The organism is Enterobacter sp. JUb54, assembly GCF_014298075.1.
In the GTDB taxonomy this organism is placed as follows: domain Bacteria; phylum Pseudomonadota; class Gammaproteobacteria; order Enterobacterales; family Enterobacteriaceae; genus Klebsiella; species Klebsiella lignicola.
In genome coordinates this window covers 5,112,547-5,169,860 of sequence record NZ_CP060418.1, presented here as the reverse complement: position 1 = coordinate 5,169,860, position 57,314 = coordinate 5,112,547, and the positions used below count along the sequence as shown (strand labels likewise).

At 59.5% G+C, this 57,314-nt stretch carries 56 protein-coding genes (2 of these 56 only partly in view); 35 read left to right on the top strand and 21 right to left on the bottom strand.

Annotated elements, in window-relative coordinates; all coding sequences use genetic code 11:
- On the top strand, positions 1-370 hold the final stretch of the coding sequence (gene srlD / locus HF679_RS24040; protein ID WP_123756795.1) for a sorbitol-6-phosphate dehydrogenase. It extends 410 nt beyond the left edge of the window; only the last 370 of its 780 coding nucleotides appear in the window; its start codon lies beyond the left edge, outside the window; it ends in the stop codon at positions 368-370.
- A gap of 136 nt (positions 371-506) precedes the next feature.
- On the opposite strand, the gene HF679_RS24035 is transcribed toward srlD, so the two are convergent.
- Positions 507-671, bottom strand: a complete 165-nt coding sequence (locus HF679_RS24035; protein ID WP_187042445.1) for a hypothetical protein — start codon at positions 669-671, stop codon at positions 507-509.
- Positions 672-685: 14 nt separating this feature from the next.
- On the opposite strand from HF679_RS24035, the gene gutM reads away from it, so the two are divergent.
- The 3 genes from gutM (at position 686) to gutQ (ending at position 2,848) form a co-directional block, all read left to right on the top strand.
- Positions 686-1,045: a transcriptional regulator GutM gene (gene gutM / locus HF679_RS24030; RefSeq protein WP_123756794.1), complete on the top strand. Its 360-nt coding sequence runs from the start codon at positions 686-688 to the stop codon at positions 1,043-1,045.
- A gap of 71 nt (positions 1,046-1,116) precedes the next feature.
- Positions 1,117-1,890, top strand: coding sequence for a DNA-binding transcriptional repressor (locus HF679_RS24025; protein WP_187042444.1), 774 nt, complete (start codon positions 1,117-1,119; stop codon positions 1,888-1,890).
- Positions 1,883-2,848 carry an arabinose-5-phosphate isomerase GutQ gene (gene gutQ, locus HF679_RS24020; protein WP_187042443.1) on the top strand — a complete coding sequence of 322 codons (966 nt, stop codon included), beginning with the start codon at positions 1,883-1,885 and terminating at the stop codon, positions 2,846-2,848. Before HF679_RS24025 ends, gutQ begins: the two co-directional genes overlap by 8 nt.
- Here gutQ and norR read toward each other — a convergent pair.
- Positions 2,811-4,355, bottom strand: coding sequence for a nitric oxide reductase transcriptional regulator NorR (gene norR, locus HF679_RS24015; protein WP_187042442.1), 1,545 nt, complete (start codon positions 4,353-4,355; stop codon positions 2,811-2,813). The two genes, gutQ and norR, sit on opposite strands and share 38 nt — an antisense overlap.
- 187 nt (positions 4,356-4,542) lie before the next feature.
- Between norR and norV the strand changes: the two genes are divergently transcribed.
- Complete coding sequence (gene norV / locus HF679_RS24010; RefSeq protein ID WP_123756790.1) at positions 4,543-5,979, top strand: anaerobic nitric oxide reductase flavorubredoxin; 1,437 nt, start codon at positions 4,543-4,545, stop codon at positions 5,977-5,979.
- Positions 5,976-7,109, top strand: a complete 1,134-nt coding sequence (gene norW / locus HF679_RS24005) for an NADH:flavorubredoxin reductase NorW (RefSeq protein ID WP_187042441.1) — start codon at positions 5,976-5,978, stop codon at positions 7,107-7,109. Before norV ends, norW begins: the two co-directional genes overlap by 4 nt.
- 709 nt (positions 7,110-7,818) lie before the next feature.
- Here norW and HF679_RS24000 read toward each other — a convergent pair.
- From HF679_RS24000 to HF679_RS23985, 4 genes are all read right to left on the bottom strand, one after another.
- On the bottom strand, positions 7,819-8,832 hold the full coding sequence (locus HF679_RS24000; RefSeq protein ID WP_123756788.1) for a HoxN/HupN/NixA family nickel/cobalt transporter: 1,014 nt from the start codon (positions 8,830-8,832) through the stop codon (positions 7,819-7,821).
- Entirely contained in the window at positions 8,829-11,063 is a 2,235-nt protein-coding gene (hypF, locus tag HF679_RS23995) for a carbamoyltransferase HypF (protein WP_154143963.1), read from the bottom strand. Before hypF ends, HF679_RS24000 begins: the two co-directional genes overlap by 4 nt.
- Before the next feature lie 12 nt (positions 11,064-11,075).
- On the bottom strand, positions 11,076-11,603 hold the full coding sequence (gene hydN / locus HF679_RS23990; RefSeq protein ID WP_123756786.1) for an electron transport protein HydN: 528 nt from the start codon (positions 11,601-11,603) through the stop codon (positions 11,076-11,078).
- A 147-nt stretch (positions 11,604-11,750) separates the two neighbouring features.
- Complete coding sequence (locus HF679_RS23985) at positions 11,751-12,764, bottom strand: LacI family DNA-binding transcriptional regulator (RefSeq protein ID WP_123756785.1); 1,014 nt, start codon at positions 12,762-12,764, stop codon at positions 11,751-11,753.
- Positions 12,765-13,029: 265 nt separating this feature from the next.
- Here HF679_RS23985 and ascF point away from each other — a divergent pair, with 265 nt between their 5' ends.
- The 4 genes from ascF (at position 13,030) to HF679_RS23965 (ending at position 16,896) form a co-directional block, all read left to right on the top strand.
- Positions 13,030-14,472 carry a PTS cellobiose/arbutin/salicin transporter subunit IIBC gene (gene ascF / locus HF679_RS23980; protein WP_123756784.1) on the top strand — a complete coding sequence of 481 codons (1,443 nt, stop codon included), beginning with the start codon at positions 13,030-13,032 and terminating at the stop codon, positions 14,470-14,472.
- 26 nt (positions 14,473-14,498) lie between these two features.
- On the top strand, positions 14,499-15,923 hold the full coding sequence (locus HF679_RS23975; protein WP_154143964.1) for a 6-phospho-beta-glucosidase: 1,425 nt from the start codon (positions 14,499-14,501) through the stop codon (positions 15,921-15,923).
- A gap of 191 nt (positions 15,924-16,114) precedes the next feature.
- The gene (locus tag HF679_RS23970) at positions 16,115-16,408 is read left to right on the top strand and encodes a DUF1778 domain-containing protein (protein ID WP_123756782.1); all 294 of its coding nucleotides are present in this window, start codon (positions 16,115-16,117) and stop codon (positions 16,406-16,408) included.
- Positions 16,405-16,896, top strand: coding sequence for a GNAT family N-acetyltransferase (locus tag HF679_RS23965; protein ID WP_187042440.1), 492 nt, complete (start codon positions 16,405-16,407; stop codon positions 16,894-16,896). The genes HF679_RS23970 and HF679_RS23965 overlap by 4 nt, the downstream gene beginning before the upstream one ends.
- 109 nt (positions 16,897-17,005) lie before the next feature.
- Here HF679_RS23965 and hycI read toward each other — a convergent pair whose 3' ends face one another.
- The 9 genes from hycI to hycA all read right to left on the bottom strand — a co-directional run bounded on the left by hycI (position 17,006) and on the right by hycA (position 24,810).
- Positions 17,006-17,476: a hydrogenase maturation peptidase HycI gene (gene hycI, locus HF679_RS23960; RefSeq protein WP_123756780.1), complete on the bottom strand. Its 471-nt coding sequence runs from the start codon at positions 17,474-17,476 to the stop codon at positions 17,006-17,008.
- Entirely contained in the window at positions 17,469-17,879 is a 411-nt protein-coding gene (locus HF679_RS23955; protein WP_123756779.1) for a formate hydrogenlyase maturation HycH family protein, read from the bottom strand. Before HF679_RS23955 ends, hycI begins: the two co-directional genes overlap by 8 nt.
- Positions 17,876-18,643 (bottom strand): NADH-quinone oxidoreductase subunit B family protein, encoded by a 768-nt coding sequence (locus HF679_RS23950; protein ID WP_154143966.1) that lies wholly within the window; start codon positions 18,641-18,643, stop codon positions 17,876-17,878. Before HF679_RS23950 ends, HF679_RS23955 begins: the two co-directional genes overlap by 4 nt.
- A complete protein-coding gene (locus HF679_RS23945) occupies positions 18,643-19,185 on the bottom strand; it encodes a formate hydrogenlyase complex iron-sulfur subunit (RefSeq protein WP_123756777.1) in 543 nt (180 codons plus the stop codon). The genes HF679_RS23950 and HF679_RS23945 overlap by 1 nt, the downstream gene beginning before the upstream one ends.
- A 9-nt stretch (positions 19,186-19,194) precedes the next feature.
- Complete coding sequence (gene hycE / locus HF679_RS23940; RefSeq protein WP_123756776.1) at positions 19,195-20,904, bottom strand: formate hydrogenlyase subunit HycE; 1,710 nt, start codon at positions 20,902-20,904, stop codon at positions 19,195-19,197.
- A 17-nt stretch (positions 20,905-20,921) separates the two neighbouring features.
- Positions 20,922-21,845, bottom strand: coding sequence for a respiratory chain complex I subunit 1 family protein (locus tag HF679_RS23935; RefSeq protein WP_187042439.1), 924 nt, complete (start codon positions 21,843-21,845; stop codon positions 20,922-20,924).
- A gap of 2 nt (positions 21,846-21,847) precedes the next feature.
- Entirely contained in the window at positions 21,848-23,674 is a 1,827-nt protein-coding gene (gene hycC / locus HF679_RS23930; RefSeq protein ID WP_154143967.1) for a formate hydrogenlyase subunit 3, read from the bottom strand.
- Positions 23,671-24,279, bottom strand: a complete 609-nt coding sequence (locus HF679_RS23925; RefSeq protein WP_123756773.1) for a 4Fe-4S dicluster domain-containing protein — start codon at positions 24,277-24,279, stop codon at positions 23,671-23,673. Before HF679_RS23925 ends, hycC begins: the two co-directional genes overlap by 4 nt.
- An 81-nt stretch (positions 24,280-24,360) precedes the next feature.
- Positions 24,361-24,810, bottom strand: a complete 450-nt coding sequence (gene hycA, locus HF679_RS23920) for a formate hydrogenlyase regulator HycA (RefSeq protein WP_154143969.1) — start codon at positions 24,808-24,810, stop codon at positions 24,361-24,363.
- Between the two features lie 211 nt (positions 24,811-25,021).
- On the opposite strand from hycA, the gene hypA reads away from it, so the two are divergent.
- The 8 genes from hypA to HF679_RS23880 all read left to right on the top strand — a co-directional run bounded on the left by hypA (position 25,022) and on the right by HF679_RS23880 (position 32,492).
- Positions 25,022-25,372 (top strand): hydrogenase maturation nickel metallochaperone HypA, encoded by a 351-nt coding sequence (gene hypA, locus HF679_RS23915; protein ID WP_123756771.1) that lies wholly within the window; start codon positions 25,022-25,024, stop codon positions 25,370-25,372.
- A 64-nt stretch (positions 25,373-25,436) separates the two neighbouring features.
- Positions 25,437-26,309 (top strand): hydrogenase nickel incorporation protein HypB, encoded by an 873-nt coding sequence (hypB, locus tag HF679_RS23910; RefSeq protein WP_123756770.1) that lies wholly within the window; start codon positions 25,437-25,439, stop codon positions 26,307-26,309.
- Positions 26,300-26,572: a HypC/HybG/HupF family hydrogenase formation chaperone gene (locus tag HF679_RS23905; protein WP_123756769.1), complete on the top strand. Its 273-nt coding sequence runs from the start codon at positions 26,300-26,302 to the stop codon at positions 26,570-26,572. The genes hypB and HF679_RS23905 overlap by 10 nt, the downstream gene beginning before the upstream one ends.
- Positions 26,572-27,693, top strand: a complete 1,122-nt coding sequence (gene hypD / locus HF679_RS23900) for a hydrogenase formation protein HypD (RefSeq protein ID WP_123756768.1) — start codon at positions 26,572-26,574, stop codon at positions 27,691-27,693. Before HF679_RS23905 ends, hypD begins: the two co-directional genes overlap by 1 nt.
- The gene (hypE, locus tag HF679_RS23895) at positions 27,690-28,700 is read left to right on the top strand and encodes a hydrogenase expression/formation protein HypE (protein WP_123756767.1); all 1,011 of its coding nucleotides are present in this window, start codon (positions 27,690-27,692) and stop codon (positions 28,698-28,700) included. Before hypD ends, hypE begins: the two co-directional genes overlap by 4 nt.
- Positions 28,701-28,887: 187 nt before the next feature.
- Positions 28,888-30,960 carry a formate hydrogenlyase transcriptional activator FlhA gene (flhA, locus tag HF679_RS23890; RefSeq protein ID WP_187042438.1) on the top strand — a complete coding sequence of 691 codons (2,073 nt, stop codon included), beginning with the start codon at positions 28,888-28,890 and terminating at the stop codon, positions 30,958-30,960.
- A gap of 40 nt (positions 30,961-31,000) precedes the next feature.
- On the top strand, positions 31,001-31,429 hold the full coding sequence (locus HF679_RS23885) for a molybdopterin-binding protein (protein ID WP_123756765.1): 429 nt from the start codon (positions 31,001-31,003) through the stop codon (positions 31,427-31,429).
- A gap of 115 nt (positions 31,430-31,544) precedes the next feature.
- On the top strand, positions 31,545-32,492 hold the full coding sequence (locus HF679_RS23880) for an alpha/beta hydrolase (protein ID WP_187042437.1): 948 nt from the start codon (positions 31,545-31,547) through the stop codon (positions 32,490-32,492).
- 1,165 nt (positions 32,493-33,657) lie between these two features.
- On the opposite strand, the gene HF679_RS23875 is transcribed toward HF679_RS23880, so the two are convergent.
- Together HF679_RS23875 and HF679_RS23870 are read right to left on the bottom strand one after the other, a co-directional pair.
- A complete protein-coding gene (locus tag HF679_RS23875) occupies positions 33,658-35,058 on the bottom strand; it encodes a glycoside hydrolase family 1 protein (protein WP_187042436.1) in 1,401 nt (466 codons plus the stop codon).
- Positions 35,059-35,347: 289 nt separating this feature from the next.
- Positions 35,348-36,619 carry a PTS sugar transporter subunit IIC gene (locus HF679_RS23870; protein WP_123756762.1) on the bottom strand — a complete coding sequence of 424 codons (1,272 nt, stop codon included), beginning with the start codon at positions 36,617-36,619 and terminating at the stop codon, positions 35,348-35,350.
- 174 nt (positions 36,620-36,793) lie between these two features.
- Here HF679_RS23870 and HF679_RS23865 point away from each other — a divergent pair, with 174 nt between their 5' ends.
- The 9 genes from HF679_RS23865 to HF679_RS23825 all read left to right on the top strand — a co-directional run bounded on the left by HF679_RS23865 (position 36,794) and on the right by HF679_RS23825 (position 44,496).
- Positions 36,794-37,108: a PTS sugar transporter subunit IIB gene (locus HF679_RS23865; RefSeq protein ID WP_123756761.1), complete on the top strand. Its 315-nt coding sequence runs from the start codon at positions 36,794-36,796 to the stop codon at positions 37,106-37,108.
- 9 nt (positions 37,109-37,117) lie between these two features.
- On the top strand, positions 37,118-38,440 hold the full coding sequence (locus tag HF679_RS23860; protein WP_123756760.1) for a PTS sugar transporter subunit IIC: 1,323 nt from the start codon (positions 37,118-37,120) through the stop codon (positions 38,438-38,440).
- A 102-nt stretch (positions 38,441-38,542) separates the two neighbouring features.
- Positions 38,543-38,857 (top strand): PTS lactose/cellobiose transporter subunit IIA, encoded by a 315-nt coding sequence (locus HF679_RS23855; protein WP_123756759.1) that lies wholly within the window; start codon positions 38,543-38,545, stop codon positions 38,855-38,857.
- Positions 38,858-38,928: 71 nt separating this feature from the next.
- Positions 38,929-39,843, top strand: coding sequence for an ROK family protein (locus HF679_RS23850; RefSeq protein WP_123756758.1), 915 nt, complete (start codon positions 38,929-38,931; stop codon positions 39,841-39,843).
- A gap of 54 nt (positions 39,844-39,897) precedes the next feature.
- Complete coding sequence (locus HF679_RS23845) at positions 39,898-40,860, top strand: LacI family DNA-binding transcriptional regulator (protein WP_123756757.1); 963 nt, start codon at positions 39,898-39,900, stop codon at positions 40,858-40,860.
- Between the two features lie 216 nt (positions 40,861-41,076).
- A complete protein-coding gene (locus tag HF679_RS23840) occupies positions 41,077-41,994 on the top strand; it encodes a metal ABC transporter substrate-binding protein (protein WP_123756756.1) in 918 nt (305 codons plus the stop codon).
- The gene (locus HF679_RS23835) at positions 41,991-42,812 is read left to right on the top strand and encodes a manganese/iron ABC transporter ATP-binding protein (protein ID WP_154143974.1); all 822 of its coding nucleotides are present in this window, start codon (positions 41,991-41,993) and stop codon (positions 42,810-42,812) included. Before HF679_RS23840 ends, HF679_RS23835 begins: the two co-directional genes overlap by 4 nt.
- Positions 42,809-43,657 (top strand): iron/manganese ABC transporter permease subunit SitC, encoded by an 849-nt coding sequence (gene sitC, locus HF679_RS23830; protein ID WP_123756754.1) that lies wholly within the window; start codon positions 42,809-42,811, stop codon positions 43,655-43,657. The genes HF679_RS23835 and sitC overlap by 4 nt, the downstream gene beginning before the upstream one ends.
- Positions 43,651-44,496 carry a metal ABC transporter permease gene (locus HF679_RS23825; RefSeq protein WP_187042435.1) on the top strand — a complete coding sequence of 282 codons (846 nt, stop codon included), beginning with the start codon at positions 43,651-43,653 and terminating at the stop codon, positions 44,494-44,496. Before sitC ends, HF679_RS23825 begins: the two co-directional genes overlap by 7 nt.
- A 92-nt stretch (positions 44,497-44,588) precedes the next feature.
- Here the strand turns inward: HF679_RS23825 and HF679_RS23820 are convergent, their stop codons facing one another.
- Complete coding sequence (locus HF679_RS23820; protein ID WP_154143975.1) at positions 44,589-44,939, bottom strand: nitrous oxide-stimulated promoter family protein; 351 nt, start codon at positions 44,937-44,939, stop codon at positions 44,589-44,591.
- A 75-nt stretch (positions 44,940-45,014) separates the two neighbouring features.
- Entirely contained in the window at positions 45,015-45,308 is a 294-nt protein-coding gene (locus HF679_RS23815; RefSeq protein WP_123756752.1) for a SelT/SelW/SelH family protein, read from the bottom strand.
- A gap of 215 nt (positions 45,309-45,523) precedes the next feature.
- Here HF679_RS23815 and HF679_RS23810 point away from each other — a divergent pair, with 215 nt between their 5' ends.
- The 5 genes from HF679_RS23810 (at position 45,524) to HF679_RS23790 (ending at position 51,591) form a co-directional block, all read left to right on the top strand.
- Positions 45,524-47,893 (top strand): TonB-dependent receptor domain-containing protein, encoded by a 2,370-nt coding sequence (locus tag HF679_RS23810; RefSeq protein ID WP_123756751.1) that lies wholly within the window; start codon positions 45,524-45,526, stop codon positions 47,891-47,893.
- Between the two features lie 75 nt (positions 47,894-47,968).
- A complete protein-coding gene (locus HF679_RS23805; RefSeq protein ID WP_123756750.1) occupies positions 47,969-49,000 on the top strand; it encodes a hemin-degrading factor in 1,032 nt (343 codons plus the stop codon).
- Positions 48,997-49,815 carry a hemin ABC transporter substrate-binding protein gene (locus HF679_RS23800; protein WP_187042434.1) on the top strand — a complete coding sequence of 273 codons (819 nt, stop codon included), beginning with the start codon at positions 48,997-48,999 and terminating at the stop codon, positions 49,813-49,815. Before HF679_RS23805 ends, HF679_RS23800 begins: the two co-directional genes overlap by 4 nt.
- Positions 49,815-50,810 carry a FecCD family ABC transporter permease gene (locus HF679_RS23795; protein ID WP_123756748.1) on the top strand — a complete coding sequence of 332 codons (996 nt, stop codon included), beginning with the start codon at positions 49,815-49,817 and terminating at the stop codon, positions 50,808-50,810. Before HF679_RS23800 ends, HF679_RS23795 begins: the two co-directional genes overlap by 1 nt.
- A gap of 1 nt (position 50,811) precedes the next feature.
- Complete coding sequence (locus HF679_RS23790; protein ID WP_187043084.1) at positions 50,812-51,591, top strand: heme ABC transporter ATP-binding protein; 780 nt, start codon at positions 50,812-50,814, stop codon at positions 51,589-51,591.
- Positions 51,592-51,681: 90 nt separating this feature from the next.
- Here HF679_RS23790 and HF679_RS23785 read toward each other — a convergent pair whose 3' ends face one another.
- A complete protein-coding gene (locus tag HF679_RS23785; protein WP_123756746.1) occupies positions 51,682-52,158 on the bottom strand; it encodes a GNAT family N-acetyltransferase in 477 nt (158 codons plus the stop codon).
- Positions 52,159-52,250: 92 nt separating this feature from the next.
- On the opposite strand from HF679_RS23785, the gene HF679_RS23780 reads away from it, so the two are divergent.
- A complete protein-coding gene (locus HF679_RS23780; RefSeq protein WP_187042433.1) occupies positions 52,251-53,177 on the top strand; it encodes a LysR family transcriptional regulator in 927 nt (308 codons plus the stop codon).
- A 279-nt stretch (positions 53,178-53,456) separates the two neighbouring features.
- Positions 53,457-56,024, top strand: coding sequence for a DNA mismatch repair protein MutS (mutS, locus tag HF679_RS23775; protein WP_123756744.1), 2,568 nt, complete (start codon positions 53,457-53,459; stop codon positions 56,022-56,024).
- An 89-nt stretch (positions 56,025-56,113) separates the two neighbouring features.
- Here the strand turns inward: mutS and HF679_RS23770 are convergent, their stop codons facing one another.
- Positions 56,114-57,001, bottom strand: a complete 888-nt coding sequence (locus tag HF679_RS23770) for a LysR family transcriptional regulator (protein ID WP_154143977.1) — start codon at positions 56,999-57,001, stop codon at positions 56,114-56,116.
- A 109-nt stretch (positions 57,002-57,110) separates the two neighbouring features.
- Between HF679_RS23770 and HF679_RS23765 the strand changes: the two genes are divergently transcribed.
- A protein-coding gene (locus HF679_RS23765; protein WP_123756742.1) for an MFS transporter crosses the window boundary here: on the top strand, positions 57,111-57,314 show its 5' portion. The gene runs 1,011 nt beyond the window's last position; 204 of the gene's 1,215 nt are visible here — the first part of the coding sequence; its start codon is at positions 57,111-57,113; its stop codon lies beyond the right edge, outside the window.

Here is a 57,314-nt window from a genome sequence, read left to right as displayed (position 1 = left end):
TCAAATCAACTCCAAATCCGGCAAAGTGGGCAGCAAGCACAATTCCGGCTACAGCGCGGCGAAGTTTGGCGGCGTCGGGCTGACCCAGTCGCTGGCGCTGGATCTGGCGGAATATGGTATTACCGTCCACGCCTTGATGCTGGGGAACCTGCTGAAATCGCCGATGTTCCAGTCGCTGCTGCCGCAGTACGCCAGCAAACTGGGCATTGCCGAAGACGAGGTCGAGCAATATTACATCGACAAGGTTCCGCTCAAGCGCGGCTGTGATTATCAGGATGTCCTCAACGTGCTGATGTTCTACGCCAGCCCGCAGGCTTCCTACTGCACCGGGCAGTCGATCAACGTCACCGGCGGTCAGGTGATGTTTTAACCGTTACGCGCTGTTTCCCGGTGGCGCTGCGCTGACCGGGCTACATGCCGTGATGCTGTAGCCCGGACAGGCGCCACGCGCCGCCTCCGGGAAGATGTTTCGGCAGCACGGTCCCGGTGGCGCTGCGCTGACCGGGCTACATGCCGTGATGCTGTAGCCCGGACAGGCGCCACGCGCCGCCTCCGGGAAGATGTTTCGGCAGCATGGTTCCCGGTGGCGCTGCGCTGACCGGGCTACATGCCGCGATGTTGTAGCCCGGACAGGCGCCATGCGCCGCCTCCGGGAAGATGTTCGCACACACCTTAAGGAGATTTTATGGTTAGCGCATTAATCACCGTCGCGGCGATCGCCTGGATAACCCAGCTCGCCTTCGGCGGCTGGCAGATTCGTCAGTTCAACCGCGCCTTTGACCAGCTCTGCCTGCAGGGGCGAGTCGGGGTTGGCCGCTCATCGGGGCGCTTCAAACCGCGGGCAATCGTGGCTATCGCCTTTGACGAGCACGACCGCGTGCGCGACACGCTGCTGATGAAAGGGCTTACCGTGTTCGCCCGCCCGACAAAAATTCCGGCAATTAACGGACAATATCGTGAGGAATTGCAGCCAGATATGATCTTCCCCCAGGATCCGCTCTGTCGGAATGCACTATCATTAGCGCTTAAACCGAAACATGTATAATTTCGTTGTAAAAGTAAATATCTTGCGAAATTATCACTTCGAAACTTTACGCAAGATAGGATATTACTGCTATGAAACCACGTCAGCGCCAGGCCGCCATTCTTGAGCACCTGCAATCTCAGGGGAAATGCTCGGTTGAAGAGCTGGCGCAGCACTTCGATACCACCGGCACCACCATTCGCAAAGACCTGGTGATCCTCGAAAATGCCGGCACCGTGATTCGTACCTACGGCGGCGTGGTCCTCAACAAGGACGAACCCGATCCCCCTATCGATCACAAAACACTGATTAACACCGATAAAAAAGCGCGAATCGCCGAAATGGCGGTGCGCTATATCCATGACGGCGACTCGATCATCCTCGATGCCGGCAGCACGGTTCTGCAAATGGTGCCGCTGCTCAGCTGCTTCAACAACATCACGGTGATGACCAACAGCCTGCACATCGTTAATGCCCTCTCCGAGCTGGATAATGAACAAACGCTCCTGATGCCCGGCGGCACATTCCGCAAAAAATCGGCTTCCTTTCACGGCCAACTGGCGGAAAATGCGTTCGAACAGTTCAGCTTCGACAAGCTGTTTATGGGCACCGACGGCATCGACCTCAACGCGGGGGTCACCACCTTCAACGAGGTGTATACCGTCAGCAAAGCGATGTGCAATGCCGCCAGAGAAGTGATCCTGATGGCCGACTCATCAAAGTTTGGCCGTAAAAGCCCGAATATCGTCTGCGGCCTTGAGCGCGTAGATAAGCTGATTACCGATGCGGGTATCGACCCGGCCTTCCAGCGGGCGCTGGAAGCGCAAGGCATAGACGTGATTATTACTGGAGAAGAACATGAGTAACTTTCTGTTAGAAGCCGGACGCCAGACCCTGTTACTGGAGCTGCAGGAGGCCAGCCGCCTGCCTGACCGCCTGGGCGACGACTTCATCCGCGCGGCGGAAACCATCCTCCACTGCGAAGGAAAGCTGGTGGTCTCCGGTATCGGTAAATCAGGTCACATCGGCAAAAAGCTGGCCGCCACCTTCGCCAGTACCGGCACCCCGGCCTTTTTTGTCCATCCGGCGGAAGCGCTGCACGGCGACCTCGGGATGCTCGACGGCCGCGACGTGATGCTGTTTATCTCCTACTCCGGCGGCGCTAAAGAACTGGATCTCATCGTCCCACGTCTGGAAGAAAAAGCCATTCCGCTGCTGGCGATGACCGGCAAATCCACCTCGCCGCTGGCGCTGGCGGCAAAAGCAGTGCTGGATATCACCGTGGAGCGCGAAGCCTGCCCGATGCATCTGGCCCCGACCTCCAGCACCGTCAACACCCTGATGCTCGGCGACGCGCTGGCGATGGCGGTGATGCAGGCCCGCGGTTTCAATGAAGAAGATTTTGCCCGCTCGCACCCGGCCGGCGCCCTCGGCGCACGGCTGCTGAACAAGGTTCACCACCTGATGCGCCGTGATGGCGACGTGCCGCGGGTTCAGCTGGATACCCGGGTGATGGATGCAATGCTGGAACTCAGCCGCACCGGGCTGGGGCTGGTTGCCGTCTGCGATGAACAAAACCGCGTCCAGGGCGTCTTCACCGACGGCGACCTGCGCCGCTGGCTGGTAGGCGGCGGCACGCTGGACGATACCGTCAGCCAGGCGATGACCCGTAACGGCGTCACCCTGCAGGCCGAAAGCCGCGCGGTAGAAGCCAAAGAGCGGCTGATGAAGCACAAAATCAGCGCCGCGCCGGTGGTCGATGAAAACGGCCTTCTGGTGGGCGCCATTAACCTACAGAACTTTTATCAGGCCGGGATCCTTTAAGCCCCAGACGCTTCGCCAGCCGATGCAGGTTGGCGACGTCCAGCTCCAGCGCCCGGGCCGCCGCCGCCCAGTTACGCTGGTTATCCGCTAAAGCGCGGGAAATCGCCTCGCGCTGGAACGTCTCGGTTGCCTCGCGCAGATTAATCGTCTGTTGCAGCGCAACCGGCGTTGCGACAGGCGGCAGCGACGTTGCGGCAGCAAACTGAAAATGGTGTGGCTCCAGCCGCACCTCATCCGCCGTCTGGGTCGCCCGCGCCAGCACCACCGCACGATGAATAGCATGTTCCAGCTCGCGCACGTTGCCCGGCCACGGCGCCTTACGCAGCCCCGAGCGCGCCGCATCGCTGAGCACCACCTGCCCTAACCCCATGCGTAACCGACACTGCTCGCAGAAATAGCCGGCCAGCAGCACCACGTCATCTTCCCGCTCGCGCAGCGCCGGCACCGACAGCGGGAACACGCTCAGGCGGTGATAGAGATCGGCACGAAAGCGGCCTTCAACCACCTCCTGGCGCAGGTCGCGGTTGGTGGCCGCCAGCACCCGCACGTTAACCCGCAGGCTGCGGTCATCCCCTACCCGCTGAATATCGCCATACTGCAGTACCCGCAGCAGCTTGGCCTGCAGCGCCAGCGACAGCTCGCCAATCTCATCGAGGAACAGGGTGCCGTTATCGGCCATTTCAAACTTGCCGCTGCGGTTGCTGATCGCCCCGGTAAAGGCCCCTTTCACATGCCCGAACAGCTCGCTTTCCGCCACGCTCTCCGGCAGCGCCGCGCAGTTCAGATAGATCAGCGGATTGGCTGCCCGGGACGATCCCTGATGCAGCGCTTTCGCCACCAGCTCTTTGCCGGTGCCGGTTTCGCCGCTGATCAAGACGTTCAAATCCGAGGCGGCGACGATATCGATCTCTTTTTTCAGCTGCACCATCGGCGCCGACAGGCCGATTATTTCCTGATGGTCCGGGGGCGTATAGCGCACGCTCGCCTCCGGCAGCACGTTCTGATTCTCAAGCCGCGCGATAAGCAGCGCGTTATTCAGCGCTCCCGCCACCAGCGCCGCGATCAGGCGCAGTGCTTCATCGCTGAAGCTATCGAAGCGGTCGGCCTCCATACCGTCGAGGGTTAGCGCGCCAATCAGGGTCTGCCCGGCAAACAGCGGAAGCCCCACGCAGGCGTGCACCTTCAGGCTCTCATGGCCGGGGATCAGGCCATCATAGGGGTCCGGCAGATCGCTGTCCGCCGGGAAACGCACCACATCGCCGGCGCGGGCAATCGCCTCCAGCCGTGGGTGGCCCGCCAGCGCAAAACGTCGCCCCAGCACATCTTCAGCCAGGCCGTCGATCGCCAGCGGCACAAACTGATGTGCCTCGTAGCGCAGCAGCGCCGAGGCGTCGCAGCCCAGCACCTGGCGCAGGGTCGTAATCAGGCGGGAAAAGCGGTCGGCATGGCCGATATCGCTTTGTAAATCAATGGCGATCTTCGCCAGCACGTCCACGGAAAAGCGCATCGCGGCCTCATTGTCATTTTGACACCAGTCATGGTCATAACGACTATTTTAACCGCTGTCATTTTGACATCAACCGGTTTGATAAAAAAACATAAAACACAACAAAATCAATATATTAAAAAACTGGCACGCAACTTGATATAGGTAACTCATCGTATCTGAACATGCTGTATAAATTGAGGTTGCTATGTCTATTGTGGTGAAAAATAACATTCATTGGGTCGGCCAGCGTGACTGGGAAGTGCGTGATTTCCACGGTACCGAATACAAAACGTTGCGCGGCAGCAGCTACAACAGCTACCTGATCCGCGAAGAAAAAAATGTGCTGATTGATACCGTGGATCATAAATTCAGCCGCGAGTTCGTGCAGAACCTGCGCAGCGAAATCGATCTCGCGGATATCGACTACATCGTCATTAACCATGCGGAAGAAGACCATGCCGGCGCGTTGACCGAGCTGATGAACAGCATTCCGGACACGCCGATTTACTGCACCGCCAACGCTATCGATTCCATTACCGGCCATCACCATCACCCGGAATGGAATTTCAACGTGGTGAAAACCGGCGACGCGCTGGATATCGGCAACGGCAAGCAGCTGATTTTCGTGGAAACCCCGATGCTGCACTGGCCGGACAGCATGATGACCTACATGACCGGCGACGCGGTGCTGTTCAGCAACGACGCCTTCGGCCAGCACTACTGCGACGAGCACCTGTTTAATGATGAAGTGGACCAGAACGAACTGTTCGAACAGTGCCAGCGCTACTACGCCAACATCCTGACCCCGTTCAGCCGCCTGGTGACGCCCAAAATTACCGAGATCCTCGGCTTCAACCTGCCCGTCGATATGATCGCCACCTCGCACGGCGTGGTCTGGCGCGATAACCCGACCCAGATCGTCGAGCTGTACCTGAAATGGGCGGCGGATTATCAGGAAGATCGCATCACCCTGTTCTACGACACCATGTCCAACAATACCCGCATGATGGCGGATGCTATCGCTCAGGGCATCACCGAAGTTGACCCTAACGTGGCGGTAAAAATCTTCAACGTCGCCCGCAGCGATAAGAACGATATCCTCACCAACGTGTTCCGTTCAAAAGGGGTGCTGGTGGGTACCTCCACCATGAATAACGTGATGATGCCGAAAATCGCCGGCCTGGTGGAAGAGATGACCGGCCTGCGTTTTCGTAACAAACGTGCCAGCGCTTTTGGCTCGCACGGCTGGAGCGGCGGCGCGGTGGACAGACTGTCTACCCGCTTACAGGATGCTGGTTTTGAAATGTCCCTGAGCCTGAAGGTCAAATGGCGCCCGGACCTCGACGCGCTGGCGTTGTGTCGCGAGCATGGCCGGCAGATTGCCCGCCAGTGGGCCCTCTCCCCGCTGCCGGTTGCCGCCGCACCCGCCGCACCGGAGCAGAACGCCTGCGCCGCGGCAGTAGACATGGGCCCCACCATGCAGTGCAGCGTCTGCCAGTGGATTTACGATCCGGCAAAAGGCGAACCGAACCAGCAGGTGCAGCCAGGTACGCCGTGGAGCGAGGTTCCGGACGACTTCCTGTGCCCGGAATGCTCCCTGGGTAAAGAGGTCTTTGACGTGCTGGCAACGGAGGCCAAATGAGCGAAGGTATCGTCATCATCGGCTCGGGCTTCGCGGCCCGTCAGCTGGTGAAAAACATCCGTAAGCAGGATCCGCAGGTTCCGCTGACCCTGATCGCAGCCGACAGCATGGATGAGTACAACAAACCGGACCTCAGCCATGTGGTCAGCCGTGGTCAAAGCGCCGACGACCTGACCCTGCAAACGGCCGGTGAGTTTGCCGAGCAGTACAATCTGCGCCTGTTTCCGCATACCTGGGTCAGCGATATCGACGCCGAAAACCAGTTGGTGAAGAGCCAGGACCGCGAGTGGCGCTATGACAAGCTGGTGCTGGCGACCGGTGCCGCGCCGTTTGTCCCGCCGGTGCCGGGGCGCGAGTTGATGCTGACCCTGAACAGCCAACGGGAATATGGCGCGGCGCACAGCCAGCTGCGCGATGCCCGGCGGGTGCTGATCGTCGGCGGCGGGCTGATTGGCTGCGAGCTGGCGATGGATTTCTGCCGCGCCGGCAAAGCAGTGACGGTCGTTGACCACGCCGCCAGCGTGCTGTCGGCGCTGATGCCGCCGGAGGTCAGCAGCCGCCTGCAGCACCGGATGATCGGGATGGGCATTCATCTGCTGTTGCAAACCGGGCTTGCGGGCCTCGAACAGCAGGCCGATGGTATTCACGTGGCCCTCGCGGGTGAACGTTCAACGGTCGTCGATGCGGTAGTGGCCGCCGTCGGCCTGCGTCCGGAAACGGCGCTGGCGCGTCATGCAGGGGTGGAGATCCAGCGCGGGGTAGTGGTGAATCGCCAGCTGCAAACCAGCCATCCGGCGATTTATGCCCTCGGCGATTGCGCGGAGATCGACGGCAAAGTGCTGCCATTTCTGCAGCCGATTATGCTCAGCGCCATGTGCCTGAGTAAAAACCTGCTGGGACAGTCGGGAGAGCTGAGGTTGCCGCCGATGCTGGTGAAGGTCAAAACGCCGGATTTACCGCTGCACCTGGCAGGCGAAACCCAGCGTGACGATTTAACATGGAATATTGTTGCCGCCAAAGACGGTCTGGTCGCGAAAGGCATTGACGCCGACAACCAGCTACGCGCGTTTGTGGTCAGCGAGGACCGCATGAAAGACGCCTTTGCCCTGCTCAAGCAGCTGGTCAGTTAACCTTATTCCCGGAGGCGGCGCGCTGCGCCTGTCCGGGCTACAGGACATACGCCATCAGGTAGCCCGGACAGGTGCGTAGCACCGCCTCCGGGGAAAACATCACCGCGCCAGGTTATCGTACCCGCCCAGCCCGTAGCCCGGACAGGTGCGCAGCGCCGCCTCCGGGAAAGACATCACCGCGCCAGGTCATCGTACCTGCCCAGCCCGTAGCCCGGACAGGTGCGCAGCGCCGCCTCCGGGGAAAACATCACCGCGCCAGATTATCGTACCCGCGCCAGGTTATCGTACCCGCCCAGCCCGTAGCCCGGACAGGGGCGCAGCGCCGCCTCCGGGGAAAACATCACCGCGCCAGGTCATCGTACCCGCCCAGCCCGTAGCCCGGACAGGGGCGCAGCCCCGCCTCCGGGGAAAACATCACCGCGCCAGGTCATCGTACCCGCCCAGCCCGTAGCCCGGACAGGGGCACAGCACCGCCTCCGGGAAAGACATCACCGCGCCAGGTCATCGTACCCGCCCAGCCCGTAGCCCGGACAGGGGCGCAGCGCCGCCTCCGGGGAAAACATCACCGCGCCAGGTCATCGTACCCGCCCAGCCCGTAGCCCGGACAGGGGCGTAGCACCGCCTCCGGGGAAAACATCACCGCGCCAGGTTATCGTACCCGCCCAGCCCGTAGCCCGGACAGGGGCGCAGCGCCGCCTCCGGGAAAGCATCACCGCGCCAGATTATCGTACCCGCGCCAGCGGTAGTTGAGCACCGACAGCACCCAGCAGGCGACGAACAGCCCGACCACCACAAACCCGGCATCGCCGAGATTATCGTTCAGCGCGCCAACCCAGCGCCACAGACCGCCGCTGAGCGAAAACTTATCCATCAGCAGCCCCAGAGCCTCCAGCCCGCCGATAAACAGCGCCACCACCACCGAGGTCCCGGTAATAGTCATATTGTAATAGAGCTTGCGCTGCGGCTTGCTGAATGCCCAACCGTACGCGCCCACCATCAACACGTTGTCGATGGTATCCACCAGCGCCATTCCGCTGGCAAACAGCGCCGGGAAGACCATGATGGACCAGATGGACATCCCGCTCGAAGCGCTGGCGGCAGAAATGCCCAGCACGCCGATTTCGGTGGCGGTATCAAACCCCAGTCCGAACAGGAAACCTACCAGATACATCTGCCAGCTGCGGCTAATCAGACGGAAGGTCTTGCCAAACAGCCAGCTCATCATGCCGCCGCCGGTCACCACCTCATCGCTGACGCTACCGCCCTTCTTCCACGCCTGAAAACTGCGCCAGACGCTACGTAAAATCACCAGGTTCACAAACGCCATCAGCAATAAAAACAGCGCCGACACCGCGGTGCCGATTACGCTGCCGGTATCATGAAACCAGCTCATCTGTTGCCCGAACGCGGTGGCCGTCGCGGCAATGGCCGCCGAGGCCAGCACCACAATCGACGAATGGCCTAATGAAAACCACGCCCCGACGCCGAAAGGCCGCCGTCCCTGCTGCATCATTTTGCGAGTGACGCTATCAATGGCCGCGATATGATCGGCATCCACCGCATGACGCAGGCCATATCCCCACGCCAGCAGGCTGGCCGCCATCAGCGCGCCGCTCTCGCCAAACGCCTGCCAGGCCCAGATCCAGGCCAATACATTCGCCAGAATCAGCCCCCCAACCAGCACCGCGGCTCGCGGCTGCTGGCGTAAAATCGTCACTATCATGGTGATGTCCTGTGAGCCTGCCAGCGCGCGGCGGCAACGACCGCCTGACCATAGGCGATCGCCCCATCTCCGGCAGGTAACTGTTGCGGAAACAGCAGAGTAAAATCCGCCAGATAAAACGTCAATCGGGAGACCAGTAAGCGGTTGTGTAGCACCCCGCCGCTAAAGGCCAGGGTCGTCACGCCGCGCGACGTGGCGCAATCCCGGAGCATCGCCGCCAGCCCGCAGGCCAGCGCATCATGAAATGCCCAGGCTTTCTGTTCCCGCGTAGCCTGCCACTCCAGCCATTGCTTCCAGAACACGGCCAGATCCAGCGTGCCGTCGCGCCAGGGAATACTGACCGGGTGGGCAACGCCTTCGCAGGTCGTCGCCAGCGCTTCCAACTGACAGGCCGCCTCACCTTCATAGCTCAGGCTGTCCGGGGCGCACGCCAGGGCGCAGGCCACCGCGTCAAACAGTCGACCACAGGAGGACGCCAGCGGCGCATTGATTCCCCGCGCGATGGCCTGCGCCAGCAGCGGCCAGTTGTGCTGATGCAGCGCGGCGGTTTCAGCATAGTTCTGCCACTGCGGCAAAAACGCCAGGCACTGCGCCAGCAAATTGCGCCATGGCTGACGGGCCGCCAGATCGCCCCCTGGCAGCGCCACCGCCGGCAATCCGCCAAGACGTTCACACTCGCGGTAGTTAACCCGTAAGCACTCCCCGCCCCACAGCGCACCGTTTTCCCCCATGCCGATACCGTCGAGCACCAGGGCGATAACATCGCCGCCGTCCAACGGCCAGCCGTGTTCCGCCAGGCAGGCGGCAGCATGGGCATGATGATGGAGGACGTTGTCGACCGGCAGGGTCAGCGATGCTGCCCACTGCGAGGCGCGATAGCCGGGATGGGCGTCGGCCACCACCCGCTGCGGCGTAAAAGCATAAATATCCTGCATCAGGTGCAGCGCCTCACGCCACTGCGCTTCAACTCCTTCATCGCCGAGATCGCCAAAGTGCTGGCTCAGCACCGCCCGATCGCCACGCGCCAGGCAAAAGGTATTTTTCATGTCGCCGCCGAGACACAGCAGCGGCGGCACGTCATGAAACCCCGGCGGCAGCGGCATCGCATCCGGTACGTAGCCGCGCGAGCGGCGCAACATTTCGCCGCTTTGGCGTATCACCGAGTCGTCCATACGCTGGACAATGTCACGGTTGTGCAGCAGAAAACCGTCGGCAATCCCCGCCAGGTCGCGCAGCGCGTCGGCGTTGTTTAACGCCGGTGGCCGCCCGCTGAGGTTGCCGGAAGTCATCACAACAGGGTGCGCCAGTGCCTGTAAAACCAGATGCTGCAGCGGATTAGACGGCAGCATCACCCCCACTTCTTTCAGCGCTGGCGCAATCTCATCACACAGGCCAACCACCTGTGATTTATCTGTCAGTACGATGGGGGCCGCGGGCGTGGTCAGTAAAGCCAACGCCGCCGACGGGAGCCCTTCGGTCACTGGCAGCATCACCGCCAACGGCTTCGCCGGGCGATGTTTACGAAGACGTAAGGCGGTCACCGCCTGGGAATTACCGGCGTCACAGACCAGGTGAAAGCCGCCGAGTCCTTTCATGGCCACAATCTGGCCGCGCTTCAGGCGCTGAATCGCCATCTGGAGTGCCGCCTCACCGTACAACACCTCGCCCTCGGCACGCCATTCCAGCTGCGGGCCGCAGTCGGCACAGGCGACCGGCTGGGCATGAAAACGACGGTCGGCAGGGTTGCGATATTCCGCCTCGCAGGCGGGACAGAGCGGAAACGGCGCCATCGAGGTTGACGGCCGGTCATAGGGCATCGCGCGAATAATAGTGAAGCGTGGACCGCAGTGGGTGCAGTTAATAAACGGGTAGCGATAGCGGCGCTCTTGCGGGTTATTCATCTCCGCAAGGCAGGCCGGACAGGTGGCAGCATCCGGGACAATCTGGGTTCGCATACTCCCACCCTCGCTGTGGCGGATCGCGAAATCCTCAGGCAGCGTCTGCCAGTGGAATGGCGCACTCTGCACGCTATCAATGCGCGCCAGCGGCGGACACTGCTGAACCAGCGCGGCAACAAACGCCGTCTCATCGCCGACGATGCGCACCAGCACCCCGTCGCCGTCATTGCAGACATCGCCACGCAGCCCGAGCTGCCGGGCCTGCTGCCAGACGAAGGGGCGGAATCCCACCCCCTGGACTTTACCGCGAATGCGAATTTGCACCCCGTTCATGATGCTGACGCCTTACCAGGCCAGCGCCGTGCGGCGACGTTTTTCGATATTCATCTGCTCAAGCTTATTGCGGTCGACGCAGATCAGCGCGTGGGTCGGGCAGGCGTCCATACAGGCCGGGCCGGCTTCACGGTGATGGCAGAGATCGCATTTGTTGGCTTCGGCTTTTTCCGCCATGACGTTCAGTCCGGCGCCGCTATGACGGATAACCGGGCGCACCACGACTTCCATCGCGCCATACGGGCAAGCCACGACGCAGGTTTTACAACCGATACAGCGCTCCTGCATCACGTGAATAAACCCTTTATCCCGGCTGATCGCGCCGTTTGGACACACGTTCGCGCAGGGTGCGTCTTCACATTGGCGGCAGGCGGTCGCAGTGGAGACGTTAACGCCTTTGATCACGTGGATACGCGGTAAGAAGGATTTGGGCGTCAGCGCCGCGCAGTCCTGATTTTCCTGATGAGAGACCACACAGGCCACTTCACAGGTGCGGCAGCCAATGCATTTGCTCGCGTCGGCAATAATGAAACGGTTCATCCATTTCTCCAGCAGTAAGAAGGTTACGCGGCGGAGTATGCATAATACGTTCCAACTTTTATCATTATGATAATAAAGGGAATTAACCACAGGGTTGCGGGAGGGAGATTCTGTCATCGTCACATCTGACGATGACAGATGTCGACGTCAGGCGTCGGGGCCGGCGGCTATCGAGTCGCGCTCAATCAGCTCGCCGGGGAAGGTCTGCTGATATTTTAAATCGCCGCCGTCGAGCATAAAGATCAGCCGGTTAATGGTCTCTTTGATCATTTCCGTCACCGGGACTTTAACGCTGGAGAGCGCCGGAACCATATACGGCGCCAGCACGATGTCATCGAAACCGATCACCGACACCTCTTCCGGCACCTTGATACCCTGCAGATGCAGCTGCTTCATGGCGCCAATCGCCATATCATCGTTGCTCGCCACCAGCGCGCTGTAACGGGCATCACGTTGGCGCAGGGTTTCCACGCCCGCGGCGCCGGTTTCCGGGGTCCACTTCCCTTCGACAATCAGATCGTTATTCAGCGCAATACCGTGCTGCGCCAGCGCATCTTTGTAGCCGGAAAGACGCTCAATCCCGGTCGGCGAATCCAGCGAACCGGTAATAAACGCGATATCGCGGTGGCCGCGGGCAATCAGTTTTTCCACCGCCGCCAGGGCCGAGGCTTTTTGATCGGACCAGACGCAATGGCTGGCGTTACGCCGCAGGCGGCGGTTGAGCACCATGATCGGCTGGGTGTGGTTCTCAACGATGTCATCCATCTGATCGACGCTGAGAAAGCGGGGATAGATAATGATCGCGTCGCAGCGCAGGTCGAGCAGATACTGAATCGCCTCGCGCTCCTCTTCGGCACTGTGCTTGCCGTCGGCCAGAATCAGCTGCCGCCCTTTGTCTTCCGCCATTCGCGCGACGTGAAACAGCAGTTCGCTGAAATAGACCCCGTGATAGAGGGTATTGGTCACCACCAGCCCCAGCGTCTGGCTCTTTTTGGTGGCCAGATTGCGCGCCAGCAGATTGGGCCGGTATCCGCTTTCCGCCACCGCCTGGAATACGCGATCTTTCGTGTCCTGACTGACATAGCCGTTGCCCGATAACACCCGGGACACGGTCGCTTTCGACACCCCCGCGCGTTTCGCTACCTCCAGCATCGTTGCCATGTTGTTCTTCCTGTTGCAAAAGATGCCCGCAGTGTACTGCACGTCTCGCTTTTTTACAGCGTTGACCCTCGTCACGATGGACTCTTTTTCACCTCACAAGGCGATCAAAATCACAAAACGGAAAACTGATTTTTTTAGATCTTGTATGAATCAATGAAACTCATCATGATTTTGTGGAACCGGTTTCCTATGTATCGACCACGTCCCCCGTTTTGATGGGGCGATAACAAGCCAGTACCCTATTGATTAAACAGGATAAAATCCGATGTCGAAAAATTATGCAGCCCTGGCGCAGCAAATACTGACGGCAACAGGCGGGATTGAAAACATCGCCGCCGTCACCCACTGCATGACCCGCCTGCGTTTTGTCGTCAAAGATAATGCGCGGGTGGATAGCGCTGCGTTGAAGAGCCTGAAAGGGGTGCTCGGCGTGGTACAGAGCGATAACCAGTGTCAGGTGATCATCGGCAATACCGTCTCTCAGGCGTATCGCGAAGTCGTCAACCTGCTGCCGGGCGACATGCGTCCCGCAGAACCGCAGGGCAAAGCGCCGCTGACGTTCAGACGCATCGGCGCCGGGATCCTCGACGCGCTGATCGGCACCATGTCACCACTGATCCCGGCGATTATCGGCGGATCGATGGTGAAACTGCTGGCGATGATCCTTGAGATGAGCGGCGTACTGCCAAAAGGGGCGCCAACTCTGACGATCCTGACGGTGATCGGCGATGGCGCGTTCTTCTTCCTGCCGCTGATGGTGGCTGCCTCCGCCGCGGTCAAATTCAAAACCAATATGTCGCTGGCCATCGCCATTGCCGGGGTTCTGGTGCACCCGAGCTTTATCGAACTGATGGCCAAAGCGGCCCAGGGCGAGCATGTTGAATTCGCCTTTATCCCGGTGACGGCGGTGAAATATACCTACACCGTGATCCCGGCGCTGGTGATGACCTGGTGTCTGTCCTATATCGAACGCTGGGTCGATCGCATCACCCCGGCGGTCACCAAAAACTTCCTTAAACCGATGCTGATCGTGCTGATTGCCGCCCCGCTGTCGATTCTGCTGATTGGCCCGATCGGTATCTGGATCGGCACCGCGATATCCGCGCTGGTGTACACCGTGCACAGCTATCTGGGCTGGCTGTCGGTGGCCATTATGGGGGCGCTCTGGCCGCTGCTGGTAATGACCGGGATGCACCGGGTCTTTACCCCAACCATTATTCAGACCATTGCCGAAACCGGTAAAGAGGGCATGGTTATGCCGTCAGAAATCGGTGCTAACCTGTCGCTAGGCGGCTCGTCGCTGGCGGTGGCCTGGAAAACCAAAAACCCGGAACTGCGTCAGACGGCGCTGGCAGCAGCGGCCTCCGCGATTCTGGCCGGGATTTCCGAGCCGGCGCTGTACGGTGTCGCGGTGCGGCTGAAACGCCCGCTCATCGCCAGCCTGATCAGCGGCTTTATCTGCGGCGCGGTGGCCGGTATCGCCGGGCTTGCCAGCCACTCGATGGCGGCACCGGGCCTGTTTACCAGCGTGCAGTTCTTCGACCCGGCCAATCCGATGACCATCGTGTGGGTCTTTGGGGTGATGGCGCTGGCGGTGGTCCTGTCGTTTATCCTGACTCTGGTACTCGGCTTCGAAGATATTCCGGTTGAAGAGGCTGCCGCCGACGCCAGACAGCGTCAGGCCAGCATTCAAGCAACACACGCCTGAACACAATATTGATAACGAGGTAACGCATGGCGACTTTCCCACAGGGATTTTTATGGGGCGGCGCACTGGCCGCCAACCAGTCTGAAGGGGCCTATATGGAAGGCGGAAAAGGGCTGACCACGGTCGATACGATCCCTCATGGCGCAAACCGCCTGCCGGTAAAACTGGGGCTCGAGAAGCGTTTTACGCTGCGCGACGATGAGTTTTATCCGAGCCACGAGGCCATCGATTTTTATCATCGTTATAAAGACGACATTGCCCTGATGGCGGAGATGGGATTCAGCGTGTTCCGCACCTCGATTGCCTGGAGCCGTCTGTTCCCGAAAGGCGATGAGCAGGAACCGAACGCCGAAGGGATCGCCTTCTACCGTTCACTGTTCGAGGAGTGCAAAAAGCACAATATCGAGCCGCTGGTGACGCTGTGCCATTTCGATGTGCCGATGCATCTGGTGACCGAATATGGCTCCTGGCGTAACCGTCAGATGGTAACCTTTTTCAGCCACTACGCCCGCACCTGTTTTGAAGCCTTTGACGGGTTAGTAAAATACTGGCTGACCTTCAACGAAATCAACATCATGCTTCACAGCCCCTACTCCGGCGCCGGGCTGGTGTTCGAAGAGGGCGAAAACCAGGAGCAGGTGAAGTACCAGGCGGCGCACCATGAGCTTATCGCCAGCGCCCTGGTGACCAAAATCGCCCACGAGGTAAACCCGCACAATCAGGTCGGCTGTATGCTGGCGGGCGGCAATTTTTATCCTTATTCCTGTAAGCCGGAAGACGTGTGGATGGCGCTGGAAAAGGATCGCGAAAACCTGTTCTTTATTGATGTGCAGGCGCGCGGTGCCTACCCGGTGTGGGCGGCGCGGGTGTTCCGCGAAAAAGGGGTGGTTATTGCCAAAGAGCCGGGTGACGATGAGATCCTCAAGCACACCGTCGATTTTGTCTCCTTCAGCTATTATGCCTCGCGTTGTGCGTCGGCAGAGATGAACGCCAACAATACCAACGCCGCCAATATCGTGAAATCGCTGAAGAACCCGCATATTCAGGCCAGCGAATGGGGCTGGGGTATCGACCCGCTCGGCCTGCGTATCACCATGAACATGATGTATGACCGCTACCAGAAGCCGCTGTTCCTGGTGGAGAACGGCCTCGGCGCGCGGGATGAGATTGACGCCAACGGCGAGATCAACGACGACTACCGCATCAGCTATCTGCGCGAGCATATTAAAGCCATGGGCGATGCCATCGAAGACGGCATTCCGGTGATGGGCTACACCAGCTGGGGTTGTATTGACCTGGTGGCCGCCTCTACCGGCGAGATGAGCAAGCGCTACGGTTTTATCTACGTTGACCGCGACGATGCCGGGAACGGTACCCTCGTGCGCAAGCGCAAGAAATCGTTCTGGTGGTACAAAAAGGTCATTGCCAGCAACGGCGAAGACCTGGCGTAAAGATTGCCCCGTCACCTCAAGGTTATCCCTTGTTTTTCTGAGAAATAAAATAGCCTAATGGGCCAGGCTCTAAGTGAGGGGGAAATACTCTCCCTCCCCTGCAGTACGCTGTCCTTTCATTGTTGTGTACTGACATTTGCGTTACGCATGCTGTATAATTACTATCCATAGCAACACCAGAGGATGACATCATGCCGACCGCAAACAGCATGTCCATTAAGCGCGAAACGTTAAATCTGCGTATCAAGCCCGCCGAGCGCGATCTGATCGATCGGGCGGCGAAAGCCAAAGGTAAAAACCGGACTGATTTTGTACTGGAAGCCGCCCGCGCCGCCGCTGAAGAAGCACTGCTCGAACAACGCATCATTATGGCCGACCCGGAGGCGTATCAGGAGTTTCTCACTCGCCTCGATCAGCCCCCTGCGTCTAATGCCGCGCTGCGTAAAACCATGCAAACCCCGGCGCCCTGGGAGCAGGAAAAGTGATCGCCGCCCCTGAGCCACTTCACGCCGGGCATATTCTTAGCGTATTCTGCTGCGGCGTGGATTCTATGGATAACTGGCTGAAACAGCGGGCAATGAAAAATCAGATGAGTGGTGCATCCCGCACATTTGTCTGTTGTGACGGCGATGCAAAAGTCATGGCGTATTACTCGCTGGCTTCCAGCGCGGTGACGACAAATGCGGCACCCGGTCACATTCGCCGTAATATGCCCGACCCGATCCCAGTGGTGGTCCTGGGCCGTCTGGCGGTAGATAACGCTCTGCACGGAAAGGGCGTAGGACGAGCGTTAATAAGGGATGCCGGACTGAGGGTTATTCAGGTAGCGGAAACTATCGGTATTCGCGGAATGCTGGTTCACGCGCTATCGAATGAAGCGCGGGAGTTTTATCTGCGGTCAGGGTTTGAGCCATCGCCGATAGACCCGATGATACTGATGGTGACATTGCGGGATTTGCAGGAGAGTGTGTGACCGCGTCTGTTATCCTCACATCCAGAGACACTCTGCATTTGTTGCCGGAGAAGCGTTCTCCGGCATTCTCTTCCTGACCCCTGTTCAGGCCAGGTCTTAGCGTAAAAACTTAATCTTCCGGCGCTTCCAGCGCGGCAAAGCCGCCCTGTCCTTGCCAGCCGTTCAGCTTGTGATACACCACTTCCACCGCCTCTTTAATCGGCTGGGTCATCGGGTAGTAAAACCCGACGATATCCGGCTGAATGCCTAAGAAGATCACCTCGCCAACGTCCTCTTTCAGCTGGTCGATCAGATAGTTGAGCGGCATATTGTGGGTGGTCATCATAAACATCTCGGCGATATCGTCAGGGTCGACAATGCGGATCTCGCCGGGGTTCAGCCCCATATCGGTGGCATCGACAATCAACAGCCGAGTAGGATGCAGTTCGCGGATCGCCACGATGTCATTTTCCGGCGCGCTGCCGCCATCAATCACCACCCAGTCGCCCTGCGGGTTGGCGGCACACATTTCCGCCAGCAGCGGACCGGCGCCGTCGTCGCCCATCATGCTGTTGCCGACACAGAGTAAAACGTCAGTCACGGAGTCTCCTCACCATCAGGTAGATGGCGCTTTCCTGGTGAATATCATGCAGCATGCTGAGCATCGTTTTGCTCCATGCCTGCTGCTGTGCAGTCTGCCCGGCCTGGGCTTTATCGAAAGCATTCGCGAGCATCACCACGTGGTTACTGTCGATGACAATCTCGCCATACTTCGGCACCCCTTCCATTTTGCGCCGCGCGGTACTTCCTGCTTCGAGCGTGCCAATCCATGCCAGATACTCATCCCACGGGCAGCTCAGCGCCGTCTCCAGACAGTCGATAACGCCGAGGTGGTGGCCAATCGCCAGGCTGTAATAGACCACCTGCTGCGCCTGATCCGGCGTGGCATCGTTCTCATCAATAAATTTACGGCTCAGCTGACTGAACACCACCGTCTCGCTCATCGGATACGCGTCTCCTCAACCACCTGATTCAGATGGGTAATAATCTCGGTCAGACGCGGATCTTTTTCCGCCTCCAGCCACCGCAGCACCTGGTTATCGCCCTGCCCCAGCAGCCGCATATAGTCGTCGGCGATCTGGCGGCCGTAGCGATAGCCCGCCAGGCGCCGCGCTTCGCGGTCGATGCGAACGCGCAGCGGCTGCACCATGTTCGGGTGCAGGATCTCCGCCGCTTTGTCGTCTTCTTCACCCGGCAGACGCGCATGAATTTTCTGCTCCAGCAGACCCAGCGCCATCGCAAAGCCGTACAGCGTAGCGGCAGGCGTCGGCGGGCAGCCTGGGATATAAACATCCACCGGCACGATTTTGTCGGTGCCGCCCCAGACGCAGTACAGGTCGTGGAAAATACCGCCGCTATTGCCGCAGGCGCCGTAGGAGATACAGATTTTCGGGTCCGGTGCTGACTGCCATGCCCGCAGCGCCGGCGAGCGCATAGCGCGCGTGACCGCGCCGGTAAACAGCAGAATATCGGCATGGCGCGGCGACGGAACCACCTTGATCCCGAAGCGTTCGGCATCAAACAGCGGCGAAAGCGTGGCGAAAATCTCGATTTCACAGCCGTTGCAGCCGCCGCAGTCCACGCGGTAAACGTAGGCGGAACGCTTAATTTTCTTCAGCAGCGATGCCTTCATGCTGGCAATGGATTCATCCACCGTCATCGGCACCGGAATGCCGTTATCATCGCGCGGGCCTAATAAGTTGCTCATCAGCTGGCCTCTCTCATATGACGAGTCAGTTCAATACGGTCGGACGGCACCAGGCATTTCTGGCGCTTGCACTCCGGGCAGGTCTCAAAGCTTTCGCGATGCAGTTCGGCGCGGGAATCACCGTTGTGCTTGAGCAGCGCAATGGCGTAATCGATCTCCTTCTGCACCGCAAACGGCCGTTCGCACACCCGGCAATGGCAGATGTCGAAACGCGACTGCTGGAGGAAATCCTCTTTCTTCCACACCGCCAGCTCATACTCCTGCGAAAGCTTAATCGCCGTCGTCGGGCAGACCTCTTCGCAGCGTCCGCAGAAGATGCAGCGCCCGAGATTGAACTGCCACGCCAGCTCGTTCGTCGCCAGATCGGTTTCCACCGTCAGGGCGTTGGACGGGCAGGCATTGACGCAGGCCGCGCAGCCGATGCACTGCTGCGGGCTGTGCTCCGGCTTGCCGCGGAAGTTTTTATCTACCGGCATCGGCTCCAGCGGATAGGAGTGGGTCGCATTCCCGGTCTTAATGACTTTCTTGATAAAGGTAAACATGGCGATTCCTTATTTCAGCGGCGAGTTTTTACGCTCGATGCTGTAGCGCTCCAGCTCTTTGTACGGCACCACTTTGCTTTTCTTCTTGCGCACGTCGACCACGGTCATGCGGTCGGTACAGGAGTAGCAAGGGTCGAGGCTACCGATAATCAGCGGCGCATCGGAGACGGTGTTGCCGCGCAGCATGTAGCGCAGGGTCGGCCAGTTAGCGTAGGTGGCAGCACGGCAGCGCCAGCGATACAGTTTCTGGTTGTCGCCGGTCATGCTCCAGTGGATATCATCCCCGCGCGGCGCTTCCGAGAAGCCGAGCGCGAAGCGATGAGGAATATAGGTGAATCCTTCAACCGCCAGCGGGCCGCCCGGCAGGTTGTCGAGGCCGAAATCGATCATATTCAGCGCGGTGTACACCTCGTTGATGCGCACCTTCAGGCGTGAAATCACGTCGCAGCCCTGCTCGCTGTGGACTTCCATCGGCAGCAGACCATAGCCGACAAACGGGTGGTCGGCGCGGGTGTCACGGGCGTGGCCGCTGGCGCGTACCATCGGGCCAACGTTGCTGAAGTCACGGGCGATTTGCGGGTCAAGACGACCGATACCCACGGTACGTTGCTCCATGTTCGGGGTGCTGAGCAGCATATCCACCAGATCCTGCACGTCACGACGCATCTGCTGCGCCAGTTGACGGGTCTGGATCATGTCATCTTTCAGCAGATCGCGACGAATCCCGCCGATCAGATTCAGACCGTAGGTTTTACGCGCCCCGGTAAGGATCTCAGCCATCTTCATTGAGGTTTCGCGCACCCGGAAGAACTGCATAAACCCGGAGTCGAAGCCGGTAAAGTGGCAAGCCAGACCGAGGTTCAGCAGATGCGAGTGCAGACGCTCCACTTCCAGCAGAATCGCGCGGATCATCTGCGCCCGCTCCGGCACCACGATGCCCATCGCATTCTCGACGGAAGTGGTATAGGCAGTGCTGTGGGCAAAGCCGCAGATGCCGCACACGCGATCGGAGAGGAAGGTCACTTCGTTGTAACCCATGCGGGTTTCCGCCAGTTTCTCCATGCCGCGGTGGACGTAGAACAGGCGGTAATCGGCGTCGATAATATTCTCGCCGTCAACAAACAGGCGGAAGTGGCCCGGTTCATCGGAGGTCACGTGCAGCGGGCCAATCGGCACCACGTTGTTTTTCTTGCTGCCCAGTTCGTTGATGAACTCGTAGGTTTCCGCATCGGTGGTCGGCGCCGGGCGCTGACGGTAATCCATGCTGTCTTTGCGCAGCGGATAGAGTTCATCCGGCCAGTCATCCGGCAGCACCAGACGACGTTCGTCCGGCAGTCCCACCGGCACCAGGCCGTACATATCGCGCACTTCGCGCTCGCCCCAGACCGCGGCAGGCACGCGCGGCGTCACCGACGGGTATTCCGGCTTATCAGCATCGACTTCCACGCGCACGGTGATCCAGCATTTGGTGCCCTGCTCCATCGACAGTACGTAGTACACCGCGTAGTGGCCGTTCAGCTTACGTTCGTCGTTGCCGAACAGCACCGACAGCCAGCCGCCCTGCTGGTAGTAAAGGAACTCGACCACTTCCGGCAGGTAGTTGACCTTCACCGTAACCGTCAGTTGGTCTTTGGTCTGCCAGGCTTCATCCAGCACCACGCCAGGGAAGGCCTGGTGCAGAGCGGCGAGATAGTGTTGACCGATTTTTTCTTCAGACATGCTCAAACTCTCTTAAATCACGCCACCAGCAAGGAGACGAAGGCTAAAAAGGCGAAACCAAACCCGGCCCAGGTGACGCGGGAGGTGGCACAGAAACGCAGACGCGCCATGCTGTTTTCGAACAGGGCGATCACCAGCACGCCGGCCACCAGCTTGACGACGGCCAGCACCAGCGCCAGCAGCAGTCCGCCGACGCTGAAGTAGGTCATCTGTCCCCACGGGATAAACACGCCGACAAACATCTGTAACACCACCAGCTGTTTGAGGCTGATCCCCCACTTCAGGACCGCAAAGCCGCTGCCGCTGTATTCGGTGAGTGGCCCTTCCTGCAGCTCCTGCTCCGCTTCCGCCAGGTCGAACGGCAGTTTGCCCATTTCGATAAAGGTGGCGAAGGCGCAGGCGCACAGCGCCAGAATCAACGGAATGCTACGCGCGGCAGGCCAGTGATAAAGGGTATCGGCGATGTTGCTGATATGGGTGGAACCCGCGACCTGCGCCGCGACCCACAGGCCGAGCAGCAGAATCGGCTCAACCAGCACGCCGAGCATCGCTTCGCGGCGGCTGCCAAGCGCCGTAAACGGGCTTCCGGTATCTAGGCCAGAAATGGCGAAGAAGAAGCGAGCGATGGCGAACAGGTAGATCAGGGTGATCAGGTCGCCCAGCCCCGGCATCGGGGAGGCCACGGTGATCACCGGCAGCGCGGTGGCGATGGTCAGCATCACCCCGACCATCACGTACGGCGTCAGGCGGAACACCCAACCGGAAGCGTCCGGGCCAACGCTCTGGCGCCCCAGCAGCTTCAAGATATCCCGGTACTCCTGCAGCACGCCCGGACCGCGGCGGTTATGCAGACGAGCACGGGCGACGCGGGTTATCCCGGACAACAGCGGCGCGGCGGCGAACAGCACCAGCGCCTGCAACAATGCAATTAATACGCTCATTCTCAGGCTCCTCGCGAAATCACAATCACCACCAGCACCGCCAGCTCAACCAGCGCGACGCTGCGGAACAGCGCAGGCGCCGCAGCATTCTGCCAGCCGGGAACCAGCCGGACCGGGTTCAGCCAGTGACGCAGTTTCAGCACCGGTGCAAAGGCTTCTTTCACCGGCATGGCGAAGCCGTGGGCGGTGATAACCATCGATTTTTCATGGTCGTAGCCACACACCCAGGCCGCACCGCGCGAGCGGGCCGGCAGACGGTCGCCTTTGAAGAAGATCATCAGCAGCAACGGCAGCAGCGGGCAGGCGATCAGCAGCAGCGCGATCAGCGGCTGCGACACCACGCTTGAGACTTCCGCCTGTACCGGGAAGGCACCGCCAACCAGCGGCAGCAGCCACGGCGCAGCGACCCCACCCACCACGCAGCAGGCGGCAGCCAGCACCACGCTAAAGGTCATCAGCCACGGCGCACAGGTGGCGTTTTCCGCCTCTTTGCTACGCGGCGCGCCGAGGAAGGTCACGCCATAGACTTTGGCCATGCACATCACCGCCAGTGCGCCGGTAATCGCCAGTCCAACTGCCAGCATCGGCCCCAGCAGGCGACCAACAAAGGCATCGCCGGTGCTCAGAGTGAAGAAGGATTGATAGATAACCCACTCGCCAGCAAAGCCGTTCAGCGGCGGCAGCGCGGCCATCGCCATCAGCCCCACCAGCATCGAGAGCGAAATCAGCGGCATCTTTTTACCAATTCCGCCGAGCTTTTCGATGTCACGATGACCGGTGCGGAACCAGACCGCGCCGGCGCCGAGGAACAGCGTGGTTTTAAACAGGCTGTGGTTGATCAGGTGATACATGCCGCCAATAAAGCCCAGCAGCATCAGGGTGGCGTTGTGGGTCGCCACGCCGGTGACGAAGGCCCCAAGGCCGAGCAGAATAATGCCGATATTTTCGAGGGTGTGGTACGCCAGCAGACGCTGAATATTGTGCTCCATCAGCGCATACAACCCGCCGACAAAAGCGGTGATCATCCCCAGAACCAGCAGCATCACGCCCCACCACAGCGGCGGTACGCTCCCGGCCAATGAGACCGTCAAAATACCGTACAGACCGACTTTCATTACCACGGTGGAGAACAGCGCGGCAGCCGGAGCGCTGGCGCCAGCATGCGCCTGCGGCGCCCAGCCGTGCAGCGGGATCACCCCGGCCAGCAGAGCGAAGCCAATCAGTCCCGGCAGCCACAGCAGCATATCCGGCGCGACGCCCAGCGACAGACGGTTAATCTGCGCCACTTCAAGCGTGCCGTAGGTCGACCAGACCAGCCAGCAGGTCCAGGCCAGCAGCAGAGTGCCGAGACGTCCCAGTACAAACCACAGCTTGCCGGACTGTGCGCAGCCGGTCAGGAAGGCGGCGCACAGGGCCATGATTTCCGCCATCACCACCAGCGCACCGAAGTTCGTCACCACGACCGCACTGGTGGCCGCCGCCAGCAGCAGGTTCACCAGCAGGCCGTTGGCTTTGACCTGCGGGTGGCGGTGCCACGCAATATTGAACAGCGAAATCGGTAAAGCCGACAGGCCGATGGCCAGCAGCCACAGCGCGTTAATCCCGCCAACCCGCATGGTGAGGTTCAGCAACTGCAGGACGCCGCCGTTCATCCGCTCCGGCATCAGCAGCGCTGCGCCGCCCGCCAGCACCAGCATCACGCTGGCCACCGCGCCACCAATCCCGGCAATTGCGCCGCTCAGCGATTTACGCATGGTAAAGAGAAAGGCCAGCACGCCGCTGACGGCATACCAAACCACAGCCTGATTGACTAAAGAAATCACACTCATTTCACGCCCCCTTGTTGCGCCTGAAACAGCGACAGATCGCCGAGGTCGGTATTAAAGGTCAGCTCGCGCTTACGCTTGCTGGCCTGGGCGATATCACGAATATCCACCAGCAGCAGCGCTTTGGTCGGACAGGTCCGGACACAGGCCGGTCCCTGCTCATCGAAATGGCACAGGTCGCATTTCACGGCGATAGCCCGCACGCCGGGAACCCAGTCGAGCAGCGAACTGACGCGTGCAGGGGCCGGTGGCGCGGCGGGTGCCAGAGGCGTATTGGCATTCGCCGGAATATCCAGCGGACGGCTGCCGGAAAATTCGATCGCCCCAAACGGGCAGGCAATCCCGCACAGCTTGCAGCTTACGCACAGGCTTTCATTCAGTTGGATCGCGCCATCAACGCGGTTAATCGCATTAACCGGGCACACGGCGGCGCAGGGGGCGTCTTCGCAGTGGTGGCACATCTGCGGCGCGGATTCTTTTTCATTACGCATGACCTGCAGTCGCGGCATGGCCTGCAGGCCGTGCTGGCGGTGCGTCTCTGCGCAGGCGGCTTCGCAGGTGCGGCAGCCAATACAGACGGTGGAGTCAGCAATTACAAAACGGTTCACCGGATCATCCTCGGGTGACAGTCATTTTTGACGAAATCAGGGTGTTCAGCTGTCATTTTCGACACCTGTCGACACCTACGGTTAATGAGCCAACGCCAGATGGCTTAAATCCACCGGTTGGTCGCGTTCCATGGCGTCATACAGACGGTCATACACGCTGGCGATAATCGCCAGATAATGCTCCAGCACCTGTTCGCGCGAACGGTTGCTGATACGGCCATCAATGGTGCCGTCGGAGGCCAGCGTTGCTTTAGCAATCAGACGCTTATCATCGCTGTTGCGTGTTTCAACGTAGTACTCGATGGTGTGGTTGTTGAACCCTTCCGCCAGTGCGACATACACCTGAAAATGTTCAAATAAAACAAAGCACAGCTCTTTGTCCGGCGCGCAGCTCATCGCGTGATGCAAACGTGCCTTGGACAGCGTGATGCCCTGAACCAGCGAATTGCAGTAATGCCGCCACTGATCCTGATAGCGACGGTGACGATCGGCGATGTAGTCCGCCTTTTCACTTATTTCCCAAATAGTCATCTCGGATTCCCCGTTTTCATGAGATGCACCGTACTAGCATTTTCCATGCCAAATTTTAACTACTTGATATTGAATGAAATTAACAAAACCAACGTCCTGAACTGACATGTCGATGACAGCCATTCACTGTCGTCATCGACAGCCACGCCGACAATAACGGTGAGCTGGCATCGTTATTGCATATAAGGCCTATAGAGATACGGAGGCAGCCATGCACGAAATCACGCTCAGCCAGCGGGCGCTGGAAATTATTGAACAACAAGCGCAGCAGGCCGGGGCACAACGGGTCACCGGCGTGTGGCTGAAAGTCGGCGCCTTTTCCTGCGTGGAAGCCAGCGCGCTGACTTTCTGCTTTGAACTGGTGTGCCGCGGGACGTTGGCGGAAGGCTGCGAGTTGCATATCGACGAACAGCAGGCGGAATGCTGGTGTGAATCCTGCCAGCAGTATGTGCATCTCATCTCGCAGCATGTGCGTCGGTGCCCGCAGTGTCAGAGCGACACCTTACAAATCGTCGCCGACGACGGCTTACAGATCCAACGAATAGAAGTGAGCCCCGACTGATTCAGGTTGTTTCCGGCAAAACCAAAACAACCTGAACGACGACGGGATAGACCAGGAGTAAATTATGTGTACGACTTGCGGCTGTGGGGAAGGCAACCTTTATATCGAAGGTGATGAACATAACCCCCACTCGGCGTTTCGCAGCGCCCCCTTCGCGCCGGCCCCGCGCCAGACCATGACCATTACCGGCGTCAAAACCGATAACTTCACCCCTACCCGCTCTGAAAGCGGCGACCTGCACTACGGCCACGGCGAAGCAGGAACCCACGCGCCGGGCCAGAGCCAGCGCCGGATGCTGGAGGTGGAGATCGACGTGCTGGATAAAAATAACCGGCTGGCCGCCCGCAATCGCGCCCGCTTTGCCGCCCGCGGCCAGGTGGTGCTGAACCTGGTCTCCAGCCCTGGCTCCGGTAAAACCACCCTGCTGAGCGAAACCTTACTGCGCCTGAAAGGCAAAACGCCGTGCGCGGTTATCGAAGGCGACCAGCAGACCATCAACGACGCGGCGCGTATTCGCGCCACCGGCACCCCGGCCATTCAGGTCAACACCGGTAAAGGCTGTCATCTCGATGCGCAGATGATCGCCGATGCCGCCCCGCGCCTGCCGCTGGCGGATAACGGAATTCTGTTTATTGAAAACGTCGGCAACCTGGTGTGTCCGGCCAGCTTCGATCTCGGCGAACGTCATAAAGTGGCGGTGCTGTCGGTGACCGAAGGGGAAGACAAGCCGCTGAAATACCCGCATATGTTCGCTGCCGCCAGCCTGATGCTGCTGAACAAAATCGATCTGCTGCCGTACCTCAACTTTGATGTGGAGAAGTGCCTCGCCAGTGCCCGGGAGGTGAATCCCAATATTGAGATCATCATGCTCTCCGCCACCAGCGGTGAAGGCATGGATACGTGGCTCAACTGGCTGGAGGCGCAGCAATGTGCATAGGCATTCCGGGACAAATCTGCGCCATTGATGGCAACCAGGCGAAGGTCGAAGTGTGCGGCATTCAGCGCGAAGTCGATCTGACCCTTGTCGGCGCCGTCGACGAGCACGGTCAGCCGCGCCTCGGGCAGTGGGTGCTGGTCCACGTCGGCTTCGCCATGAGCATCATTAATGAAGCCGAAGCCCGGGATACTCTCGAGGCGCTGCAGAATATGTTTGAAGTCGAGCCGGACGTCGGCGCGCTGCTGTACGGCGAGGAGCGATAATGCGTTTCGTTGATGAATACCGCGCCCCGGAACAGGTGATGCTGCTGGTTGAGCACCTGCAGGCGCGGGCGCAACTGCTTCCCCATACCGCCGAACGCCCGCTGCGGATTATGGAAGTCTGCGGCGGCCACACCCACGCCATTTTTAAATTCGGCCTCGACCAGCTGCTTCCCGACAATATTGAATTCATTCATGGTCCTGGCTGCCCGGTCTGCGTGCTGCCGATGGGGCGTATCGACACCTGTATCGACATCGCCAGCCGTCCGGGCGTGATTTTCTGTACCTTCGGCGACGCCATGCGCGTGCCCGGCAAAAACGGTTCATTGCTGCAGGCAAAAGCCCGCGGCGCCGATGTGCGCATCGTCTATTCGCCGATGGACGCCCTGAAGCTGGCGCAGCAGAACCCGGAGCGTGAAGTGGTCTTCTTCGGCCTCGGTTTTGAAACCACCATGCCCGCCACCGCCCTGACCCTCCGCCACGCCCGCGAGCGCGGCGTCGACAATTTCTACTTCTTCTGCCAGCACATCACGCTGCTCCCGACCCTGCGCAGCCTGCTCGACCAGCCGGACAACGGCATCGACGCCTTTCTTGCCCCCGGTCACGTCAGCATGGTCATTGGTACCGACGCCTACGGTTTTATCGCCAGCGACTATCATCGTCCTTTAGTGGTCGCTGGATTCGAACCGCTTGATCTACTGCAAGGCGCGGTGATGCTGGTTGAGCAGACAATAGCGAGGCACAGTCAGGTGGAAAATCAGTATCGCCGCGTGGTGCCTGATGAAGGCAATCCGCTGGCGCAATCGGCAATAGCCGATGTTTTCTGCCTCAGCGGCGACAGCGAATGGCGCGGCCTGGGGGTCATCAGCGATTCCGGCGTATGCCTGACGCCCGCCTACCAGCGTTTCGATGCCGAGGCCCATTTCCGCCCGGCGCCGCAACGCGTCTGTGACGATCCGCGCGCCCGCTGCGGCGACGTGCTGACCGGTCGCTGCAAGCCGCACCAGTGTTCGCTGTTCGGCAAAGTCTGTAATCCCCAGAGCGCCTTCGGCGCGCTGATGGTCTCATCAGAAGGCGCATGCGCCGCCTGGTATCAATATCGCAGTCAGGAAAACGAAGCATGAAAAGCGTCCAGTTAGCCCACGGTAGCGGCGGTCAGGCGATGCAGCAGCTGATCGCCTCCCTGTTTATGCAGGCGTTTGCCAACCCGTGGCTGGCGGAGCAGGAAGATCAGGCGCGTCTTGATCTGGCGCAGTTAGCCGCCCTCGGCGACCGCCTCGCCTTCTCCACCGACAGCTACGTCATTGACCCGCTATTTTTCCCCGGCGGCGATATCGGCAAGCTGGCGGTATGCGGTACCGCCAACGACGTGGCGGTCAGCGGCGCCCTGCCGCGCTATCTCTCCTGCGGGTTTATTCTCGAAGAGGGGCTGGAAATGAGCATCCTCGAACGGGTGGTCAACAGCATGGCCCATACCGCGCAGGCCGCCGGGATTGCCATCGTGACCGGCGATACCAAAGTCGTGCCGCGCGGCGCGGCGGATAAACTGTTTATCAACACCGCCGGGATCGGCGCGATCCCGGCGGACATTCGCTGGGGCGCGCAGCAGATTACCCCCGGCGATGTCCTGCTGGTCAGCGGCACCCTCGGCGATCACGGCGCCACTATCCTCAACCTGCGCGAGCAGATGGGGCTGGACGGCGCGCTCTCCAGCGACTGCGCGGTGCTCACGCCGCTGATTCAGACCCTGCGCGACGTTCCCGGCGTCAAAGCCCTGCGCGATGCCACTCGCGGCGGAGTCAACGCGGTGGCCCATGAGTTCGCCGCCACCAGCGGCTGCGGCATCGAGCTGCATGAACAGACGCTGCCGGTCAACGATACCGTACGCGGAGTGTGCGAGTTATTAGGCCTGGATGCGCTTAACTTCGCCAACGAAGGCAAGCTGGTGATTGCCGTTGCCCGGGAGGCAGCGGAAGCGGCGCTGGCGCAGCTGCGTAGCCATCCGCTGGGCCGCGATGCGGCGATGATTGGCGAGGTGGTTGAACGCCGCGGCGTACGTTCCGTCGGGTTATACGGGGTCAAACGCACGCTGGATCTGCCTCACGCCGAGCCTTTACCACGAATTTGTTAACCGTAGCCCGGACAGATGCGCAGCATCGCCTCCGGGAAAAACATCAGCATCTCAGCATGATTATCCAGCCCAAACCATCGGGCCACCACGGATGGATTACCGCGGCAACGACTGCTTTTTAACATACTATTATTTGTGTCATCACTTTCTTATGCGCCGCCTGAATGGCGCTTTTTGGACTTAAGCAATGTCGTATACACCACTGGGCGATTTTGGGCAGCAAGGGCTGTTCGATATCACCCGTATTCTGTTACAGCAGCCTGACCTGGCCGCGCTGAGTGAAACGCTAACCCGCCTGGTTCAGCAGTCTGCGCTGGCAGATCGCGCGGCCATTATCCTGTGGAATGCCGGAAACCACCGCGCGACCCGCTACGCCTGCAACGACGCGGGCCTGCCGGTCAGCTATGAAGATGAAACCTTACTGGCCCACGGGCCGGTGCGCCGCCTGCTGTCGCGCCCCGATGCGCTGCATTGTGACCACGCCACCTTTGTCGAAGCCTGGCCGCAGCTGGCCGGCTGCGGTTTGTATCCGCCATTCGGTTATTACTGCCTGCTGCCGCTGGCGGCGGAAGGTCGCATCTTCGGCGGCTGCGAGTTTATCCGCAACGACGACCGCCCCTGGACCGAAAAAGAGTACCAGCGGCTGCATACCTTTACCCAGTTGGTTGCGGTGGTAACCGAACAAATCCAGAGCCGGGTCAGCAACAATGTGGATTACGATCTGCTGTGCCACGAGCGCGACAACTTCCGCATTCTGGTCGCCATCACCAACGCCGTGCTCTCCCGGCTGGATATCGATGAGCTGGTGGGCGAGGTGGCGAAGGAGATTCATCGCTATTTCCGCATCGACGCCATCAGCGTGGTGCTGCACAGCAGCCGCAAGGGCAAGCTGAATATCTACTCGACCCACTATCTTGACGCCAGCCACCCGGTGCACGACCAGAGCGAGGTCAACGAGGCCGGCACCCTGACCGAGCGGGTGTTTAAAAGCAAAGAGATGCTGCTGCTCAACTTGCACGAGCACGACTCGCTGGCGCCGTATGAAAAAATGCTCTTCGAGATGTGGGGCAACCAGATCCAGACCCTGTGCCTGCTGCCGCTGATGTCCGGCAATAATTTGTTGGGAGTGCTGAAGCTGGCGCAGTGCGACGAAAAAGTATTCACCACCACCAACCTCAAGCTGCTGCGCCAGATTGCCGAGCGGGTGTCGATCGCCATCGATAACGCCCTCGCCTACCAGGAAATTCAGCGTCTGAAAGAGCGGCTGGTTGACGAAAACCTGGCGCTGACCGAGCAACTGAATAACGTCGAGAGCGAGTTTGGTGAAATTATCGGCCGCAGCGAAGCCATGCACAGCGTGCTCAAGCAGGTCGAGATGGTGGCGCAGAGCGACAGCACCGTGCTGATCCTCGGTGAAACCGGCACCGGCAAGGAGTTGATTGCCCGGGCGATCCATAATCTCAGCGGACGCAACGGCCGGCGGATGGTAAAAATGAACTGCGCCGCGATGCCTGCCGGGCTGCTGGAGAGCGATCTCTTCGGCCATGAGCGTGGTGCCTTTACCGGGGCCAGCGCGCAGCGTATCGGCCGTTTCGAGCTGGCGGATAAAAGCTCCCTGTTCCTCGACGAAGTGGGCGATATGCCGCTGGAGCTGCAGCCGAAGCTGCTGCGGGTGTTGCAGGAGCAGGAATTTGAGCGGCTCGGTAGCAATAAGCTGATCCAGACCGACGTCCGGCTGATCGCCGCGACTAACCGCGATCTTAAACAGATGGTCGCCGATCGCGAATTCCGTAGCGATCTCTATTACCGTCTGAACGTCTTCCCGATCCATCTGCCGCCGCTCCGCGAGCGCCCGGACGATATCCCGCTGCTGGTCAAAGCGTTTACCTTTAAAATCGCCCGCCGCCTCGGGCGCAATATCGACAGCATTCCGGCGGAGACCCTGCGTACCCTCAGCCGGATGGAGTGGCCAGGCAACGTGCGGGAACTGGAGAACGTGATTGAGCGCGCGGTGCTGCTGACCCGCGGTAGCGTGCTCCAGCTGTCGCTGCCAGAGCTGAATATTGAGCCGGAAACGCTACCGGAGGCCGCTCTGCCGCAGGAGGGGGAAGACGAATATCAGCTGATTGTTCGGGTGCTGAAAGAGAGTAACGGGGTGGTTGCCGGGCCGAAAGGCGCCGCGCAACGGCTGGGTCTCAAACGCACCACGCTGCTTTCCCGCATGAAACGCCTGGGAATTGGCAAAGATGAGTTAGTATAAGTTTTGTACTTATCGCAATCAGTCACTGGAAGGAGGTTTTATGGCGGTATCAGCACGTAACCAACTGACCGGCACGGTGAGTGCCGTTGCCACCGGCGCGGTCAATGATGAAATTGAATTGACGCTCACCGGCGGCGCAACGCTGGTGGCGATTGTCACCCACAGCAGCCAGCAGGCGCTGGGGCTGGTCCCTGGCAAAGAAGCTATCGCCTTGATTAAAGCCCCGTGGGTGACCCTGGCAACGGAAGCGTGCGGCCTGAAGTTTTCTGCCCGTAACCAGTTTGCCGGCAGCGTCAGCCGGGTGACCGAAGGCGCGGTGAACGCGACGGTGCATATTACTACCGATGCCGGGTTTGATATCGTGGCGGTCGTGACCAACGAGAGTCAGGAAGAGATGCAGCTGGTGCAGGGCAGCCGCGTGCTGGCGCTGATTAAGGCCTCGGCGATCCTGATTGCCACCCGCGCTTAACACCATCCAAAACACTGTTTCATTTCGATAAAAGTGAAACAGTGTTCTGTGAGACACCTCGCGTTACCCGCCGTGAATGAATGATAAATAAGCGTTTTCCATCATGGAGATGCTTATGACGCGTTTACCCCTGGCGGCAGCCATGACTCTGCTTATCTCTTCTCAGGCGGCTCTCGCCGCCCTGCCCACGCTACCGGTCTGGCCCGGCGGCGAGGCCCCCGGTGCAAAAAACAGCCCGGCGGTCCCGTCTCTGGTGGATCGTAGCAAAGATGGCGCCCTGCCCGACCGCGCGGTGACCGGTATCCGCGCGCCGGAGATCACGGTGTATGCTCCCGCGAAGCCCAACGGTATTGCGCTGCTGGTCACCCCTGGCGGTTCCTATCAGCGGGTGGTGCTGGACAAAGAAGGCAGCGATCTTGCCCCGGTGTTTACCGCGCAGGGCTATACCCTGTTCGTCATGACCTACCGCATGCCGGCGGACGGCCACGCGGAAGGCAGCAACGCGCCGTTGGCCGATGCCCAGCGCGCGCTGCGCACCCTGCGGGCCCGCGCCCCGGAGTGGCACATCGACCCGCATAAAATCGGCATCATGGGCTTTTCTGCCGGCGGTCATGTCGCCGCCAGCCTCGAGACCCGTTATGACGATGCGGTCTATCCCGCCACGGACGCCGTCGATGGCCTGAGCGCGCGCCCCGATTTTGTGGTGCTGGGCTATCCGGTAATTTCGATGGATCCCGCCATTGCCCATCCCGGTTCGCGCCACGCGTTGATTGGCGATACGCCGACGGCAGAACAGCAACGTCGCTATTCGCCGGAGCACAATGTGACCGCCGCGACGCCGCCAACGTTCATTATGCATGCGGTGGATGATCCTTCGGTGCCGGTCGATAACGCGTTGGTGATGTTTAACGCGTTGCGTGCTCACAAGGTGCCGACCGAGTTACACCTGTTTGCCGAGGGTAAGCACGGTTTCGGTATCCGTGGAACAACGGGGCTACCCGCCGCCGAGTGGCCTCAGCTGGCAATGAACTGGATTGCGTCACTGCCGGAGATGGAAAAGTAGCGCCAGAGGCTTCTCCCCGGAGGCGATGCTGCGCATCTTGTCCGGGCTACGGGAGCGCGCGGTCTGGTTACCCCGGAGGCGATGCTGCGCATCTTGTCCGGGCTACGGGAGCGTGCGGTCTGGTTGCCCCGGAGGCGATGCTGCGCCTCTGTCCGGGCTACGGGAGCGTGCGGTCTGGTTGCCCCGGAGGCGATGCTGCGCATCTGTCCGGGCTACGGGAGCGTGCGGTCTGGTTGCCCCGGAGGCGATGCTGCGCATCTGTCCGGGCTACGGGAGCGTGCGGTCTGGTTGCCCCGGAGGCGATGCTGCGCCTCTGTCCGGGCTACGGGAGCGTGCGGTCTGGTTGCCCCGGAGGCGATGCTGCGCATCTTGTCCGGGCTACAGGATCGTGCGGTCTGGTTGCCCCGGAGGCGATGCTGCGCATCTTGTCCGGGCTACGGGAGCGTGCAGTCTGGTTGCCCCGGAGGCGATGCTGCGCATCTTGTCCGGGCTACAGGATCGTGCGGTCTGGTTGCCCCGGAGGCGATGCTGCGCATCTTGTCCGGGCTACGGGAGCGTGCGGTCTGGTTGCCCCGGAGGCGATGCTGCGCATCTTGTCCGGGCTACAGGATCGTGCAGTCTGGTTGCCCTGGAGGCGATGCTGCGCCTCTGTCCGGGCTACGGGAGCGTGCGGTCTGGTTGCCCCGGAGGCGATGCTGCGCATCTGTCCGGGCTACGGGAGCGTGCGGTCTGGTTGCCCCGGAGGCGATGCTGCGCATCTGTCCGGGCTACGGGAGCGTGCAGTCTGGTTGCCCCGGAGGCGATGCTGCGCATCTGTCCGGGCTACGGGAGCGTGCGGTCTGGTTGCCCCGGAGACGATGCTGCGCATCTGTCCGGGCTACAGGATCGTGCGGTCTGGTTGCCCCGGAGGCGATGCTGCGCATCTGTCCGGGCTACGGGAGCGTGCGGTCTGGTTTCCCCGGAGGCGATGCTGCGCATCTTGTCCGGACTACGGGAGCGTGCGGTCTGGTTGCCCCGGAGGCGATGCTGCGCATCTGTCCGGGCTACGGGAGCGTGCAGTCTGGTTGCCACGGAGGCGATGCTGCGCATCTGTCCGGGCTACAGGATCGTGCGGTCTGTAGCCCGGACAGGCGCATCAGCGCCGCCTCCGGGAGATTTTGCGGGGCTATTTTTCGGCACTGAAGCCGTTACTGGCCGCCAGTTCGGCAAACCACAGCGCGTTGCGTTTTATCTGCCGCTCGCCGGTTTGCAGATCGAGGCGCCAGAAGCCGTAGCGGCGCTTGAACGAGTTAATCCACGACCAGTTGTCGATGAAGGTCCACTGGTGCACGCCGAAGCAATTGGCGCCGTCGGCTATCGCCCGGTGCAGCTGCACCAGATGCTCTTCCATCAGACGAATGCGGAATGAATCATCGATCACCCCGTCGTCACCCGGCTCCCCTTCCGACTCGATATCCATCGCAATACCAATTTCTGCGAGGAACCACTTAATATTGCCGTAGTTGTCGCGCACGTTGGCGGCAATGTCATAGATCGCCTGCGGCAGAATTTCGTTGTTATCGCGATACGGGTTAAACCGCCCTTCAGGATTAACGTAGTTTTCGAAGTAATATTCCGGGGTGAAATAGTCCAGCGTATAGTCGCTCTCACGCGCCTGTACCCGACGCGGAACGTAGTAGTTCACGCCGAGAAAATCGACGTGCGAACCGGTAATCAGCTCAACGTCGGCTTTCGTCACTTCCGGCAGGCAATCGTGAGCGGCCAGAATTTCGCACAGCTCTTTCGGGAACTGATGTTTGACCAGCGGATCGAGGAAGCTGCGGTTAAAAAACAGATCCGCATGCCATGCCGCCTTTTTGTCCTCCGGACTGTCGTTGCGGGTGTAGGAAGGCGTCAGGTTCAGCACCACCCCGATCTCGCCCGGCAGCGCCAGCTCACGGAACTCGCGAATCGCTTTGGCGTGGGCCAGCATAATGTTAAAGGCCACCTGCGCCGCCAGCTTGCCATCCTTTTTACACGGATAGTGGAAGTCGTACAGATAGCCCCCTTCCACCGGCACAATCGGCTCATTGAAGGTGATCCAGTATTTCACTTTATGGCCAAACAGCTCGAAGGCGGTGCGGGCGAAACGGGCAAAGAGATCCGTTACGTGCGCCGACTCAAATCCGCCATACTGCTTTTGCAACGCTTCCGGCATATCGAAGTGATAGAGGTTGATCATCGGCTCGATACCGTTGGCGATCATCTCATCAAGATAGGCGTTGTAAAAACGCACCGCGTCCGGATTGGCGGCCCCGGTTTCAAAATCATCAATCAAGCGAGACCATTGAATCGAGGTACGAAAGGAGTTAAAGCCGGTCTGTTTCATCAACGCCACATCCTGCGGGTATTGATGATAGGTGTCACAGACGGTTTGCGGTCCAATCTGCTGATAAAAGCGTTCCGGTTGCTCGGCAAACCAGCTGTCCCAAATCGAGCGGTGCGGCTTGTTGCTCACCCCTTCCGTTTGCGGACCTGATGCTGCTGCCCCCCAAAAAAAGCCTTCCGGAAACTGATACCGGGTCATAACGCCTCCTGTCAGTGAAAAAAGGCCGCGCCTGACCGGCGCAGCCAAAAAAAGGTCTACCCTGTCACCTCATCTGTTGAGGTGAAAAATACGGCCCAGTGCACCAAAAGAAATCTACTGACAAAATTCGGAAATGTACATCCACAAACGGAAAACGCTTTCCATTATTATCGGTCTGGTTCACAAATTTGAGGGGGACTCAGATATATTTGTGATTTACATCACACTATGAAATATGCAAACGCCCGCATAACGCGGGCGAGATATCGGCCAGGAGAAAGGCAAAAAACTAGCGTTCGGCGTCGGCAAGCTGGCGTTCGTAGACTTTAAAGAACGGCCGGTACAGCATCCACGCGTTGAAGATGGCGAACAACGTCATGCAGAGATTTTTCCAGCTGCCGTTCGCAGACCAGGCCGCGCCGAGCGGGGACGGCATCGACCACGGCAACATCGCCACCGCCCGATCGAGGATGCCAATCTGCGTCAAATACCATGCGATACAGGCGTTTATCAACGGGACGAAGATAAACGGCAGCAGGAAAACCGGGTTCATAATGATAGGAAAACCAAACAGGATCGGCTCGTTGATATTAAACAACGACGGGATAAGGCCAATTTTACCGACGCTTTTCAGCTGTCGCGATCGGCTACGCATCGCCATAAAGACCAGCGGCAGCGTCGAGCCAATGCCGCCAATCAGCAGGTAGAAATCCCAGAACCCCTGCAGGTAGATATGCGGTAACGCCGTCGCCCCTTCCGCCAGCGCCTGCTGGTTTTCAAACAGATAGGTCATCCAGAACGGGTTCATTATTCCGGTGATGATCAGCGCGCCATGGATACCAACAAACCACAGCAAATTACAGATAAACAAAGAGATAAGTACCGCGGTCAGGGTATCTGAGGCCACCACCAGCGGCCTGACCGCTTCGCTGATCAGCTCCGGTAAAATCCGCCCGGTGGCTTGCTGCATCAGCGCATTGACCACGCTGATGGAAATCATCACAAACAGCAGCGGCACCAGCAGCTGGAAGCCGTTGCGGGTCATCAGCGGCACCTCTTCAGGCAGGCGAATGCACCAGCCTCTTTTATAAAAAAACCGAATTATTTCAATTGAATATGTACTGGATATCAGCGCGGTAAAAATCCCCATGCCGCCGAGGAAAATATTGGTTACGCCATTATCACGAAAGCCAATGAACAGCAGAAACGACAGGCAGCCGGTCAGTCCGCAGAGCCTTTCCGGCAGGCGGTACTGCTTCGCCAGGCTGGCACTGGCGCCGAAGGCGACAATCAGCGCCACCAGGCCGATGGTCAGTTCAAACGTCGGCAGCAGCATCGGGCGCAGCCACAGGTAGAACTGTCCGAACGTTGTCGCGCCATTTATGGAAACGGGCGGAAACAAAACGGGCACCAGTAAACTCCCCACAATCACGAACGGCATCGCCAGCGCAAAACTATCGCGCATCGCCGTAATGTGATTATTGCGCGTCAGGACGTTCGCCAGTGGCGCCAGACGCTGTTCGATGATGTCCACGGCAACATTCATCAACGGATTGTTCATGGTTCTACCTTATCGAGTGGTTTTGTTGGCAGGATGATCGCGCACTACAACATAAAGTAAAAGCCCGCCTTAGGTGATCGTTATCACAATTAATAAATCCACAAACGGAAAGCGCTTTCCGTAATGACGCCGTTATGACTATAGTCCCCCCATCCAACTCACCAGGAACGGTTTATGAAAAAGATTATGTTGTGTTGTTCCGCAGGTATGTCCACCAGCCTGCTGATGAAAAAAATGATTGCCGAAGCAGAGCAGCGCGGTCTGCCGGTGGAGATCAATGCCTTTGGCGTCGCCGAGTTTGATCAGCAGGTCGGCAACTATCAGGTCGTCCTGCTTGGCCCGCAGGTGAAATATATGCAGAAAGATCTGCAAAAGCAGGCGGACAAATATGGGATCCGCGTGGAGCCCATCAACATGATGGATTACGGCATGCAGAAAGGCGGCGCCGTACTGGATTTCGCGCTCTCCCTGATTGATAACAACCACTAAGGAAAGATCATGAGCTCTCTGTACGCTAAATTGATCGCCGTTATTGAACAAAAAATTACGCCGATGGCCGGGGCAATCGGGCAGCAAAAGTATGTCACCTCGATCCGCGACGGTTTCATCACCGCGCTGCCCTTTATGATCGTCGGCTCTTTCCTACTGGTCTTTATCTTCCCGCCCTTCTCGCCGGATACCAGCTGGGGATTTGCCCGGGCGTGGCTGCAGTTCTCCCTCGATCATCGCGATGCCCTGATGCTGCCTTTTAACTTCAGCATGGGGGTGATGACCCTGTTTATCGCGGTCGGCATCGCCGCCAGCCTGGCAAAACATCACAACCTGGATTCATTGACCGCTGGCATGCTGTCGCTGATGTCCTTCCTGCTGGTGGCCGCCCCGCTGAAAGACGGGCAGATCTCCACCGCTTACTTCTCCGGACAGGGGATTTTTACCGCGATTCTGGTGGCGATTTACTCCACCGAACTGTACGCCTTCCTCAAGCGGCACAACATTACCATTCGCCTGCCGCCTGAGGTCCCGGCCGGTGTCGCGCGCTCGTTTGAAATCCTGATCCCGGTGCTGGCTATCGTCCTGACGCTGCATCCGCTGAACCTGTTTATCGAAGCGCAGCTGGGGATGATCATTCCGGAAGCGATCATGTCGCTGGTGAAACCGCTGGTTGCCGCCTCCGATACCTTACCCGCCATTCTGCTGTCGGTGCTGGTCTGCCAGGTGCTGTGGTTTGCCGGGATCCACGGGGCGCTGATCGTCACCGGGATCATGAACCCGTTCTGGATGGCGAACCTGTCGATAAACCAGGCCGCTATGGCGGCGGGTACGGCGATCCCTCACATCTATGTGCAAGGTTTCTGGGACCACTACCTGCTGATTGGCGGCGTTGGCTCGACGCTGCCGCTGGCGCTGATGCTGTTGCGCAGCAAGGCGGTCCATCTGCGCACCATTGGACGTATGGGTGTCGTCCCGGGCGTGTTCAACATCAACGAACCGATTCTGTTCGGCGCGCCGATTATCATGAACCCGCTGTTCTTCCTGCCATTCGTGCTGGTACCGATGATTAACGCCACTCTCGCCTGGTTCGCCCTGAAGCTGGATCTGGTGAGTCGCGTGGTCTCGATGACCCCGTGGACCACCCCGGCGCCGATTGGCGCGTCGTGGGCGGCTAACTGGAGCTTCAGCCCGGTGATCATGTGCCTGATCTGTATGGCCACAGCAATGGTGATGTATATGCCGTTCCTGAAAGCCTACGAAAAACAGCTGCTGCAGCAAGAACGCGACAACGCAGCCGCCCAGACTGAAGCCGTGGCTCAGTCCGCTTAATTCACACCACACTATGTATACCCTAAATAATTCGAGTTGCAGGCAGGCGGCGACGCAGTGAATCCCCTGCAGCTTGAAGTATGACGGTTATGGAGATTTATGATGGAATCAGAAGAACAAATCATGGGCATTATCATCAATGCCGGTCAGGCGCGTAGCCTCTGTTTTGAAGCACTGAGCTGTGCCAAAGAGGGGGATTTTGCCGCCGCTGACGAGAAGATGAAAGAAGCCGCGCACTATTCCCGCGAAGCGCACCTCGTCCAGACTCAGTTGATTGAAGCCGACGAAGGGGAAGGGAAAACCAAAATGACGCTGGTGATGGTTCACGCCCAGGATCATTTGATGACCTCGATTCTGGCGAAAGAGCTGATCGCCGAGCTGATTGCGGTCTACCGTTCACGCCCGCTACACCAGTAGCCGGACGACCCGGGCGGGCGTTGACGCGACCGCCCGGGAGTGCACTCCCCCACTCTCATCTGAGGACAACCATGCTACATCTGGGTTTAGATATCGGCGGTACCAAAATGGAAGCCGTGATGCTCAACGCCGACGGCGAATGCGTCTATCGCCAACGTCGACCGACGCACAAAGAGAGCTATGAGGCCTTTATGCAGCAGCTGCTTGGCCTGATCGACAGCGTGCGCCAGTGGAGCGAACAGCCGTTTACGATTGGTATTGGCCTGCCGGGCGCCATCGATCCGCAGAGCGGCCTGATTAAAAACTGCAACTGCCTGGTCCTCAACGGCCACGACCTGCGTCGGGATCTCAAGCAGCAGCTCGGCCAGCCGGTCTGGATTGCCAATGATGCCGACTGCTTCACGCTCTCCGAAGCCGTGGATGGTGCAGGGGCTGGCGCCAGTACGGTATTCGGGGTGATTATTGGCACCGGCTGCGGCGGCGGCATCGCCGTCAATCAGCAGCTGCTGAGCGGACCCAACGCCATCGTGGGCGAATGGGGACACAACACGCTGCCGGGCTATACGCCGGAGCGCGATGGCCCGGATCAGCCCTGCTACTGCGGCAAAGTGAACTGCATCGAAAGCTTTATCTCCGGCACCGGCTTTGCCCGTCGCTTCGGCGAGCAGGCGCGAGCGGAGGCGATTATTCAGGCCGCTGGCGAGGGCGACCCGCAGGCGCTGGCCCACTGGCAGCACTTTATCGATGCTTTTGCCCGCAGCCTGGCGTCGGTGATTAATATTCTCGATCCCCAGGTCATTGTGCTGGGCGGCGGCTTGTCCAACGTTGAAAAAATCTACGACGCGTTGCCGGCAGCGCTGGTGCCTTATCTGTTTTCCGACAGCTGCCGAACCCAGATTAAACCGGCTCGCTTCGGCGATGCCAGCGGCGTGCGCGGGGCAGCGTGGCTGCCGGTTCTGGCAAATTCCGCGGACCGCTGGCGATGACACTTTTTCAGCAGGTATGTTAAGCTAAGCGAAATAATCAAAGCAGAAAATACCATGCCAACCATTGATGATGTTTCAAGATTAGCGAATGTCTCGAGAGCGACGGTATCTCGTGTGCTCACCGGCACCCGCGGCGTGCGTGACGAAAGCCGGGAAGCCGTTCTGCGGGCAGTGGAAGAGTTGAACTATCGCCCAAGTTTTGCCGCGCAGAACCTCGCCAGTCAAACATCCAATCATGTCGGTCTGGTACTCCCGGTGCGGGATGAAAGCAGCAGCGCACGGCTGCTGCCTCTGCTGTCTGTGGCGCTGAAAAGCCTGAATAAAAACCTGATCGTCCAGTACGTCACGGATGCTGTCGAGCAGGCGGCCGTCATCGACGATTTCCAGCGCCAGTGTGTCGCCGTGGTGGTGCTCGGCCCCCTGCCTGCGGATACGCCACGCAACGTGATCTCCTTCGATCGTTTCAGCATCGCCGGGGTGAACAATCAGGGTTACGACTACGCCTTTGCTACCGAAAGCGCCTGTCGCTACGTGATTGGTAAAGGCCATCGTCACATCGCCCTGCTTTCTGACAGCGACAGCGATGACGCCAGCCGCCAGATGCAGGAAGGCTATCGTAACGTCCTGCAAAACTACTCGATTCCTTTCAACCGCCAGCTGGTGCTGACCGCCAATGACGATGTCGAACAGGCGCTGCTTACGCTGATCAACAGCTTCAGCAAATATTCGGTGATTATCGTGAAGCGTGACCGCTACGCGGCGGAAGCCATGCGCCTGCTGCGCGAATTCAATGTTGCCGTGCCGCAGGAAGTTTCGCTGCTGAGCCTCGAAGATTCGCCGCTGGCCTCGCTGCTCTATCCACCATTGACCTGTATCTCCTGGCCGCTGGAACAGCTGATGGAAAACTGCCTGCAGCGCATCCGCAACCTGATTGATGAGCGTCCGGCATTTGCCACCGAAGGTCGCACTCTCGCAGGCCGCCTGATCCCACGCCAGTCGGTCGCCGACATCTCCTGATTTTATCCTGCCCGGGCTGTTTTCCCCTGCCGGGCAGGCAGATACCCTGTTTTTTTCCTGCGATTTCCCCGCTTAGCTTACGCGATACCCTTGTGGTGCTAATCATTACCACGTCATCTAAATAATAATCATTTTCATTTATAAATAGCCTATGCTATATAACATAGCAATGGCTATAAAAGATGATTAATTAACCACATCGCAATGAGGGATCTTATGCTGCATTTGCCGTCGCTGAAACATCTGCTCTTTACCACGCTGCTGGCCGTCATGACCATCGCCCCGGCTCAGGCGAACGAAAAATTCACCGTGATCACCACCTTTACGGTGATTGCCGATATGGCGCAAAACGTCGCCGGCGATGCAGCCCAGGTCAATTCGATCACCAAACCGGGCGCCGAGATCCACGAATATCAGCCCACTCCAGGTGACATTAAGCGCGCTCAGGGGGCGCAACTGATCCTCACCAACGGCCTTAATCTGGAACTGTGGTTCGCCCGCTTCTATCAGCATCTGAAAGGGGTGCCGGAAGTGGTGGTCAGCAACGGCATTCAGCCGATGGGGATCAGCGATGGCCCCTATAACGGTAAGCCCAATCCCCACGCGTGGATGTCGATGGATAATGCGCTGATCTACGTCGATAACATTCGCGACGCGCTGGTGAAGTACGACCCCGCGCATGCCGATACCTATCGCCAGAACGCCGAGGCCTATAAAGAGAAAATCCGCCAGACCATGGCGCCGCTGAAAGCGGAACTGGCCCGGCTGCCGGAAGATAAGCGCTGGCTGGTGACCAGCGAAGGCGCCTTCTCCTATCTGGCCCGCGATAACGGGCTGAAGGAGCGCTATCTGTGGCCGATCAATGCCGACCAGCAGGGCACGCCGCAGCAGGTGCGTAAAACCATCGACACCATGAAAAAAGAGCATATCCCGACTATCTTCAGCGAAAGCACCATCTCTGACAAACCCGCGCGTCAGGTGGCCAGAGAAGCCGGCGCCCACTACGGCGGCGTGCTCTATGTGGACTCGTTGAGCGCCGCCGACGGCCCGGTTCCGACCTATCTGGACCTGCTGCGCGTCACCACGCAAACCATCGTCCAGGGCATCAACGACGGCCTGAGGAAACAGCAATGAGTACAGACATCGCCGGCCTTGCGGTCAACCAGGTCAGCGTCACCTATCGCAATGGCCACACGGCGCTGCGCGATGCGACGTTCAGCGTCCCGCGCGGTTCAATTGCCGCGCTGGTCGGGGTCAATGGCTCGGGGAAATCAACGCTGTTTAAAGCGCTGATGGGTTTTGTTCGCCTGTCCCACGGCGAGATTGCCATTCTTGGTCAGCCGGTCAATCGCGCCCTGCGCCAGAACCTGGTGGCCTATGTACCGCAGTCTGAGGATGTGGACTGGTCCTTCCCGGTGCTGGTGGAAGATGTGGTGATGATGGGCCGCTACGGACACATGGGTTGGCTGCGGCGGGCCAAGGCCGAGGATCACCAGCGCGTCGATGCGGCGCTGGCGCGGGTCGGCATGAGCGAGTACCGCCATCGGCAAATCGGCGAGCTTTCCGGCGGGCAGAAAAAGCGGGTGTTTCTTGCCCGTGCGATTGCTCAGCAAGGCCAGGTGATTCTGCTCGACGAACCGTTCACCGGCGTTGATGTCCAGACCGAAGCGCGGATCATCGCCCTGCTGCGCGAACTGCGCGATGAAGGCTGCACCATGCTGGTCTCCACCCATAATCTCGGGTCGGTCAGCGAGTTTTGCGATTATACGGTGATGGTCAAAGGTACCGTGCTGGCCAGCGGGCCGACGGAAACCACCTTCACCGCCGGAAACCTCGAGCGCGCGTTCAGCGGCGTCCTGCGCCACGTGGTGCTCAGCGGCGGTGAAACCCAGGTCATTACTGACGATGAACGTCCGTTTATCAGCCGCCGGGCGACGGGCGGTGAAGAGTGAACTGGCTGCTTGAGCCGTTTGGCTATCAATACATGCTGAATGCGATGTGGGTATCGGCACTGGTGGGCGGCGTCTGCGCTTTTCTCTCCTGCTACCTGATGCTGAAAGGCTGGTCGCTGATTGGCGATGCCCTCTCCCACTCCATCGTGCCCGGCGTCGCCGGGGCGTATATGCTGGGTCTGCCCTTTGCCGTCGGCGCGTTTCTCTCCGGCGGGCTGGCGGCGGGCAGCATGCTGTTTCTCAACCAACGGTCGAAGCTGAAAGAAGACGCCATTATCGGCCTGATATTCTCCTCGTTCTTCGGCATCGGGCTGTTTATGGTCTCCCTCAATCCGACCTCGGTGAATATCCAGACCATTATTCTCGGAAATATTCTGGCGATTGCACCGGAGGATATTATTCAGCTGGCGGCCATCGGATCGATTTCAATGGTGATACTGCTGCTGAAATGGAAAGATCTGATGGTGACCTTTTTCGATGAAAGTCATGCCCGCTCCATTGGCCTCAACACCACCGGGCTGAAGCTGCTGTTCTTTACCCTGCTGGCAGCCTGTACCGTGGCGGCCCTGCAAACCGTGGGCGCCTTCCTGGTAATTTGCCTGGTGGTCACCCCCGGCGCCACCGCCTGGCTGCTGACCGACCGCTTTCCGCGCCTGCTGGCAATTGCCGTGGCCATTGGCAGCCTGACCAGCTTTTTCGGCGCCTGGCTAAGCTACTATCTCGACGGCGCCACCGGCGGCATTATCGTGGTGGCCCAGACGCTGATCTTTTTAATCACCTTTGTGATGGCGCCTAAACACGGTCTGCTGGCTAACCGTCGCCGCGCCCGGAGGTCTTCATGCTGATAACAACCCTCCTCGAACCCTTCCAGTTTTCGTTTATGGTTAACGCCATCCTGGTGGCGACGATTGTCGCCGTCCCGTGCGCGCTGCTGTCGGTATTTCTGGTGCTGAAGGGCTGGGCGTTAATGGGAGACGCCATGAGCCACGCGGTCTTCCCCGGCGTGGTGGTGGCCTACATTATCGGTATTCCGTTCGCCATCGGCGCTTTTGTCGCCGGCCTGTTCTGCGCCGTGGCCACCGGCTATCTCGACGATAACAGCCGCATCAAGCGCGATACCATTATGGGCATTGTCTTTTCCGGGATGTTTGGCGCCGGGCTGGTGCTGTACGTTTCGATCCAGTCGGAGGTCCATCTCGACCACATTCTGTTTGGCGATATGCTGGGGATTTCCGCGAGTGATATTGGGCAAACGTCGGTGATTGCCTTAATGATTACGCTGATCGTCGGGTTAAAATGGCGTGATTTTGTATTGCATGCCTTCGACCCGCATCAGGCCAAAGCCAGCGGCTTGCGCTGCGGGCTGCTGCACTACGGGCTGCTGTGCATGATTGCGCTGACCATCGTGGCGACGCTCAAGGCGGTAGGGATTATTCTGTCGATCTCGCTGCTGATTGCCCCCGGCGCCATTGCGCTGCTGCTGACCCGACGGTTTGTCAGCGCGCTGCTGCTGGCGGTGGGCATTGCCGTTAGCTGCAGCTTCGCCGGCGTCTGGCTGTCGTTTTATCTGGATAGCGCACCGGCGCCGACAATCGTGGTGCTGTTCAGCGCGCTGTTCGTGATTACCTTTGTCGGTACGTCGGTTCGCGATAGTCGGACCCAGGCGACCGTGAGTGGTGGTTAGCAGTCAGAGTACGCTTCCCGGAGGCGGCGCGTTGCGTCTCCATCGCACCTGCCAGTAGCCCGGACAGATGCGCAGCATCGCCTCCGGGGAAATCACCGCGACTTTTTCGGGCGGTATTTCTCCGGTAGCTCCGGCACCGGGCGTTTATCATCAATCAGATGGCGAAGGGTCAGCATCGGGTGCCGCCAGAGCATGCGCGGCCCGGCCCAACGCATGATCTGCTTCATCTCTTCGCGTTTTTGCGGCTGGTAGCAGTGCACCGGGCACTGCTTGCAGGCCGGTTTCTCCTCGCCAAACACGCACTTATCCAGCCGCTTATCCGCATAGGCGTTCAGCGCCTGATAGTGCTCCGCATCGCCCTGCGCATCCGGGCAGCGGCGCTGGTAGAGCGCAATCATGCAACGAATGGTCTGTTTCTCACGGTCGATGCGTTTTCCTGCCATGGCCTTTCCCCTCAATAAAGATGCAAAAATAATACACCTTTAACGTCCGGGCCGCAGCCGTTTTTCCCCTGCCTCTTACGCCGGGTCGGCCGGTTTATCCACGTGCCCCAGCGCTTTTTCCGGGAAGCAGACATCGCGAACCCGGCGCTTCAGCTCGGCGGCATCCGGGAAGCCCTGATCCTGTTTGCGCTCCCAGATTTGTACCTCGTCCACGTGGATCGTGAAGATCCCTCCGGTTCCGGGAACCAGCTTCACCGAGGCGATATCGGTGCTGAAAGTATGCAGCAGCTCCTGCGCCATCCAGCTGGCGCGCAGCATCCAGTTACATTGCGAGCAGTAGTTGATGGTGATGTTGGCTTTATGGCTCATGGTGATCTCACGGTGTCTGAAAGGGTAAATTGTAAACAGGTTGCAGAATAAATGAGGAATAATTGAAGATCTTGTTGCAAATGATAATGCCTATTATTACCATTCGCAATCAATAAGCATGGAGAATACGGTCCGCCAGGGAAACAACGGGACTAACCTGCAAATCTGGAAGTAACGCGTGAGCCGATACTAATAATTATCAAGGCGTGGCTACTATGTATAAATCCACTCAATCACCTGTCTGGTTTAAAAAAAGCCTGCTGGTGACTTCTTTGCTCGCAGCAATGTATCAGACCACCGCCGGGGCGGCTGATACCACCACCCAAACTTCGATCAACGATGCTTCGTCCGATACGACGGAGCAGATGACGGTCACGGCACCTGCGCCGGTGCTCAAGCCGGGCAGCGAACATTCGGTTAGCGCCCAGGAACTGCAGGATAAAGGGGCCAAAGACTTTGGCTCCATCATGCGATATGAACCGCTGATTGGCGCAACCGGCGCCAGCGGCGGCTCGGGCAACGGCAAAAGCGGCTTCGACCGCGGCGGCTACACCGGGTATAACATTCGCGGGCTGGAAAGTAACCGCGTCGGCATTGACGTCGACGGCATCGCCCAGCCGGACGCCACCGGGCGCAGCTACGTCAGCCGCGCGGGCCTGAATACCTTCGGCATCGGCCGCGATTATATCGACCCGTACATGTACGGCAGCATCGATATTCAGTCCGGCGCGACCTCGACTGAAACCGTGAATACCTCGATCGGCGGGAATGTCTCGTTTCAGCCGAAATCGGCGGATGACTATCTGCATCCGGGAAAAACCAGCGCGTTTGGTTACCGCAGCGGCTATGACTCGGCGGATCGCAGCTGGCATAACGGCGTGACGGTAGCGGGCGGCGATGAAACCCTGCGCGGCATTTTCGTCTACAGCCGCCGCGATGGCCAGGAAACGGAAAATAACAGCGGGACGGTTGATGCGTACCCGGCAAACTGGCACTCCGATGCGTTTATGGCCTCCGGGATCTGGCAGCCGAACGACGAACATAAGCTGACCAGCACCTTCGATTACTACCACAAAACCAACCATACCCATTACGACGCGTGGGATTCCAGCGGTAACAGCGTTATCGGCACGTCTAACCAGACCAGCCAGACTCGTCGCTGGGGCATCAGCCTGAAAGACGACTGGACGCCGATGAATGACTACATCGACAGCATGTCGACCAAAGTCTATTACCAGCACACTGAAGCCCACGACTGGACCTACATGCCGGACAGCACCTCCCTGGCGATGGAAACGGTCAACTCCAACTACGATACCGACACCTGGGGCTTCCAGACCGCGCTGGCTAAGTCGATCGGTCGTCACGACCTGAGCGCCGGCCTGAACGCCAGCACCACCAAAACTCAGCGTCCGTTTAGCCAGTCACCGGTACCGAGCGTCTACACCGCGATCATGCAGCCGGAAGCGGACAGCCGCGGCTACACGCTGGGCGGTTTCGTGCAGGACAAGATCAACTTCGATCTGGATAGCCACAACTTTGCGGTGATCCCGGGCGTGCGCGTGGTGCATCAATCCACCAAGCCTGAGAACCTCAGCTCGCTGACCACTAACAGTAGCGTGTTGACCGAAGACTCGGTTGCCACCCTGTACGGCAAAAACTCCGACACCCAGGTCTTGCCGTCCTTAACCTTCCAGTACGACATTACGCCGCGCGCCATGACCTATCTGCAGTATAAGCGCGGCGCTGAATTCCCGAATGCCAGCCAGCTGTACGGCTCGTGGAACCTTGGCTCCAGCTATGCCGGCCGGGCGCAATATGCGCTGATCGGTAACACCGATCTGAAAACCGAAACCAGCGATAACTTCGAATGGGGCTTAAAAGGTGAAGTGGTGGAAGGGATCACCATGCGCACCGCGCTGTTCTATAACAGCTATAAAAACTTCATCGCCTATAGCCGCTATACGCGCTCCGGCAACCCGGATAAGTTCAGCAACGTACCGTCGAATATCTACACCATCTATCAGGCGGAAAACCGTGATAAAGCCTATATCTACGGTGGTGAAATCAGCGCGAAGTTCAACTTCGGCACCTGGTTTGAAGAGGTTAACGGCCTGAGCGCGACCCTCGCCTACGGTTATAACGAAGGCAAGTCGAAATCCAGCTACAGCGGCGACAAATATGTCGACATCGATAGCGTTGCGCCAATGAAAGCGATTGTCGGCGTGGCATGGGATGACCCGGCCAAACGCTACGGTACCGCGCTGACCGCGACCTTTGTGAAAGGTAAGCAGGCCACCGCCACCAACCGCGAAAGCTACACCAACACCGGCACCGCGATCACCGATTCCACCAGCGAATACATGCGCGTACCGGGCTATGGCATGCTGGACTGGACCGCTTACTGGCAGGTGGCGAAGAACGTGCGCCTGAACGGCGGCGTGTACAACATTACCGATCGTAAATACTGGGATTACCTGAGCAGCCGCAATATTGAGACATCCACCAACCAGGATGCCAACGATAAAGCGCTGGCGGTCATGCCGGGCCGAACCTGGCAACTGGGCGTGAACGTCGACTTCTAATCGCCGCCATAATAATAAACCTGCTCCCCGGCCTGACGAGGCCGGGGATATTCATCGTAGAGAAGGATGTGAATTATGCAAAACGCGCAAAACGACCTGTGGCAGCGTTATCAGACCGCCAAAGCCAACTCATCCGCCAAATATGCGCGCGATATCGCCGCCGAAATGGCGATCAGTGAAGCCGAACTGACCGCCGCGCGCGTCGGATACGACGCCACGCGCCTGCAGGATGACGCACGGGTGCTGATTGCCGGGCTGGAAAGCGTCGGCGAGACCAAATGCATCTGCCGTAACGAATATGCGGTCCATGAACAGGTTGGCCAGTTTACCCACCAGCATCTTAACGGCCACGCGGGGCTGGTTCTCAACCCGCGCGCGCTCGATCTGCGCCTGTTCCTCAGCCAGTGGGCCAGCGCCTTCCACCTGAACGACAACGGTCGTCAGAGCATCCAGTTCTTCGACCATCACGGCGACGCGCTGCTGAAGGTCTACACCACCGAGCAGACCGATATGGCGGCGTGGGATGCGCTGGTTGCCGGGCACAGCCAGACGGCTGCGCAAGCGCTGGCTCTGCGCCCGGTCGATGCCCCTCGCTACGCGGATTCCGCCGACGGCGCCGCGCTGGAAAACGAATGGCGCGCCATGACCGACGTGCATCAGTTCTTCGGGCTGCTGCGCAAATACAACCTCTCGCGCCAGCAGGCATTCCGCCTGGTCAACGACGACCTGGCCTGCCGCATTGATAATGATGCCCTGCCGCGTCTGCTGGAGACCATCCGCGAAGAAGGGAACGAGATCATGATCTTCGTTGGCAACCGCGGCTGCGTGCAGATCTTTACCGGCGCGCTGGAAAAACTTACGCCGATGCGCGGCTGGCTGAACATCTTCAACACCGCCTTTACCCTGCACCTGCGCGAAGACAGCATCGATGAAGTGTGGGTGACCCGCAAGCCCACTTCAGATGGCCATGTCACCAGCGTGGAGCTGTTTGCCCAGGACGGAACCCAGATTGCCCAGCTGTACGGACAACGCAGCGAAGGTCACCCGGAGCAAGCAACGTGGCGGAGCCAGGTTGACAGCCTGACGACGCAGGGACAAACCGCATGAAATACTGGCTGATGTTATGTGCCGCATTGCCGCTGTGGGCCCATGCGGCGACCGAGCGTATCGTGTCGCTCGGCGGCGACGTAACGGAGATCGTCTATGCCCTGCAGGCGCAACAGCAGTTGGTCGCCAAAGACAGCACCAGCACCTGGCCTCCCGCCGCGCATTCGCTCCCGGATGTGGGTTATATCCGCCAGCTGAATACCGAAGGGATCCTCTCTTTGCGCCCGACGCTGGTGCTGGCGAGCGCACAGGCCCAGCCTTCGCTGGTGCTGAAAAAGGTGCAGGAGAGCCAGGTGAAAGTGGTCAATATTCCCGGTGGAAACGACCTCGCGGCAATTGATAGCAAAATCGCGGCCGTGGCCGAGGCGCTGGGCAAAGAGGCGGAAGGCAATACGCTACGCCAGACGGTCGCCGCTCAAATCGCCCGAATACCGACGCAGCCCATCAACAAGCGGGTGCTGTTTATTCTCAGCCATGGCGGCATGAACACCATGGTGGCCGGGAAACAGACCTCGGCGGACGGCGCCATTCGGGCGGCCGGGCTGCAAAACGCGATGCAGGGTTTTGACCACTATCGCAGCATGTCCCAGGAAGGGGTGGTGGCCAGTCTGCCGGACCTGGTGGTGATCTCCGCCGATGGCCTCAAAGGCATGGGTGGCGAAGCCGGATTGTGGAAACTGCCCGGTCTCGCGCAAACCCCGGCCGGTCGCAACAAGCAGGTGCTGGTGATTGATGATATGGCCCTGCTCGGCTTTGGCTCACGCACGCCTGAAGCCGTCAGCCAGCTGCGCCAAAAAGCGGAGCAGCTCCCCTGATGCGCCCCACCACCTCCCGCTATCTGTGGTTAATGGTGCTCCTGCTGATCGGCCTGACGTTGTTCGCCACGACCCTCGGGGCGATGCCGTTGCCGATTGCCAGCCTGTGGCCGCCCGGCGATGAGATGCTCCGCCATATCTGGCTGACCATTCGTCTGCCACGGGTGCTGCTGGCGCTGCTGGTGGGCGCCGCGCTGGCGCTCTCTGGCTGTGTTATGCAGGGGCTGTTCCGCAACCCGCTGGCGGATCCCGGCCTGTTGGGGATCAGCAGCGGCGCGGCGCTGGCGGTCGCCTGCTGGCTGGTGCTGCCGCTGTCGGTTCCGGTACTGGTGGCGCTGTATGCCCCGATGCTGGCGGCATTTATCGGCAGCATGGCGGTGATGGTGGTGATTTTTATCCTCAGCAAAGCCGGGGATGGTTCACTTTCGCGGCTGCTGCTGGTCGGCATCGCCATTAACGCGCTGTGCGGCGCGCTGGTTGGCGTGCTGGCGTGGATCAGCAACGATACCCAGCTGCGCCAGCTTTCGCTATGGGGGATGGGCAGCCTCGGGCAGGCCGAATGGTCGACGCTGCTGGTGGCGGCCACCTTAATGATCCCCGCGTCGGCGTTCGTCTGGCTGATGGCATCGCGCCTTAATCTGCTCCAGCTTGGCGATGAAGAAGCGCACTATCTTGGCATCAACGTCCGGGCGTTGCAGCGGCTGTTGCTGCTGTGCAGCGCGCTGCTGGTGGCCTCGTCGGTGGCGATCAGCGGGGTGATTGGCTTTATCGGCCTGGTGGTGCCACACCTGATGCGCATGTGGCTGGGGCCAGACCATCGCGGGCTGGTGCCGGGGTCGCTGCTGGCCGGGGCGATTTTGCTGCTGCTGGCCGATACCCTCGCCCGCACCGTCGCGGCACCGGCTGAAATGCCGGTCGGTCTGTTGACCAGCATGCTCGGTGCGCCGTGGTTTTTGTGGCTTATTTTTCGCCAGCAGAGGGCAACTTATGGCTAACCTGAATCACGCTTACAGCGCCACCTCGCTCTCTCTGCAACTGGGTCAACGCCGGGTAATCGATGATGTCTCGGTGCAGCTGCACACGGGAGAGGTGACGGCGCTGATTGGCCCGAACGGCGCCGGGAAATCGACGCTGCTCCGGCTGCTGACCGGTTTTCTGGTCCCGGATGACGGCCAACGCCAGGTGGAAGGCCGTCCGCTGGAAAGCTGGTCGCCCGGTGCGCTCTCCCGCCGCCGGGCGGTGATGCTGCAGCGCACGCAGCTGCAGGCCGACTGGCCCGTTGAAACGGTGATCGCCATGGGGCGCTCGCCGTGGGGGAAAAACCCGGACCCGCAGATGATCCAGCAGGTGATGGTGGAAACCGGCTGCGACCATCTGGCTGGCAGGCGCTACCCGTCGCTTTCCGGTGGCGAGCAACAGCGGGTGCAGCTGGCACGCAGTCTCGCCCAGCTGTGGCATGAAAACGCCCCTCAGGGCTGGCTGTTTCTTGATGAGCCGACTTCGGCGCTGGATCTGTACTATCAGCAGCACCTGCTGCGCCTGCTTAAACGACTGACCCGCAGCGGCCTGCTACACGTCTGCGTAGTACTGCACGATCTCAATCTCGCCGCGCTTTGGGCGGACCGAATTCTGCTGCTGCATCAGGGCAAACTAGTGGCTCAGGGCACGCCGCATGAGGTTATCCGCCAGTCGGTGATCGGCCGCTGGTACGGCGCCGACGTGCGCCTCGGCGAGCACCCGGATATCGCCATCCCGCAGGTCTACCTGGCGCCGTAAACCTCAAACGCCAGCGCCTTGCTGACGGAGGCAAAACCGGTCCATCCGCGAAACTCCGCTTCGGCGGAGTTTTCTTTGTTTAGCGCAGGGTCATTCGGCAAACTTCAGCAGCGCCTCACCATCCAGACGATAGCGTACCCACTCAGATTGCGGCAATGCGCCGATGCTCAGGTAAAAATCGATAGCGGGCTGGTTCCAGTCCAGCACGCTCCATTCAAGGCGGCCGCACTGGCGCTGTACCGCGCATTGCGCGATATGCTTCAGCATCGCCCTGCCTGCCCCTTTGCCGCGATATTCAGGGGAGATATACAAATCTTCCATATAAATACCATTGCGTCCAAGCCAGGTGGAGTAGCTGGTAAAGAAGACGGCATAGCCTACTGATGTTCCGTCAATTTCGCAGATGAGCGCTTCGGTCTTGCTGTCTGCGCCAAATAGCGTTTCGCGGATCTCATCTGGCGTGGTAACGACCTGCTCCGGGGCTTTTTCATACACCGCCAGCTCATAGATCATATCGTAAATCGTGGTGACGTCTTCCGGGCGGGCCTGGCGAATCCTGATGCTCATAAATTTTCCTGTCATTGCGGTCTGGCGTGAACATTGATGGCGCTAAGCATAAGGGTTATTGTCAGGAGAATTAAGTGCAATGAAATCACGTAATGATGAATATTATGCATCCGGCGCTGCGGCGTATTGATTTAAATCTCCTGCCTGTTTTTGATGCGATCTATCGTCATCGTTCGGTTCGCCTGGCGGCGGATGAGCTGGCAATGAGCACCTCGGCGTTGAGCCACGCGTTATCGCGACTACGGCTCTCCCTCAATGACCCGTTGTTTTATCGCGAAGGCCACCGGATGTGCCCCAGCGTGTATGCGATTCAGCTCGCGCCGACCCTGGCCGCGGCGCTAAAATTGCTGAACCAGGAGCTGACGCCCCAGCCGAAATTTGAAGCTGCCAGCAGTACCGAGTGCTTACATATTGCGATTACCGATTTTACCGCGTTCTGCATTTTCCCGGCCCTGATGCAAAAGCTGCAGCATGCCGCGCCGGGCCTGCGCTTTGAGCTCCGCTATCTGCCGCACAGCCCGGCATTAACCGAATTGCTGGCGGGCGAAGTGGATCTGGCGCTTGGATTCAGTACGGCAGACGATATCCGGCATCCGGAGCTGGATGAGCTCAGCTGGTTCGAGGATGAGTACGTCGTCATCAGCAATACCCGGCGCACAGCGCTGACGCTGGAGGATTATCTCGCCGCCCGGCATCTGGTGGTGACGCCCTGGAATGAGAAGCTGGGGGTGCTGGATTTACAGCTGGAACAGATGGGATATACCCGCCAGACCACCATCAAAACACCGTCGATGCTTAGCGCACCGTTTATCGTGGCGGAAAGCGACCTGCTGCTGGCGATCCCCCGTTTTGCCGCGACGAAGCTGCTTCCGGCAGCGGATATCAGGATCTTCCCGCTACCGTTTGAGATCCCAAGGTTTGAAGTGAAAATTTATTCACACAAGCGCAGCGGCAAGCGCGATGCAACCCACTGGCTAAAGGAAATTCTGCAGGCACTGGCGCACGAGGCCAGGTCATAAAAATAAACGCGGGCCGGTCCCATTCGCTGATAACCATAGCCAGCTGTTATACATGGCCATTACCCTCTGACGAGAATACTCTTCGCTGGATTCGATTCGCGTTTTTCGTCAAACTGACGGCATGCCAGTAACGCCTGGCGCAACGCAGCGAACGTCAGATATGACAGCAAGAATATCGTTGCGGGCCAGGCGAGAAAATTTGCGGGTTTATGTGGATTTACAGGGATTGAGCATGGGCCACATAAGCACTAGAAAGACTAAAAAAAGAGTAATACCACTATGACTGAAGCCACAGACAAGGACTTCTCCAACCACACGCCCATGATGCAGCAGTATCTGAAGCTGAAAGCTCAGCACCCGGAGATCCTGCTGTTCTACCGGATGGGTGATTTCTACGAACTGTTTTATGACGATGCCAAACGCGCTTCGCAGCTGCTGGATATCTCGCTGACCAAACGCGGCGCCTCGGCGGGCGAGCCGATCCCAATGGCCGGGATCCCCCACCATGCGGTGGAAAACTACCTCGCGAAGCTGGTGAATCAGGGCGAATCGGTGGCGATTTGCGAACAGATTGGCGATCCGGCCACCACCAAAGGGCCGGTCGAGCGCAAAGTGGTGCGCATCGTCACCCCCGGCACCATCAGCGATGAAGCGCTGCTGCAGGAGCGTCAGGATAACCTGCTGGCCGCTATCTGGCAGGACAGCAAAGGCTTTGGCTATGCCACTCTGGATATCAGCTCCGGCCGTTTTCGCCTCAGCGAACCGGCAGACCGCGACACCATGGCCGCAGAACTGCAGCGCACCAACCCGGCCGAACTGCTGTACGCCGAAGATTTCGCCGAGTCCGCGCTGATCGAAGGTCGTCGCGGCCTGCGCCGTCGTCCGCTGTGGGAATTTGAAATCGATACCGCCCGTCAGCAGCTGAACTTACAGTTTGGCACCCGCGACCTGGTCGGCTTCGGCGTCGAAAATGCGCCGCGCGGCCTGTGCGCCGCCGGCTGCCTGCTGCAGTACGTCAAAGATACCCAGCGCACCTCCCTGCCGCATATTCGTTCCATCACCATGGAGCGTCAGCAGGACAGCATCATCATGGATGCCGCAACCCGCCGTAACCTCGAGATTACCCAGAACCTGGCCGGCGGTTTCGACAATACCCTGGCATCGGTGCTCGACTGCACCGTGACGCCAATGGGCAGCCGCATGCTGAAACGCTGGCTGCATATGCCGGTACGCGACACCAAGGTGCTCGTTGAACGTCAGCAGACCATCGGCGCCTTGCAGGAGTACTACAGCGACCTGCAGCCGGTTCTGCGTCAGGTCGGCGATCTGGAACGTATCCTGGCGCGACTGGCGCTGCGTACCGCACGCCCTCGCGATCTTGCCCGCATGCGTTACGCGTTCCAGCAGCTGCCGGCCCTGCGTGAAATGCTGGCTGACGTCAGCTGCGCGCCGGTTCAGCAACTGCGCGACAAAATGGGCGAGTTCAGCGAACTGCGCGAACTGCTGGAGCAGGCGATTATCGAGTCGCCGCCGGTGCTGGTGCGCGACGGCGGAGTCATCGCCCCGGGCTACAATGAGGAGCTCGACGAATGGCGGGCCCTGGCAGATGGTGCCACCGACTATCTTGATAAGCTGGAAATTCGCGAGCGTGAACGTCTGGGTCTGGACACCCTGAAGGTCGGCTACAATGCCGTTCATGGTTACTACATCCAGATCAGCCGCGGCCAGAGCCAGCATGCGCCGATCCACTACGTCCGCCGCCAGACCCTGAAAAACGCCGAGCGCTACATTATTCCGGAACTGAAGGAGTATGAAGACAAGGTTCTGACCTCGAAAGGCAAAGCCCTGGCGCTGGAGAAGCAGCTCTACGAGCAGCTGTTCGACATGCTGCTGCCGCACCTGGCCGACCTGCAGCAGAGCGCCAGCGCGCTGGCTGAGCTCGATGTGCTGATCAACCTCGCCGAGCGCGCCGAAGCCCTGAACTACTGCTGCCCGACCTTTAGCGACAAGCCGGGAATTCGTATCACTGAAGGCCGCCACCCGGTCGTCGAACAGGTGCTGAAAGAGCCGTTCATCGCTAACCCGTTGAACCTGGCACCGCAGCGTCGGATGTTGATTATTACCGGGCCGAATATGGGCGGTAAAAGTACCTATATGCGCCAGACCGCGCTTATCGCGCTGCTGGCCTATATCGGCAGCTATGTGCCGGCAGAGAAAGTCGAGATCGGTCCCATCGATCGTATCTTTACCCGCGTCGGGGCAGCGGATGACCTGGCAAGCGGTCGTTCAACCTTCATGGTTGAAATGACCGAAACCGCCAATATTCTGCATAACGCCACCGAGCACAGCCTGGTGCTGATGGACGAAATCGGCCGCGGCACCTCCACCTACGACGGCCTGTCGCTGGCGTGGGCCTGTGCGGAAAACCTCGCCAATAAGATTAAGGCGCTGACGCTGTTCGCCACCCACTACTTCGAGCTGACGCAGCTGCCGGAGAAAATGGAAGGGGTCGCCAACGTCCATCTGGACGCGCTGGAGCACGGCGACACCATCGCCTTTATGCACAGCGTGCAGGATGGCGCGGCCAGCAAGAGCTACGGTCTGGCGGTTGCCGCGCTGGCCGGCGTGCCGAAAGAGGTGATCAAACGTGCACGCCAGAAGCTGCGCGAACTGGAGAGCATTGCCCCCAACGCGGCGGCCACTCAAGTGGACGGCACCCAGATGTCGCTGCTGTCGGCTCCGGAAGAGACCTCCCCGGCGCTCGAAGCGCTGGAGCATCTTGACCCCGATACGCTGACCCCGCGCCAGGCGCTGGAGTGGATTTATCGGCTGAAAAGCCTGGCCTAATCCCTCTCCTCCTCTGAGCGTCACTCCCGGGCGCGCGGCACCGCGTCGCCCGGGGATGCACCGCAGGAGTGGCCGAAGACGCCTGCAGATTACCCCACTCTTTGGCGTAAAAAATCGATGAACGCCCTGACCTTAGTCGGCACGTGCCGCGCGTCCGGGTAAACCGCATAGACCCCCTGCGGCGGAAAACTTAGCTCCGGCAGCAGATGGATCAAACGCTGCTGAGCCAACGATGCGGCCACCAGCCACTCCGGCAACAGCGCCACGCCGCTGCCGGCGATAGCGAAGGCCATCAGCGCATTGGCGCTGTCCGCCGACAGACGCGGGGTCTTTTTAATCTCAAAATCAATAACCTTGCGATCCCGACCGCTGAGCTGCCAGCGTAGCGGGGTTTGCAACCGCTCGTGAATAATCCACTCGGCCTGGGCCAGGTCTTCAAGCGCTGACAGCGGATGCTGCGCCAGCCACGCGGGTGCGGCAACGGGCAGGATCGCAAAACGCGAGATCAGCGCCGCGCGGTAGCGCGAGTCTGCCAGCGTCCCGAGGCGAATGGCGACATCAAAACGTTCGGAGATTAAGTCGGCATGATGCGAGGATGAAACGTGGCGCACGCGCAGCGCCGGGTGCAGCCGGCTAAACTCGGCCAGCGCCGGAATAATCACCTGTGCTCCGTACTCCGGGGTGGTGGTAATGCGCAGCTCGCCGCTCAATCCGGCGTGGCCGGCCCGCACCTCATCCTGGAGATTTTCCGCCGCCTTCAGCAGCCCGACACCGCGCTGATAGAACACCGTCCCCGCGTCCGTCAGGGTCAGCCGTCGCGTGGAGCGTAAAAGCAGAGTGACGCCAAGCTCGCTCTCCAGCTGGCGCACATTAAAGCTCACCACCGCCTTGGTCTGGGCCAGGGCCGCTGCCGCCGCGGTAAAACTTCCGCAGTCCACCACCGCCACAAACATGGCCATACGTTGCAGATTCAGCATGCTAATTCAGCTTATTGTCAAAAATTTTCAGACAGTATATCCCGCTTCGCCGCGTTTATCCGCCCGACGCAGGGGTTTAGAGTAGCGACCTTCTTAACCGGAGATCGCCATGACCTATCGCAGCAAGGTTGCCACCGTTTTTTTGCTCGGTTTTTTTCTCGACTTAATCAATATGTTTATCGCCAGCGTTGCCTTTCCCGATATGAGCCGGGCGCTTAATGCCTCCGTGGGGGAACTCACCTGGGTCAGCAACGGCTACATTGCCGGGCTCACGTTAGTGCTCCCCTTTAGCGCCTGGCTTGCGCAGAGATTT

Coding starts and splice junctions, on each gene's coding strand:
- HF679_RS23880 (WP_187042437.1), top strand. CDS start 31,545: ATGACGCGTTTACCCCTGGCGGCAGCCATGACTCTGCTTATCTCTTCT.
- ascF (WP_123756784.1), top strand. CDS start 13,030: ATGTCGAAAAATTATGCAGCCCTGGCGCAGCAAATACTGACGGCAACA.
- hycC (WP_154143967.1), bottom strand. CDS start 23,674: ATGAGTGTGATTTCTTTAGTCAATCAGGCTGTGGTTTGGTATGCCGTC.
- HF679_RS23855 (WP_123756759.1), top strand. CDS start 38,543: ATGGAATCAGAAGAACAAATCATGGGCATTATCATCAATGCCGGTCAG.
- HF679_RS23800 (WP_187042434.1), top strand. CDS start 48,997: ATGAAATACTGGCTGATGTTATGTGCCGCATTGCCGCTGTGGGCCCAT.
- HF679_RS23860 (WP_123756760.1), top strand. CDS start 37,118: ATGAGCTCTCTGTACGCTAAATTGATCGCCGTTATTGAACAAAAAATT.
- mutS (WP_123756744.1), top strand. CDS start 53,457: ATGACTGAAGCCACAGACAAGGACTTCTCCAACCACACGCCCATGATG.
- hypA (WP_123756771.1), top strand. CDS start 25,022: ATGCACGAAATCACGCTCAGCCAGCGGGCGCTGGAAATTATTGAACAA.
- HF679_RS23905 (WP_123756769.1), top strand. CDS start 26,300: ATGTGCATAGGCATTCCGGGACAAATCTGCGCCATTGATGGCAACCAG.
- HF679_RS23810 (WP_123756751.1), top strand. CDS start 45,524: ATGTATAAATCCACTCAATCACCTGTCTGGTTTAAAAAAAGCCTGCTG.
- HF679_RS23835 (WP_154143974.1), top strand. CDS start 41,991: ATGAGTACAGACATCGCCGGCCTTGCGGTCAACCAGGTCAGCGTCACC.
- HF679_RS23845 (WP_123756757.1), top strand. CDS start 39,898: ATGCCAACCATTGATGATGTTTCAAGATTAGCGAATGTCTCGAGAGCG.
- hypB (WP_123756770.1), top strand. CDS start 25,437: ATGTGTACGACTTGCGGCTGTGGGGAAGGCAACCTTTATATCGAAGGT.
- HF679_RS23870 (WP_123756762.1), bottom strand. CDS start 36,619: ATGAACAATCCGTTGATGAATGTTGCCGTGGACATCATCGAACAGCGT.
- HF679_RS23795 (WP_123756748.1), top strand. CDS start 49,815: ATGCGCCCCACCACCTCCCGCTATCTGTGGTTAATGGTGCTCCTGCTG.
- hypE (WP_123756767.1), top strand. CDS start 27,690: ATGAAAAGCGTCCAGTTAGCCCACGGTAGCGGCGGTCAGGCGATGCAG.
- HF679_RS23840 (WP_123756756.1), top strand. CDS start 41,077: ATGCTGCATTTGCCGTCGCTGAAACATCTGCTCTTTACCACGCTGCTG.
- HF679_RS23950 (WP_154143966.1), bottom strand. CDS start 18,643: ATGAGCAACTTATTAGGCCCGCGCGATGATAACGGCATTCCGGTGCCG.
- gutQ (WP_187042443.1), top strand. CDS start 1,883: ATGAGTAACTTTCTGTTAGAAGCCGGACGCCAGACCCTGTTACTGGAG.
- HF679_RS23955 (WP_123756779.1), bottom strand. CDS start 17,879: ATGAGCGAGACGGTGGTGTTCAGTCAGCTGAGCCGTAAATTTATTGAT.
- HF679_RS23785 (WP_123756746.1), bottom strand. CDS start 52,158: ATGAGCATCAGGATTCGCCAGGCCCGCCCGGAAGACGTCACCACGATT.
- norR (WP_187042442.1), bottom strand. CDS start 4,355: ATGCGCTTTTCCGTGGACGTGCTGGCGAAGATCGCCATTGATTTACAA.
- HF679_RS23815 (WP_123756752.1), bottom strand. CDS start 45,308: ATGAGCCATAAAGCCAACATCACCATCAACTACTGCTCGCAATGTAAC.
- norV (WP_123756790.1), top strand. CDS start 4,543: ATGTCTATTGTGGTGAAAAATAACATTCATTGGGTCGGCCAGCGTGAC.
- HF679_RS23970 (WP_123756782.1), top strand. CDS start 16,115: ATGCCGACCGCAAACAGCATGTCCATTAAGCGCGAAACGTTAAATCTG.
- norW (WP_187042441.1), top strand. CDS start 5,976: ATGAGCGAAGGTATCGTCATCATCGGCTCGGGCTTCGCGGCCCGTCAG.
- HF679_RS23770 (WP_154143977.1), bottom strand. CDS start 57,001: ATGCTGAATCTGCAACGTATGGCCATGTTTGTGGCGGTGGTGGACTGC.
- flhA (WP_187042438.1), top strand. CDS start 28,888: ATGTCGTATACACCACTGGGCGATTTTGGGCAGCAAGGGCTGTTCGAT.
- hycE (WP_123756776.1), bottom strand. CDS start 20,904: ATGTCTGAAGAAAAAATCGGTCAACACTATCTCGCCGCTCTGCACCAG.
- HF679_RS23945 (WP_123756777.1), bottom strand. CDS start 19,185: ATGTTTACCTTTATCAAGAAAGTCATTAAGACCGGGAATGCGACCCAC.
- HF679_RS24000 (WP_123756788.1), bottom strand. CDS start 8,832: ATGATAGTGACGATTTTACGCCAGCAGCCGCGAGCCGCGGTGCTGGTT.
- HF679_RS23935 (WP_187042439.1), bottom strand. CDS start 21,845: ATGAGCGTATTAATTGCATTGTTGCAGGCGCTGGTGCTGTTCGCCGCC.
- hycA (WP_154143969.1), bottom strand. CDS start 24,810: ATGACTATTTGGGAAATAAGTGAAAAGGCGGACTACATCGCCGATCGT.
- HF679_RS23825 (WP_187042435.1), top strand. CDS start 43,651: ATGCTGATAACAACCCTCCTCGAACCCTTCCAGTTTTCGTTTATGGTT.
- HF679_RS23985 (WP_123756785.1), bottom strand. CDS start 12,764: ATGGCAACGATGCTGGAGGTAGCGAAACGCGCGGGGGTGTCGAAAGCG.
- HF679_RS23975 (WP_154143964.1), top strand. CDS start 14,499: ATGGCGACTTTCCCACAGGGATTTTTATGGGGCGGCGCACTGGCCGCC.
- HF679_RS23780 (WP_187042433.1), top strand. CDS start 52,251: ATGATGAATATTATGCATCCGGCGCTGCGGCGTATTGATTTAAATCTC.
- HF679_RS24025 (WP_187042444.1), top strand. CDS start 1,117: ATGAAACCACGTCAGCGCCAGGCCGCCATTCTTGAGCACCTGCAATCT.
- HF679_RS23850 (WP_123756758.1), top strand. CDS start 38,929: ATGCTACATCTGGGTTTAGATATCGGCGGTACCAAAATGGAAGCCGTG.
- hypD (WP_123756768.1), top strand. CDS start 26,572: ATGCGTTTCGTTGATGAATACCGCGCCCCGGAACAGGTGATGCTGCTG.
- HF679_RS23865 (WP_123756761.1), top strand. CDS start 36,794: ATGAAAAAGATTATGTTGTGTTGTTCCGCAGGTATGTCCACCAGCCTG.
- gutM (WP_123756794.1), top strand. CDS start 686: ATGGTTAGCGCATTAATCACCGTCGCGGCGATCGCCTGGATAACCCAG.
- HF679_RS23885 (WP_123756765.1), top strand. CDS start 31,001: ATGGCGGTATCAGCACGTAACCAACTGACCGGCACGGTGAGTGCCGTT.
- HF679_RS23805 (WP_123756750.1), top strand. CDS start 47,969: ATGCAAAACGCGCAAAACGACCTGTGGCAGCGTTATCAGACCGCCAAA.
- HF679_RS23875 (WP_187042436.1), bottom strand. CDS start 35,058: ATGACCCGGTATCAGTTTCCGGAAGGCTTTTTTTGGGGGGCAGCAGCA.
- HF679_RS23820 (WP_154143975.1), bottom strand. CDS start 44,939: ATGGCAGGAAAACGCATCGACCGTGAGAAACAGACCATTCGTTGCATG.
- hydN (WP_123756786.1), bottom strand. CDS start 11,603: ATGAACCGTTTCATTATTGCCGACGCGAGCAAATGCATTGGCTGCCGC.
- hypF (WP_154143963.1), bottom strand. CDS start 11,063: ATGAACGGGGTGCAAATTCGCATTCGCGGTAAAGTCCAGGGGGTGGGA.